Origin of the sequence: Pararhizobium sp. PWRC1-1, from assembly GCF_049897905.1 — a bacterium.
Classification (GTDB): domain Bacteria; phylum Pseudomonadota; class Alphaproteobacteria; order Rhizobiales; family Rhizobiaceae; genus Pararhizobium.
Genome location: NZ_JAFCXE010000003.1, coordinates 114,210 through 170,220 on the forward strand (window position 1 = coordinate 114,210; position 56,011 = coordinate 170,220).

Below are 56,011 nucleotides of genomic sequence, written 5' to 3' on the forward strand. Positions count from 1 at the left end.
CGCCTGTTCGGTTGCAGACAGCATGGGGCTAACAAGCCTGAAAACATAAGACTGTGACACTTCCGGAATGTCTCCTTTGGGCCTTGCGGAGCGGGAGGACCGCATGACCCGAACATTTTCAATCCGTATTGGTTTGCGCCGGGAAAACCCGCGGCACAGACCGCATACAACGGCAGCACAACATTCATGTTGACCGGCAACCGGGACGAGGATGGCTGCGGTTGGAGACTATCCGGCCAAACTTGTGCGAAAATGTAGGTCGGAGGCATATCGTCTCTCGCTGATAAGCTTTCGCCCGGCGAGCCGATATGAGGTGTTGGACCGCGCTTGGGCAATGAGCGCGGTCCAACCGTTTCCACCAAACCGATGACCGGCGGGATGATGGAAGAAGACTTCGCAGCCCCGAAACGAGGCGGCGAAAGATGCTGCCAGGACCGGTTTCATGCCCTCCGGTCCGGCGTATCGATTACTGCTGGAACAGGCGCAGGATGTTTTCGGAGTTGGTATTGGCGATCGAGAGCGCCTGGATACCAAGCTGCTGTTGCGTCTGCAGTGCCTTGAGGCGTGTCGATTCTTCGTTCATATCGGCGTCCACCAAGCGGCCAACCCCCTTGTCGATCACATCCATGAGGTTGGCGACGAAGTTTTCCTGCATGTCGATACGGCTGGTGATGGCGCCGAGCGTCGAGGCTGCATCCGTCAGTCCACTAAAGATAGCATCGACGGCGCTGATCATGCCTTCGATATCGTCATAGCTTGTGGTCGACGTCAGCCCGACAAGTTTCGAGCCTGTTGGCGCGGTGCCGTCAGCGACCGCCAGCAGGTGGTAGCTGGCTGTTGTGGTCGTTGCGCCACTCGGCTGGGTAACGGCAACCGCCTTGGTCAACTGGCCGAGCGAAGCGCTTTTGGTATCGATCAGAATCGATGCGGCTGTGTTGTAGTCGAGTGTCGAGACCGACACAGTGCCGTTTGTCGATCGGTTGAAGGATGAGACAATCGACTTGGTGCCTGCCGGCGTCGTGCTGTCGTTGTAGAGCCAGTTCTCGCCCGAGAACGAAGCGGATTCAGCGGCCGAGGCCAGCTGGTTCTTCAGTTCGGCCAGTTCCTTGTTGATCTTCGTCTTGTCGACGCCCGGTTCGCGCGCAGCAACGAGCTTTGCCTTGATCTCGGATACGACGTCGATTGCGGAACTCAGACCGGCATAGGATGTATCGACCTTCGCCGCACCCAGTCCGAGCGCGTCCTGAACGGTCGACAAAGCTGCGTTATCCGAACGCATGGTGGTCGCGATCGACCAGTACGCAGCGTTGTCGGCTGCGGTTTCGACACGGTATCCGGACGAAATGCGGTTCTGCACTTCTTCCATGTTCGAATTGATCGAACGCAATGTCTGGAGAGCCGCCATAGCGGCGGAATTGGTCAAAATGCTGGTCATGGTCATTGCCCCAGTTCGAAATTAAACGGAACATTCCGGATTGATAACCGGCAGCGACGGGACCAGCGTCATGCAAACTGCTCCATGTTTAGCCCAGGAACAGCCTATCGCTCTTAACGAACACTTAACTATCAGATAGTTAACAAATCGTTAAGGGCATTAGCAAGTCAGTAATCAAAATGAAGGAAAATAAACTTCAATTGCCAAATCCTTAACATCGCAAGGCAGCGCAGAAACGGAAAACCGCGCCCCTTGCGGGACGCGGTTCTATTGAAAGTCTGGCGGGGCAGCGTTGAAGGCTGCCCGCCAGCGCTATCCTTTTCCCTGGTCCTATTAACGGAAGAGCGAGAGGATGTTTTCCGAGTTGGAGTTGGCGATCGAAAGAGCCTGGATGCCGAGCTGTTGCTGCGTCTGCAGAGCCTTGAGGCGGGTCGACTCTTCGTTCATGTCGGCGTCAACGAGGCGGCCGACACCCTTGTCGATCACATCCATCAGGTCGGCCATGAAGTCGTCCTGCATCGAGATGCGCTTGTTGGTGGCACCCAGCGTTGCCGCTGCATCCGTCAGGTTCAACAGCATCTTGTCGACGGCGCTGATCATGCCTTCGATGTTGTCATCGGTGGTCGTTGTGGTCAGCTCGATTGTGGTCGAGGTGGTCGAAGCCGTCGTGCCGGCAGCAACGAGCAGGTTGTAGGTTGCAGTCGTCGTCGTCGTGCCGCTTGGCTGCGTGACGCTGATGCCCTTGGTCAGCTGGCCATTGGCAGCCGTCTTAGTATCGATCAGAACCGACGTCGAAGCGTCGAAGGAGAGAACGCCGACCGAAACGGTGCCGGAAGCGGAACGGGTGAACGAGCCAACCATTTCCTTGGTGCCGATTGCAGTTGTCGTATCGTTGTAGAGCCAGTTTTCACCGGAGAAGGAAGCCGACTGTGCGGTCGAAGCCAGCTGGTTCTTGAGTTCGGTGATTTCCTTGTTGATCTTCGACTTATCAACGCCCGGTTCGCGAGCAGCGACCAGTTTGGCCTTGATTTCCGAGATAACGTCGATGGCGTTGGTCAGACCGGTATAGGCGGTGTCCGTCTTGGCAGCGCCGAGACCGAGGGCGTCCTGAACAGTCGAAAGAGCCTTGTTGTCCGACTTCATGGTCGTTGCGATCGACCAGTAGGCGGCGTTATCGGCAGCGGTTTCGACGCGCAGGCCGGAGGAGACGCGGCCCTGGGTCGTTTCCATGCCAGCGTTGATCGAACGCAGGGTGGAGAGTGCTGCCATTGCAGCCGAATTGGTGAGAATGCTCGTCATAGTAAACTGCCCCTTTTGAACAGGTGAAATGGAAGGGACATTCCGGTCGTTACCGGGGAAACAGCGGCCAGCTTCATGCCTGCTAACGCGTTAAATTTCTTGGTTAACCCGCTGTTTCGATGGCCATAGAAAACACCAACATGGTTAAGGAAAACCTAAAGGTTTGGATATTTTTTGGAGAAAGAGAAAATCTTCCCAAAAGAAAAAACCGCACCTCTTTCGAGATGCGGTTTTCTGTAGGTCGCGGGACCGGCCGTTTGGGGGGGATGGCCGGGCCGCGCCGTTTTCGATTAACGGAACAGCGACAGGATGTTCTGCGAGTCCGAGTTGGCGATCGAGAGAGCCTGGATGCCGAGCTGCTGCTGTGTCTGCAGAGCCTTGAGGCGGGTCGACTCTTCGTTCATGTCAGCGTCAACGAGGCGGCCGACACCCTTGTCGATCACATCCATAAGGTCGGCCATGAAGTCGTCCTGCATCGAGATGCGCTTGTTGGTGGCGCCGAGCGTTGCAGCCGAGTCCGTAAGGTTCGTCAGCATCTTGTCGACGGCGCTGATCATGCCTTCGATGTTGTCATCGGTGGTCGTCGATGTCAGCTCGATTGTGGTCGAGGTGGTCGAAGCCGTCGTGCCGGCAGCGACGATCAGGTTGTAGGTTGCAGTCGTCGTCGTCGTGCCGCTTGGCTGCGTGACAGCGATACCCTTGGTCAGCTGGCCGTTGGCAGCTGTCTTGGTGTCGATCAGAACCGAAGTCGAAGCGTCGAAGGAGAGAACGCCGACCGAAACCGTGCCGGAAGCGGAACGGGTGAACGAGCCAACCATTTCCTTGGTGCCGACTGCAGTTGTCGTGTCGTTGTAGAGCCAGTTTTCACCGGAGAAGGAAGCCGAAGTTGCCGTCGAAACCAGCTGGTTCTTGAGCTCGGTGATTTCCTTGTTGATCTTGGTCTTGTCAACGCCCGGTTCGCGAGCAGCGACCAGCTTGGCCTTGATTTCGGAGACAACGTCGATGGCGGCGTTCAGACCGGTGTAGGCGGTATCCGTCTTGGCAGCGCCGAGACCGAGAGCGTCCTGAACAGTCGAAAGAGCCTTGTTGTCCGAACGCATGGTCGTTGCGATCGACCAATAGGCAGAATTGTCAGAAGCGTTGCCAACCTTCAGGCCCGAAGAGATACGACCCTGGGTCGTTTCCATGTCCGAGCTGATGGAGCGCAGCGTCGAGAGTGCTGCCATTGCAGAAGAGTTTGTCAGGATGCTTGTCATTGGGGTTGTCCCTCTAGTTACAAAATACAAGATTGGGGACATACCGGACTAAAATACTTACCGGTGATAACGGCTCGGCATCATGCCACTCGGCTCCTGTTAGTCAGGAAATCCAAATCCGTTATGTGAGGGTAATGTCGCAGAGAAATGTTGCCATATGTTTAAGTGCGGCGCGAATATGCGTACGGCACCAGGCGCCTCAGCGCGTGGCCGAGGTTACAGAGATTTTATAATTATATATATAATTCAATTATTTGGCTGTTTCTGCGCAAGGAACGTCCGGTCTAAAAAGAGACGATCCGTTAACCAAGCGGGCGAGATCAGTTGAAAGATCGCACAAGGCTGCCAACAAGCAGGTTCCAGCCGTCGATGAGAACGAAAAACAGGATCTTGAACGGCAGCGATATGGAGGTAGGCGGCAGCATCATCATGCCCATCGCCATGGTAATGGTGGCGACGATCAGATCGATCACCAGAAACGGCAGCATGATCAGGAAGCCGATCTCGAATCCGCGCCTGATCTCCGAAATCATGAAGGCCGGCACGACAGCACGCAGATCGACCCTGTCGCCGACGACGACAGTCTGTCCCTTCTCCTTGGCGATGTCGATGAACAGCTGCAGGTCCTTATCGCGGGTATTGGCGAGCATGAACTCCCGGAACGGTTCGGCGATGCGCGTCATCGCCTCCGTTTCATTGATCTGGTTCTCCAGGAGTGGATTGACGCCGTTCTGCCAGGCGCGGTCAAAAGTCGGGGCCATGACGTAGAAGGTCATGAACAGTGCCAGACTGACCATGATCATGTTCGACGGCGTCGTGGCAAGACCCATGCCCGTGCGCAGGATCGCGAACGCGATGACGAAGCGGGGAAAGCTCGTCACCATGATGAGAATGCCAGGGGCTACCGACAGAACGGTCAGCAGACCGAATGTGCGGATGATCCAGGAAGCGACCGAGCCGTCGATAGGCGTGTTGAGGATATCAGCGGGAAAGCCTTGCGCTCCCGCGATACCCGACATCGCCAACATGGCGGCTATGAATGCGATAGTCCGGATCATGAGCGAATCATTGAATAACAAATGTCCTGAAGATGACATTGGTTACGCGCCCTTCGGAGCGCAGGTCAACCCGTTCCTCGATGTCATCCTTCAGATACTGGAATCCGCGCGGTCCTTGTATCTGTTGCAGCGACACCGTTTTGAGATAGGCAGCAATGTCCTGATGGATCTGTTCGGCCATCACCACATCGGGCGCGCCCTTGAAAAGCAGGGCAACTTCAAGCCGGATCCAGTTTTCAGTGGGATAGGAAAGGTTGGTGGTGATCGCATCCAGCTGAACGACGCCATTGGCTTCGGTGGCGATTTTCGGCAACCCTTCGTCCTTTTTCGAAGCCTCGCCCTCGGGTTTCTGGCCGGCTTTTTTCAAGGCGATTGCGGCCTTGGCTTCCTCGACGATCTTGGCCTCCTCGGTGCTGAGCGGTTTGGGCGCCAGCATGCCGCCAATCAACCAGCCGCCGCCGCCCGCGATCAAGGTCAGGACCGCGAGCGCTGCGATCATGATAACCGGCGATGATTTCTTCGGGCCGGCATTGGCGAGATCGGCTTCTTCCATCTTCAAAATCCATCAAGAGTTGGCCGCTTGTGCGACGCGGTCGAGCCGTCAGATCGGCGAAACGATATCCATCACCTGCTGACCCCATGGCGGCTGCTGCACCTCGGTCAGGCGGCCGCGCCCACCATAGGAGATGCGCGCTTCGGCGATTTTCTCGTAAGAGATCATGTTCTTCGCATCGACGTCGTAGGGCCGGACGATACCCGCGACATTGAGAATGCGGATTTCATGGTTGACCCGGACCTCCTGGGAACCGCTGATCAACAGGTTGCCGTTTTCAAGCACCCCGGTGACGACGGCGGCGACGAGAAGGACCAACTTTTCGGAGCGCTCGGTCGTACCCTCGCCCTTGGACTTGGTGTTCGAGCCGTAGTCCAGCCCGCCCTTCCAGCCGAAATCGCTCGATTCCGATTGGCCGTTCGCGCCAATCTTGAACCCGCTGTCGTTGGTCCGGCTGCGGTCCGTCTTGTTGTCGAACGATGCCTTGTCGTCGATACGGATATCGACGGTCAGGATATCGCCGACTTTCAGCGCGCGGGCATCCTTGAATAGGGCTGACTGGTTGTCGCTCCAGAGCGAATAGCCGTTCATGACCTGGCGCGGTTCCTTCGGATACATCGCCATCTGCGGCGTCTGCGCATATTGCAGGCCGCTGCCGATCGGGCTCATGGCCGGTGCCCGGCCAATTTCGTTGAATGTCTGGTTCTGGCAGCCCGAAAGCAGGCTGGCGGCGAGAAGAACCGAAATCGGATATCTCATGACGGTTCCTTCGATGTGTCCGGGTCTGTGGCGCTGGAGATGACGTTGGTGACAACCGCTGCCTTCTCATTGCTCATTTCGCTGAGAATCAAGCTCGACTGGCGCGGCGGAAGCTGCATGAGGATCGCCGCTGCGACGCCGGGATTGACGAGCTCCAGCTTGGCCGCCGCCGCATCCGCCTTCATTGTCTTGTAGATTCCCACCAGACCGATCTGGGCTTGCTTGAGAAAATCGTTGCGGCGCTTCAGCCAGTCCTCGTATTCGGAGCGGCGCTTCTCGAGCGTCACGATGCGTTCGTCGATATCGAACTGCAGCCTCTCGAGGTCTTTCTTTTGCAGGAGGTAACGCTGGTCCCTGGCCGCGTCGGCGATATTGGTGCAGAACTGCTGGATTTCGCCGCCATTGGCCGGGATACCAACTGCAGGTGCTGCAACTTCCTGCGCGAAGGCGCCGGGCATCGCCAGCATGGTGCAGCCGGCAGCGATCAGCATCAGGCGGCGGCTCAGGCTTTTTGATGTGCCGGGAAGATTGTGTGCAATCATTGCAGGACGAGCTCCGCCTGGAGGGCACCAGCTGTCTTGATGCCCTGGAGAATGGAAATGATGCCGTCGGGTTTGACGCCGATGCTGTTGAGACCGGCAACAAGCGAGCGCAGGTTCGAACCGTTGAGGATCGCCACCGTACCGCCCTCTTCGAACGCCTGGATCGTCGTATTCGGCTCGATCTCGGTGCGGCCGCGCGAGAATGGCTCCGGCTGCACGACGGTCGGGGTCTCGGTGACCTGCACCGTCAATGTGCCGTAGCTGACCGCCACCTGCGCTATGCGCACATCCTGCCCGATGACGATCGTGCCCGTTCGCTCGTTGATAACAACACGCGCTGGAACATCGGTCTCGACGACAAGGTTTTCGATATCGGCCATTAGACGGGAAAGATCAGCCATTTTCGGCTTGTCGATAACGACCGACTGCGAATCCCGTGCTTCCGCCAGGCTGCCGCCGAACTGGTTCTTGCCATAGTTATTGATCGCTGCAGCCATGCCGACAGCTGTCGAGAAGTCCGGGTTGCGCAATTGCAGCACCAGATTGAAACCATCCTTGAACTTGGCCGGCAACTCGCGCTCGATAATGGCGCCGTTAGGGACGCGGCCAGATGTCGTCACACCCTGTGTTACGGATGCAGCATCACCCTGCGCGCTGAAACCGGTCACGACGACAGACCCTTGAGCCACTGCATAGATCTGCCCGTCAGCACCCGAAAGCGATGTCATGACCAGCGTGCCACCCCGAAGCGAGGTGGAATCGCCAAGCGATCCGACAGTCACATCAATACGGCTGCCGGGGCTCGCAAAAGGAGGAAGATTGGCCGTGACCAGAACTGCGGCGATATTCTTCGACCGGGATTCGTTGTCCTGCGTCGAAATGCCGAGATTCTGCAGCATGGCGCGCAGTGATTGAGCCGTGAACGGTGCGGAGCGCAGGCTGTCGCCAGTTCCCTGGAGGCCTACTACCAGGCCATAGCCGATCAGCTGGTTTTCCCGGCCGGCCTGCAATGATGCGATGTCCTTGATGCGCGACGCGGCCCCGGCAGGCACGATCACCATGGAAAGGACGGCGACGAGTGCCAGGCACAATTTGCCGATACGAAAGATCATTTTGCCACCACGTGAATTGTACCATCGTCCATCACCGTTCCGGAAACGATGATGCCGGAATCGGTGTTGCGCACGCGGATCAGGTCACCGACCGCGGCGTTTTCCAGCGGCGCACCGCCGGCTGTGATCGTCAGGGGGCCATTGCTGAAGACGATCCGGACCGCCTTGCCACGCTCAACCGCATAGGGTTCCCGCAAAGCGGAAACGAGAATGACGCGCCCTTGAAGCAGAGTGCGGCTGGTCACCTTGCCGGTAACCTGCTCCGCCGAGGTCGCGTAGTCGCCCGTAAGAGCAGGATTGGTCACCTCGACCTCTTCCAAACGGCTGGCATCGATAACTTCGCCCGGATAGATCGTCTGGGTCGGAATGATGGCCATGCGTTTTTCCGCGCGCGCGGCGTCTGCCGACATCAGGCCGGCACAAATGGCCCCGGTGACGGCCAGCGCCCGCAGAAGGAAACTTCCGCGAGTAGCAGCCGTCATCACGAACGATGCATTGGCAATCCGGCGAAACGTCATGTTTGCCATTCCCCTCTTTTATCTCAGGTTCTTACTGACCGTCGCAGCCATTTCATCGGCGGCCTGGATGATCTTGGAGTTCATTTCGTAAGCGCGCTGGGCGGAGATCAGGTCGGTGATTTCCTTGACCGGATCGACGTTCGACGCCTCAAGATATTTCTGCTTGATCTGCGCGTAGCCAGGATCTGCCGGGGTACCGATCACCGCTTCACCGGAGGCCGGCGTCTGCTTGAAGAGGTTGTCACCCTGCGGCTCGAGGCCTGCCTCGTTGACGAAGTTGGCAATGGTGAGCTGGCCGAGAACGGTCGGGGTCGTATCGTTGCCGACGCGAACCGAGACCTCGCCGGACGCGCTGACCGTGATCTGGCTGGCATTCTGCGGCACGGTGATTGCAGGAACGACCGTGTAACCGTCGATCGTGACGAGCTGGCCGTCGGCATTGGTGTTGAAGGCGCCGGCGCGCGTGTAAGCCGTTTCGCCATCCGGTGTCTCGATCTGGAACCAGCCACGTCCGATCAGTGCCATGTCGAGGTCGTTGCCGGTGCTGACCAGACTTCCCTGAATATGCAGGTTGCGAACAGCGGAGGTCTGCACGCCAAGACCGATCATGGCGCCTTCCGGCACGATCGCCTGGTTGGCGCGGTTCGGCACGCCCTGGGCGCGTTCGGTCTGGTAGAGAAGGTCGGAGAACTCCGCCCGCGCACGCTTGTAGCCGGTTGTATTGATGTTCGCGATGTTGTTCGCGATCACTTCCAGGTTCAGCTGCTGGGCGTTCATGCCTGTCGCGGCGATCGAAAGAGCCTTCATTACATTTTTCCTTTAGATCGGCATACGTGCGATTTCGAGATAGGCGCTGACCACCTTGTCGCGGATGGCGATGGCGGTTTGCAGTGACTGCTCGGCATTCATGACGGAATCGATAACTTCGCGGGTATTGGCTTCACCGCGGATACCCTGGATCGAGTTGACTTCCGACTGCTTGAGGCTGTTGGTCATTTCGGTCGCCATGCTGCCCATGACTTCGGCAAAGCTCTGCGACTTTCCGGCTGCGGCCGCGCCGCCGAGGATGCTCTGGGCGGACGAGGCGCTCGACGTCGAAGTCACGTCTTTGACCGTCGAGATGGCCGCGCTGATGGTTTTGATTGCGTCGATCATTATTGCGAAGCCCTCAGGAGGTCGATGGTTGCAGAAATCAGGTCGCGTGCCTGCTTCGTGGTCTGGAGATTGGCTTCGTAGGAGCGATTGGCTTCCCGCATGTCGGCCATTTCGATCAGCACGTTGACGTTGGGCAGCTTGACCATGCCCTTGCCATCGGCGGCCGGGTTGCCCGGATCGAACTCGACGGAGAAGTCGGAATCGTCAGTTCCAAGGCGCTGAACCTCGACGGTGGAGGCCCCGCTGGCCCGGTCGACTTCCGCGGCGAAACTGACTGTTTTGCGGCGGTAGGGATCGGTGCCGGGCGCGTCGCCGGTCGAGCGGGCATTGGCGATGTTTTCCGAAACGATGCGCAGACGCGTCGATTCCGCTTCGAGACCGGAGGCCGAAACCTTGAGAGCTGAAACCAGAGGATCCATGGCTGTTATTTCCGTACCGTCATGAGCATCATCCGGTGATACGCTTTGACGAGCCCGGTGTTCAGCTCGTAATCGCGTTTGACTTCACCCGTTTTCATCAGTTCCTTTTCCAGCCTGACGCTGTTGCCGGACTGCTGAACCTCAGCATCCGTGAGCATGCTGGTTTCCGTCACCTGGGCCGCGTTGCTGCCGTCGGTGAAGTGCGCGGGATTGGTGGCAGCCATCTGGAAACCGGTTTGCTGAAGAACGCTCTCGAACGGTTTGACGTCCTTGGCCGCGTAGTGCGGCGTATTGGCGTTGGCGATGTTTCCGGCCACGACGTTCTGGCGGACTGCCAGCCATTGCGCCTGCCGGGACGCGAGATCGAAAAGCTGTATAGGTTGCATCATGCGACTCCATGCTTGTTGCTGGAGAACCTAGGCAAGCAATCTTGCGTGGGACTGAATTGGATAGCGTATTGAAAAAGCCGCGAACGCATGCGTCTTGAAAACGGTATATCCACCGTCAGAAGTGAGCCTGGCGTGCTGGAAAGTCCGGAATTTGGATAGGCGCAGGCCGCGACATGAACCGCCAGCCTGCCCGCCAACCCGGGATAAATGCAATCATTGCATGGAAATGAGGGTCGGCCGCTCAATCAGCCTGATAGACGTCGCCCTTGGAGGTGATCATCACCCAGCGCCCGTCACGCTGTTCCAGCGTTGCAAGGCGGCTGTTGTCCGGCAAGGCCGAGCCGATGCGGACAATATACATGCCGCTGCTATCTTCAATCAGCGCGCGGCCGTTGGCCACATGCATCAGCTTGAAGCCGGTGGCGGAAGGGAATGGCTGCTCCAGCCCCTCCTGAACGCCGGGCTTCTTGGCCTCGCCGGCAGTGGGAACCGTGGCCGTCGTCAGTTGGTCAATGGCCGCTTGCGTCGCCGCGTCGGACTCCATCATGGCCGTGGGTGATGCGGAACCACCGGGGCCTTCGCGGCCCGGCACATCGCGCGTGTTGCCCTGCCACAACGTCGGCATCGAGAATTTGTCCTGATGCAGAAAGGCATACCAGGGAAAGAACGTGGCGATCGCGGCAAGGGCCACACCCGTCGCGCCCAGCGCCTTGTCGATCAGCGGCGTGCGTTCGCCAAGCTTGCGCTGCGGGACGATTTCATCGGCATCATAATCTGTCATGGCTTACCTCCGCATATTTCCGGCCTGACCGACGTTGGCGGCCGCCTTCAGCGCATTTGCAAGGTCAGTGAACGCATCGAAGGCCGGCGGCTCGCCGGGCGTCTGTTTCAGAATGTCGTAGATGACAGGGACCTGCTTGATCGCCATATCCAGATCGGGGTCGCTACCCGGCCGGTAGCCGCCGATCAGGCGCAGATCGCGGGTTTCCTCAAAACGGTGGATCAGCGACTTCAGGCGGCCGACGAGCTTTTCCTGATCCGGCGTCCACGCCTTGCGTGCCAGACGCGAGACGGAGGCCAGCGGATTGACCGGCGGATAGCGGCCTTCCTCGGCAAGGCTGCGGTCCATGACGATGTGACCGTCGAGAATACCGCGCGTCGAGTCAGCAATTGGATCGTTGTGGTTGTCACCATCGACGAGGATAGAGATTATCGCGGTGATCGTCCCTGCTCCTTCAGCACCCGGTCCGGCGCGCTCCAGCAATCGCGGCAATTCGGTGAAAACGGATGCCGGATATCCGCGCGCAATCGGCGGCTCGCCCGATGCGGTGGCAACTTCACGGATGGCATGGGCAAAACGGGTGACGCTGTCGACGATCAACAGGACGTTGTCACCCTGATCACGGTAGTGTTCAGCGATGGTCACGGCGGTCAGCGGCGCCATCTTGCGCAGCATCGGACTTTCATCGCTGGTCGCGACCACGGCAACCGACTTGGACAGGTTGTCGCCGAGCGTATCCTCGATGAATTCGCGCACTTCACGGCCTCGTTCGCCGACCAGCGCGATGACGACCTTGTCAAAAGCATCGGCGCGGGCGAGCATCGAGAGCAGCGTCGATTTGCCGACGCCGGAGCCGGCGAAGACGCCGAGACGCTGGCCAAGGCAGAGCGGAGAAAAGATATCGATTGCCCGCACACCTGTGCGGAAGCCATGTTCAACACGCTTTCGAGTCATTGAAGGCGGCGCGGTATTGGAGATCGGCCGGCGGATATCGCCCTGCAGCAGGGGGCCGCGTCCATCGATGGGCTCACCGAGCGAATTGATCGTGCGGCCGCACCAGCTTTCGGTCGGTGCGATGCGGAAGGCACCCTTGCGGATCACCGTATCATGGATGCCGATTGGGTCGCCCGGCTCGATCGGGCAGACCACCACCGTTTCCTGCTCAACCTTGACGACTTCACCCAGGTGCACACCCGTCGAACTCTTGTGGGCGACGAAATCGCCGAGGCGAACATGGCGGGAAAGCCCGGTCACCGTATAGTAACCTGCCGAGATGGACTGGACATGCCCGCCCGGCGCGATCGAAAACTCCGGATTAGAGTAACGCCCGACCAGGCCTGCGAGTGCCGCAAGCGAGGTCGAGGAATTGCGAATCTGGAGCTTCTCGTTCTGCATTCCGGTTCCTGCCATGTGCCCTGCCCGCTCTCAATTGTTCGGGGGCGAGGCGTCAGTCGTTTGAAACGATCAGGTGCGTTACTTGCTGCCGCCGAGCGTCTTGATCGCTTCACTCATCGACGTTTCGCTGTCGCGCATCAGGGCCGTAATGTTCTCGAAAGCGCGCGATACCATGATCAGCTGCGACATTTCCTGCACCGGATTGACGTTGGATTCCTCGAGATAGCCCTGCATCACACCGACATCGAAGCGATCGACGACCGGCTCAGCCCCGGATTTGGGAATGACGGCGCTGTTATCGTGGCGCATGAAGCCGTTGCTGAAATTAGCTTCGTAAAGACCAAGTGCCGCCACCTGTCTTCCATCCTGCTGGATGGAGCCGTCGGCGCCGACCTTGATTTCGCTGGCCTGCGAATCGAGCTGGATCGGCGCACCACCGGCATCGAGAACTGGATATCCGCGCAGAGTGACCAGATCGCCGGTTTCCGTCAGAGTGAAGCGGCCGTCACGGGTCAGAGCCTGGCCGCCACCTGGCGTTTCGATCTGGAACCAGGCATCGCCCTTGATGGCGAAATCCAGCTGGTTGCCCGTGCGGTTGAGACCACCATTGTTGGTGTTGAGGAATTCCTGGCCTTCGGAAACGAACGACACTTTTGTCGGCTTCGTATCGCCCAGCATCTGGTTAAACTTCACTTCCGTGGCACGAAAGCCGACCGTGCTGGAGTTGGCGACGTTGTCGGCCAGCGTGTTCATGCGTTTTTCAAGCGCCATCTGCGACGAGACGGCCACATACATACCGGTCTGCATTTCAGCGTCCCCCGAGTTTCAGTGTATTGATGGAAAGGAGGAGATCAGAGGAAATGCCGTAACCGCTGGATGATCCGAAGACTGCGAGCGGATCATAGGTATCCGAAGAATTATTGATTTCCCAAAGGGCCGTAAAACGTTCGAGAAGTTTCGACAGCTTGGCCGGATCCTTGAAATCCTTGATGTCGATCGCCTTGTCGATCGCCGCCGCCTGTTTGTCGATATCGGCAGCGGCAAACTCGTCGGGCATTTGCAACAGGGTGCGGGTGACCTGCGCCAAAGCATCATCAGCCAGTAGTCCAAAGGCACTGGTGATCGACGGCGCTGTGCGTTCGAAATAGAGCGCCAGGCGAACGCCGGCATTGTCTTCGCCAGCCGTCTGCTCCAGCGTCTGGCGGGCATACTTGTCGGCGACGCCCTTCTGGGCCTTGTCGAAGGATGTCGCGGCCGTGCCGTTGCGGGCAAAGTTCAGCGATTCCACCAGATCCGAATAACGGCTGTCGGTCAGCTGCTTGGCAAAGGAATCGTCCGTGTCGACACCCTCGGTCAGGACCTTGCGCATGAACGCCTTGGCGTAGCCCATGTCTTCGAGGCCGTGCGCCTTGATGGCGTAATTATAAAGCCGCGTATCGGCGAAGAAGTCGTCGATCGTTTTGACGTTGCCGATGTTGGCCAGATAATATTCGGTTTCGCGCGCCACATCCGGTTGCTCGGACACTCGCTCCAGCGACTTGGTCAGGTTGCCTGCTATCATCTGGTAGCTGGTATAAGTCGTCGTCACGACGTTTCCCCGTTCATCCAATAGACATGACGCACCGCGCGCCGATTGAGCGGGAACCTGACGGCTGTTGCTTGCGCGAACCTGTTTCCCCGCAAGGCTGGCAAATGTGGTCTACAGCCAGCCTCACGCAAGGCTGGCGGCCTAACGATACCGTCGAAAATCCATCATTGCGGCAGGTATCGAAATGAACATCATCATCGGGCTCCTTTTGACAATGGGCTGTATCCTCGGCGGCTTCATTGCCATGGGCGGCCATATGGAGGTCCTGAACCAGCCCTTCGAGCTTGTCATTATCGGTGGCGCCGGTATCGGCGGCTATATCATGGCCAATTCGATGAAGGTGTTGAAGGATACCGGCAAGGCACTCGGCGAGGCCTTCACCCACAAGGTTCCGAAAGAGCGCAATTATCTCGACACGCTGGGCGTTCTCTACAGCCTGATGCGCGACCTGCGCACCAAGTCGCGCAACGAGATCGAAAGCCATATCGACAACCCTGATGAATCCTCGATCTTCCAGTCGGCCCCGACGGTCCTGAAGAACAAGGAACTGACGGCCTTCATCTGTGACTATGTCCGCCTCATCATCATCGGCAATGCCCGCTCGCACGAGATCGAGGCGCTGATGGACGAGGAAATCAACACGATCACCCACGACAAGATGAAGCCCTATCACGCGCTGACGACCATGAGCGACGCCTTCCCGGCCATCGGTATCGTCGCCGCCGTTCTCGGCGTCATCAAGGCGATGGGCGCCATCTCGGAATCGCCGGAAGTTCTGGGCGGCAAGATCGCAGCCGCCCTCGTCGGCACCATGCTCGGCATCTTCCTGTCCTACTGTATCGCCAGCCCCGTGATCGCCAATATCAAGGCCGTCCGCGACAAGCAGAACCGCCTCTACATCATCGTCAAGCAGACGCTGCTTGCCTACATGAACGGCTCGGTTCCCCAGGTTGCGCTCGAATACGGCCGCAAGACCATCTCGGCTTACGAGCGTCCCTCGATCGACGCGGTCGAGCAGGAAATGATGAACCCCGGTGGCGGCGGCGAAAGCAAGGCGGCCTGATCCGATGACCTCAGCGACCACGAACAACGTCCACACCTTCGACCGCAAGCTGCTCGCCCGGATGACCGGCGCACTCGGGGATACAAAGACTATCAGCAAGCTATGCAGCGATCTCGGCCATGTCTTTGCCGAGTTCCTGCCCGACATTTTCCAGAACGAAACCGGTCTCGATATCGAGATCGGCTATGCCGGTTTCGATACGGGCCTGAAGAGCGAACTGATCGCCAACCTCGGCAACGGCGTTGCCCTGTGCGACACGACATTGCGCAACTGGTGCCCCGATTTCGTCATCAGCTGCGATAGCCCGGTGATCATCACGCTGATGGAAATCCTGCTCGGTGCGCCGGCTAATACCATCGAGGAACCCAAGCCCCGGTCGCTGTCGAACATCGAGCTCGATGTTGCCACGATGATCTTCGAAAAGGTCGCCGACGTGCTGAAATCGGCTGTCACGGTTGCCGGTAGTTTCGAACGGGTGGTCGGACGGCCCTACAATGCCAGCCAGCGGCCCGCAGCGGATCCGGACGTCGCAGACGTTTACGCCGCCTGCATCAACGTGACGATAGGCCTCGGCCCCGTTCTTTCGACCTTCTCGATCATCGTGCCGCAGCAGACTCTTCTGAAAACGGCTGTTGTTTTCCCAAAAGGCGTCGGCCAGGGCCGCAAGGCCAAGGGCGCATGGGGCGAGCAGCTCGAACAGCAGGTCCGCCGTTCCACAGTAAGCCTCGAAGCGCGCATCAAGCTTCAGAGCCTGACGCTGGACAGCATCAGCCGCCTTCAGCCCGGCGATGTCATTCCGTTCCAGGACGCCAAGGATGTGCGCGTCGAGATCAACGCCAACGGCCGCGATCTCTATATCTGCGAATTCGGGCGATCCGGCACGAAATACACGGTGCGGATCAAGGATACCCACGGTTCGGAGAGCGACATTCTCCACCACCTGATGAGTTAAAAACCCCCTGCCTTACCCGGCAGCATGGTTGGGGCAAGTTTCAACTGGAATAGTTTGCACATGGCACCGAAGAAAGCACCAATAGAAGACCAGGCGATCCTGAGCGGCGGCGATGCCGAGCTCGATCAGGCCATCGACGATCTGCGTGGCGTCCTGCAAAGCGATGCCACCGGGACCGCGCTGGACAATGATTTCGGCATGGATTTCGCCGCCACCTCGACGGTCGGCGAAACCTCGGATTTCGGCAGCACATTTTCAGCCGAAAATGATCTCAGCAGCTTCGGCGGCGATTTTGGCGCCAGCAACAGTTTCGCCGATCTGGCGGAGACTTCGGCTGCACCAGCCTTCGACGCCGGTTCGTTCGGCGGAAAAGCATTCGGTGGCGACACCTTCGAAGACCAGCCTGCCGGCGAGCCCGGCAGCGGTATGACGGCCAATCTCGACCTGATCATGGATATCCCGATTGATGTCCAGATTGTTCTCGGCACCAGCCGCATGCAGGTCTCCGGCCTGATGAACCTGACGGAAGGTGCGACGATCGCGCTTGACCGCAGGATCGGCGAACCGGTGGACATCGTCGTCAACGGCAGGGTCATCGGCCGCGGCGAAATCACCGTTCTCGACGAAGATGAAACACGTTTCGGTGTAAAACTCATCGAAATCAAGGGTACCAGTAAAGTTTGAACCCGGTTAGGGTCATGAGGATCAATCCATGATGGATTTCGACAATTTCGAGGCTTCGGCGCCCACCCGGCCACTCACCCAAATGGACAAGGCCGCTGCGGTTCTCCTTGCAATGGGCAAGCCCATTGCCGGCAAGTTGTTGAAATTCTTCACGCAGAGCGAATTGCAGGGCATCATCGCTTCGGCACAGTCGCTCAGGTCCATCCCCCCGCACGAGCTTGAAATCCTGGTGAACGAGTTCGAGGACCTGTTCACCGAAGGTGCCGGCCTGATGGACAACGCCAAGGCCATCGAAGGCATCCTCGAAGAAGGCCTGACGCCGGATGAAGTCGACGGCCTGCTCGGCCGCCGCACCGCCTTTGCCGCGTATGAAGCCAATATCTGGGACCGCCTGCAGGATTCCGACCCGGCTTTCGTCGCCCAGAGCCTGGGCAAGGAACATCCGCAGACAATCGCCTATGTCCTGTCGATGATGCCGTCGACCTTCGGTGCGAAGGTCCTGCTGCAGCTGCCGGAAAGCAGCCGTGCCGACATCATCAACCGTGCCGTCAACATGAAGAGCGTCAGCCCCAAGGCCGCCCAGATCATCGAGGCCCGCGTGGTCGAGATGATGCGCGAGATGGACGCTGAAAAGAACTCGATCGGATCGATCAAGATCGCCGAAGTCATGAACGAGCTGGAAAAGACCCAGGTCGATACGCTGCTTGCGTCGCTCGAAACACTCAGCACCGAATCGGTCCGGAAGGTTCGTCCGAAGATCTTCCTTTTCGACGACGTTCTCTACATGCCGCAGCGCAGCCGTGTTCAGCTGTTCAACGACGTGTCCGGCGACATCATCACCATGGCACTGCGCGGCTCCAGCATGGAACTGCGCGAATCGGTCCTCGCATCGATCGGCGCCCGTCAGCGCCGTATGATCGAATCGGATCTCGCTGCCGGCGACGCCGGCATCAATCCGCGCGATATTGCCATTGCCCGCCGCTCTATCACGCAGGAAGCCATCCGTCTCGCCGCCAGCGGCCAGATCGAACTAAAGGAAAAGGAAGCGGCTGCGGCTTAAACGGCCCCGACGGTTTCCATCATCCAGCTGAGACACAAAGGCCCTTAACCGGTTCCGGTTGAGGGTTTTGTCGTCAGGAGCCCCGGTTCCCACCTACTTTCTGTGAAGCGCCGGGTTTCCACGTATATCTTTCTTGCATGCCCTGCTGGCCCGGCTCACAACAGGCCTGCCAGCAAAGACTGCTGCCGCCAGAGACAAGAGGTCTTCATCCGATGTCGGACGATCAGGACAAAGACAGTAAAACCGAATCGCCGTCCGAGAAAAAAATGAGCGACGCCATCGAAAAAGGCAACACGCCTTTCTCGCGCGAAGTCACCATGTTCGCCTCGGTCGTCGCCATCTATATCTTCATCGTTTTCTTCCTGCCGCAAGGGTTCGTCACGGTCGCGGAATCGCTGAAGGACATTTTCGAGCAGCCGGAAGCCTGGCGCATTAACACGGCGACTGACGTCGTTGCGCTCGTCTCGCACCTGTTCTGGAAGGCGGGAGCCTTGCTCATCCCGTTTTTCGTGCTGCTCATCGTGTTCGGGATCGGTTCTTCCATTCTGCAGAACCTGCCCAGCCCCGTCCTTGACCGGATAGCGCCGAAGATGAACCGGATTTCGCCGATCGGCGGCTTCAAGCGTATCTATGGCATTCAGGGTCTTGTCGAATTCGCCAAGGCCTTCGCAAAGGTTGCGGTCGTTTCGCTTATTATCGTGCTGACACTCTGGAACGACTATTACGCCACGCTCGATTCGATGTTCTCGGACCCGTTGACGATCTTTTCGACGATTTCGAACGACTTCAATCAGATCATGGTCGTCATTTTGATCTCGACAGCCGTCATAGCCATCGCCGATTTCTTCTGGACGCGGCATCACTGGTACACCGAACTGCGCATGACGAAGCAGGAGGTCAAGGAAGAGCTGAAACAGTCCCAGGGCGATCCGATCATACGCGCAAGGCTGCGGTCCATCGCCCGCGACCGCGCTCGCAGGCGCATGATCACCTCGGTTCCCCGCGCCACTCTCGTCATCGCCAACCCGACCCACTATGCCGTTGCGCTACGCTATGTACGCGAAGAAGGCGATGCCCCGGTGGTGGTTGCCAAGGGTCAGGACCTCGTCGCGCTGAAGATTCGTGAGATTGCAGAAGAAAACGGCATACCCGTTTTTGAAGACCCGCCTCTCGCACGCTCAATGTTTGCGCAAGTCTCGGTGGATAGTGTGATTCCACCGGTGTTTTACAAGGCGGTCGCCGAACTGATTCACCGGATCTATGCAACGCAGCCGAAACGGATGACGTGATCCCAATGAAAAAATGCGAATATTCGGAACAACGCGAGAAAATAGTAGCCGACGCGATCCGTCCTGTTGCGACGGAATTGCGGTTGATCGATGCCGCCGACTTTATCGCGATGCTGCGTTTTGAATCGCATGGGAGCCTGGCGGACCTGGTGTCGTCGGCCGCGGAACTCTATTTTCTTCCCGGTACCGTGAACTTCGGCATCGGTGGCAACTATTCCCTGGACTGGGGCACGGAGCCGGAAATTACGCTTGATCTCGAATTGAAGCCGGATGGCGTCACCGTCTATGCTCAACTGGCTTTAGGTAAGGACTCGGCCGGCCTGGAAATCAACCACATCGCCTTTCAAAGCCCTTCGAATGATCCCGACGAGAATACAGCGTTCCTGGCCCAGAGCCTGAACGCAGCGAAATTCGTCAAATCCTATCCGACCGCTCTTGCGGGCTGAGCTTCGGATTCCGGCCATGACGGCCGAAACAATCCCTTTAGCTGATATAACCGAGACGGATTGCCTTGGCGATCGCCTGGATTCTGTTGACCGAATCCAGCTTGGTCGTGGCCGCACCGAGATAGGCATTCACGGTATGGACGGAAAGCCCCATCTTCTCGGCGATCTCTTCGCTGATATAGCCATCGCCGGCCATCTGAAGGCAACCGATTTCTCGGTCACTCAGCGATTCCGACGGCAGCATGCGGCGTTCGTCTGCGCCCAGAAGGTCGGTCATGATCTGGCAGCTTCGGCCATGCAGATCGATGATCACCTCGCTCGGTACGTCGATATAGCTTCCCAGGAAGACGACGTAGCCGTTGCCCTGGGCCCCAAGCCGGACTGGCAGCGCGAGGCCGGAATATGGCAGGAGCCGTGCCGTCAGGCGCTGGGTAAAGCGCCCGAAATCCGGGGTCTCCGCCGCCTGATGCTCGCCCATGCCATTCCACAGGATCGGCAGCAGTGACGTATCCAAATGCGCCAGCATCTCGCCGCCATAGGCCGAAACCAGCTCATGCGCCATGGCCTCGGTATCAACGCCCCAGTTGTCGAGGACGCAGCTCAGCTTGCGTGTGGCCGGAAGGCCGTTTCCGTTCAGCCGCAGAACGGCAAAGTTCTTGGCGTTGATCTGCTTCTGCATCGCCTGCAGCCGCGCCACGAGCGTCGCAGCCTTTGAGGCCCTTGCCTGTTGCCTGCCGGCCTTGGCATCATCGCCGGTGCGTGCATGGGGGAGGAAATAGGTCATGACCGGCCTCCTAGACGAGATTGTTGCGAACGGCGTAGGCGATAGCCTCGGAGCGGGTCTTCGTCGCCGTTTTGCGCATCACGCTGGTGATGTAATTGTTGATCGTGTTGCGCGAGATACCGAGGATGACCGCGATCTCGTCGCTGGTCTTGCCCTCGGCGATCCAGAACAGGCATTCGAGTTCGCGTTCCGTCAGTTCAAAATCACGGTCGGTGCGTGCACCCCGTTCGGTGGTGAAGCTGGCGAAATATCCCGTCAGCAGGCCGACATCGCGCAGGCTTTCCTGCGAGAGGATCACATCTTGCGGAAAGAGCAGCATCAGCGACAGACGGGCACGCCCGACATTGAAGGTGATCGAGCAATATTCACGGCTGGTGCCACGGGCAATGTCGATGTCATCGGGCAGGCTCATGAAGACCGGCTGCATCACCGACAGGCATTTCTCCATTTCATTCGTCTTGGAATGAAGTTGCGACATGACCTTGCCGAGACGCTTGACAACGTCGAAGGGCCAGTCGGAACACACCACGAAATCCAGACCTTCATCCTGCGACAGATCGTACCGCGCGAGCAGATAATGAGTGGCGCCGACATATTCCGTCAGGGCAGCCAGCCCCTTGCCCAGATTGCCGCGCTCGGCGAATTCGCCCAGCCTGCGAATGAGCTGTTCCTTGGAAACCGGCCGCCCAACGCCACGCACACCAGCGATTGGCGCAGGCCAGATCGCAACTTCCGTTTGTAGAGCATCCATGACATTACCCCCGTGATGGATCCGCCCGTGCTCATTCCAGCACTTTTCGCCGCCGCCGCTGGCGATCGCATCGAGGCTTTTCCGCCTTTCCCCGACACTTAAGAAATCAGTCTGCGAATCACTACATAAATGTACATCGCTCTCTGTGAAAAACTACTGCCCGCATTTCGGGATTTACTTTTGACAAAAAGCATGAAACGATTCGTTAAAATCTGATTTGCACGACGACACACAAAGCTGAATCGATACTCTCTTTATTTTAACATGCTGTAACAACATTGGTTTTCAGCTTTCCATTGAAGTGTGACGCGCCGTCTTCCTTCTCGAAGGCCGCGCGATGCCTGCCCTAGCGGTTTAAAACCTCCAAACAAATCATCGTTTTGTCCACCGGTCGAATTTGTCAAGTTTTCATTTTTTTATTTGTTCCTTACGATGTTGCGGAATTACATCAGCCATAGGCATCGTCTAAATTGGCTGGCAAAGACAGAACCGGAAGTTAAATCGCAAATATTTCCAATGTAATATTTAGACTATCCTGAATCCGGACGGAATCGCGGAATCAATACATACGCTGCCACTGGCAAAACCGCAGACAAACCGATTTTTCCACTGAGAAAAATTAACAGTTTGTTAAATATAACGAATCCAGAGCCCCATGATGACTCCAGTCGGGCAGACCTCGATTCTTGCGGGCACGTCGCCGTGCCGCGACAATACAGAGAACCGCCGCGAGTCTATTTTCGACAAGGGATCGATGCTGCCGATTTTCGTGCATGGTTTTGCGGATCGGCCGGGCGGCAAAGGAAAGCCATGGAGATGAAGACACACTGCATCAGGCCACTGTCGCGCCGAAAAAGATTTATCCTGTGCAAACTGAAAGACCCGCCAGGGCCTGGCGGGTCTCTTGATCAAGATAAGGAAGGGGCTTTTATCAGGCCGCTTTCTCGGCGACCCACTTGCGAAGAATCTTGGCAGCGCGTTCCTCGCTGATTTCGACCATGCGGGCGAGCCTGCGTTCCGGGCCTTCCTTGACGCGCCGGTTGAAACCGCCGTCGCTGTCGTCGCCAAGACTGAGCAGGTCGTCGGTGCTGTCGAAGCCGAAGTCGGAACCGAAGCCCTCCATCAGCGCGCCCCCAGCACCACCGTTTGCGGCGGGCGAGAAGTCCGGCAGTTCCAGGCCGACCGGCTCGTTATCGTTGAGCGCTGTACCCCGGCCACCCAGGCCCATCGAGCGGGCCAGAGGACGCATGCCCATCCAGACGACCACGAAGGCCACTGCGACGAAGGCGAGTGCGTTGATGATGCCGCCGAGATTGCGGGTCAGCGTTTCCATGATGCCGGGGCCAGCTACCGCTTCATCGAGCAGCTGCGTGTTGACGAAATCCATGGCCGTCAGCGTGATCATGTCACCACGCGCCGGGTCGAGGCCAACGGCAGAGGCGACGATTTTCTGCATGTCCTGGATATAGGCGTCGATCTTCGCCTGGTCGGCACCTTCGCCGATCATGGCGGCTACCCGGCCGCGGTTGACCACGACTGCGACGGAGAGTTTTTCCAGTGTATAGCTGCTCTTGACGGTGGCGACGGTCTTCGAGTTGATCTCGTAGTTGGTCTGCTCTTCCTTCTTCTCCGTCTGGTCGTTCGATTGCGGTCCGGCCGCGCCGCCTGTTGGAGCAGCTTGCGGAACGTTCTGCTGAACGGTCGCTGCATTGTCGGCCTGCTGCTGGCTTGATTTCTGCTCTTCCTTGGTGACCCGGGTTGACCGCTCGACGCGCGATTCCGGATCGAAGACCGTTTCCTGGATCTGCTGGGTATCGGTGTTCAGCTTGGCGGTGACACTGGCGCGAAAGTTGTCCATGCCGAGGAAAGGCGTCAGAGCCTTGTCGATATTGTTTTCGACTTCCCTCTGGACGTTCTGGATGATGCCGAGCGACTGGTTCATGGCGCTATTGGCAGGATCGTCACCGGAAGCCAGGAGCTGTCCAGTCGAATCAAGGATCGTTACGTCATCGATGCCGAGGCCCGGAACGGACGAAGCCACCAGATGGCGGATCGAGGCTGCGGCATTTCGGCCGATATTGGCGCTGGCACGGATCATCACCGAAGCGGTCGGGTTCTGCTCGGCTTTTCTAAAACTGCCGCGATCGGCCATTACTATGTGGACACGGGCGGCGGAAATCCCGGAAATCTGCTGGATGGTGCGGGCGATTTCGCCTTCAAGGGCGCGGACGCGGGTGACTTCCTGCATGAAGGAGGTGAGGCCGAGCGAACCGACATTGTCGAAGAGTTCGTAGCCGGCATTGGCGCTGTTGGGCAGTCCGCGCTCAGCCAGATACAGGCGCGCCTTGCCCGTCATGCCAACCGGAACCTGAATGCTCGCTCCGTCGGCGCCAACTTCAAAATTGATGTTGGCTTCGGCAAGAGCAACGCTGACCTGGTTGAGGTCGTTGCTTTCCAGCCCGACATACAGCGTTTCGTAGGAGGGTTTGTTGACGTAAAGCCCGGCAGCGAGAACGATCGCCACCGCGATGACACCGGCTGAAATCAGCGCAATGAGCTTGCTTTGCCCGAGACTGGCCAGGTTTTTCGTGACCGTCGAAAGTTGATCCAACAGATTCATTCTGTTTCCGCACCCAGTGGCACATGTTCCGTTCAGACAACATCGCCTGGGGAGTGAACATGTGCAGATCCAAACATTCGGGTTGCTGATCGATCTGGCGCATGTGGCTTCGTCAAATCACGCGCAAATCTACCAGTCCCGATTGGCACACTAGAAAACGAAACTTGCGCGAACTTGTCTTGGCCCGCCCAAACGTCGGGAAAGCAGACAGCACCTTCTATTGCGGAACTCCATGCGGAACGGAGCCGTTTTTCGACGGCCCCGGGCAGTTTTCGATCACAACGATGTCAGATTACAAAACACGGTCTGGATAACGGGCGCGGTCCGCATCGATTTCGGCCTGGGTGTAAGGCTTTGAAGTATCGTCAAAACCGTTCCAACCCTGGCCTTCGTATGCCGTCCGGCGGGCGGGTAGATCAACCCAGTTCGAGCGCTTGAGGATTGCTTCAGCCTCGGCGGCGCGCGCATCATCAACCTTCGCCGTTACCAGCGTTCCGCCACGGCGGACACCTTCAGCATAGACATGCGCATCGCGCTCATCGACGCCGGAATCCGTCAGCGCACCGATAATACCACCGGTAGCTCCGCCGACTACGGCACCAGCAACAGCGCCAGCAGCCGTTGCAGCCAACCAGCCCGCAGCCACGACCGGACCGACGCCGGGAATTGCCATAATGCCGAGACCTGTCAGCAGCCCCCCAACGCCGCCGACGGCTGCGCCGATGCCGGCGCCAGTGCCAGCGTCTTCGGCAACATCGTTGTCACCCTTGTGGCGGCCATCGGCGTTGTTGGAAACGATGCTGATGTCATTGTCTGAAATACCGGCGGCCTTCAGCTGGTCAACAGCGGCGCTCGCGTCAGCATATTGGTCGAAAAGTCCTGTAACGGTCTTTGTCATGGTGTTTCTCCTTGATGTTGTTTTTGGCTTACTTGGCGACGATGTTGCCCTGATAATCCAGGGACACCATCACGGGCTTGCCGTCCTTGGTGGCCTTACCCTGCCAGACACCCTTGTCATCAAGCTTCAGCTCGGTAACGTCGGCATAGCCGCCTTCGACGATGCGGTCCTTGGCCTGACCTTCGGTGAAGCTGTTTGCGCCTTCAACCGGTGCGGTGGTGTTCTGATCAGACGGGGTTGCGACTGCCGGCGTGTCGCCGTTGGGATTGGCGGAAGGCGTTGCTGCCTGTGCGAATACGGACGATGCAGACAGGGCGACGATCGACGATGCGATGATAAATTTGTTCACTGGGATCTCCTTGGGATCGTTAAATGACCCTCGTCGACAAAACCCTCCAATCGCCATAAAGTTCCGCGTTGTTTTGTTGTCCACGGCAAAAAAACCGTAACGATTCCGACATATTAGTTCCTTCTGCAGCAGATCCCCCAGCAGATTGACGGATTTTACGGCGCCCCGGAATGCCACGTGCCAAGGGCTGATAAGCAGGTCGCGCACCTCTGTTTGCATCGCTAGAACACAACAATTATGGCGCTTAGGAACGTCATCCGGCACCAGCGGTACGGGCTCAAAACATCCGCATTCCGCGACCGGCCCAAAAACAAAACCGCCGCTCAAGACGATTGTCGAGGCGGCGGTAAAATTAAGCAGGGAGAAGTCGGTGAGGGCTAAAAAGCCTCGAAATCGCCGGCAGCCTCGGTCAGCGGCTGGGAATGGCCGTGACGCAGCATGCCATTGCCGAGCGATTTCTGCATGTCGGCAAGCTTGACCAGATTCAGCGCCGTCGTCACGTCCACCAGCCAGGACTGCGGGATGGCCGCAGTGACGGTGTCGATGAACTCGGCCAGACCGCGCGTCTTCTGGACGGCCAGATCGATACCCTGCAGGACCTTTATCCTGTCAGGCGATTCCAAGACCGCCTCGCCATGAATATCGCTGAGCATCGGTTCGATCCGCTCGATGAGATAAGCCACATCATAGAGTTCCGAAACGATGCGCATCATCACATCCGGGAGCGCCTCATCGACGTGAGGCATATGGCTCTTCATTTCAGTCAGCATTACACGCCCTCACGCTGGCAACAAATGCCGTCCGGGAACACCCCACCGAACGGCTACGCTAAACACCTTGCCAAAGCACATCCCGGGCCTGATCCCGGGATGCCACCCAAGCGCTAGAAAAATTCGATCGCATTGTCGACCGGCTTCGGCACCGGCCTTGGGCGCTGTTCCTGAGCCACAGCCTTCTGTGCTTCCACGCCCGTCAGCGCATATTGCCGGGCACGGCCGCTGAGCGGCCAGTATTCGAGCTTGCGGCCATGATCGCCACCGGTGCTCTCACCGACCACCTGGATCCCTTCGTCCATCAGGAACTGGCGCGCAAACAGCGCATTCTGCTCGCCGACATTGGAGAAGCGCGCGATCGTCTTGGCACCACCAAAGATCTTCGCCTCGAGGCGCTCGCGGCGGGCCCCCTTCTTCAGGAGACCGTTGATCAGCAATTCCATGAGATGCACGCCGTAACGCGTTGCATCGCCGCCTGACGAAATTGCATCCGCCGAACCCGGCAGAAGGAAATGGTTCATGCCACCGACGCCCGCGACCGGATCGCGCATGCATGCTGCCACGCAGGAACCGAGGATGGTCGAAAGCACGACATCTGGATCGTTGACCACCTTCCATTCGCCCTGGATGACATGCACACGCCTGGTCGCAGCCTCAGTGATCATTTCAATGCCCCAAATACGGCTTCGATTGCAGCTTTCATCTTTTCGATGGTGAAAGGCTTGGCCAGCACGTTGTTGGCTCCGAGCGCCGCCGCCTTGGTGACCAGTGCGCGGTCGCCCTGGGCTGTCAGCATGATGAAGGCGGCCTTCTTCGTGGCCGGATTGTTGCGCACGGCAGCAAGCAGGCCAAGACCATCCATCTTCGGCATGTTGAAATCGGAAATCACCAGGTGATGCGGCTGAGCTGCCATGATCTTGGCCCCCTGCTCGCCATCACCGGCGACGGTGATCTGCTTGAAACCGAGTTGTTGCAGAGCATCGCCCAGCAACAGACGGCTGGTGACCTGATCATCGACGATCAGAACTTTGATTTTTTCCGCTAGGGACATTTATTCGCTTCCTTCTCTTCGGGCGGCAGTGCTTTTCAGGACTTCTTCCCCGATTGAGCCGAGGGGGAGTTGTGTTTCGACGGCACCCAGTTCGTAGGCAACCCTCGGCATTCCATAGACGACGCAGGTTTTTTCATTCTGACCGAATGTGCGGGCACCTGCGTGGCGCATTTTCAAGAGACCGGATGCGCCGTCGCGGCCCATTCCGGTGAGAATGACACCAACCGCATTGCGTCCGGCGAGTTCCGCGACGGAATCAAACAGCACATCGACGGAAGGACGATGACCGTTCACCGGTTCGCGGTCCAGCAGACGGCAGCTGGGCGATGTGGGATTGACGACCTGCAGGTGGCGTTCGCCGCCCGGGGCCAGATAGACCTTGCCTATCTCCAGCCGGGCACCGTCGGTGGCTTCCGCGACGGTTGGCGCGCAGATGCGGTTGAGGCGCTCGGCAAAGCTCTTGGTGAAGGTGTGCGGCATATGCTGCGTGATCACCGTTGGCGGGCAATTGGCCGGGAATTTCTGCAGAACCGTGATCAGGGCCTCGACACCGCCCGTGGACGATCCGATCGCAACGATCTTTCTGCCTGCCCGGTAATCGGAAGCCGCATTGGCGTTGGCAGCGCTTGGCGCCGCAACCTTGTTGCCCGAAATGATGAACTTGCGCTGCGAGCGGGCAGCGGCCTTTACCTTTTCGGCGAGATCGCGGAACGGATGCGGATCGCCCGGCAGCGGCTTGCCGACGCAATCGAAGGCACCAATTTCCAAGGCCGCCAGCGACGCTTCCGCACCCTTATGCGTCAGGGTCGAGACCATGATCACCGGCATCGGACGCAGGCGCATGATCTTTTCGAGGAATTCCAGCCCGTTCATGTTGGGCATCTCGATGTCGAGCGTGATGACGTCGGGATCGAGGTCCTTGATCGCCTGGCGCGCCTGCATGGCATCAGCCGCCTGGCCGATAACCTGAATTTCCGGATCGCTGCTCAAGATAGCAGTGATCAGCCCACGCATGGTGGCGGAATCGTCAACAACAAGAACGCGCGCAGCACTCATGAGCGGCCTCCCTGTGGTTTGCCGGTGTAGCGATAGGTGGTGATGCCGATATTATCGAAGACCGACTTCGCATCGCCAGAGACGCGTTCGGAATGGCCGATATAGAGATGACCCTTGGGATTGAGCATGCCGCCAAACCGCGACCAGATCTTCATCTGGGTCGGCTCATCGAAGTAGATGACGACGTTACGGCAGAAGATCACATCGAACTGGCCCTTGAACGGCCACTGCGCCATCAGGTTGAGTTCGTTGAAGGTGATCAGTTTCTTCACACGGTCGTCGACCTGCCACTTCTGGCGGCCGTTGACTGAGGTTTCGGTGAACCATTGCTTGCGCATTGCGGGGCTGACCGTTTCAAGCGCAGTCGCGTCATAGGCGCCGGCCCGGGCCAGCGCCAGGATCTTGGGATCAATGTCGGTCGCAAGAATACGGAAATCATAGTCTGCTGCATTCGGCAGCATCGACAAAACCGTCAGCGCGATCGAATAGGGCTCCTGCCCGTCCGAGCAGGCCGCCGACCAGATGCGCACCCGGCCGCCATTTTTGGCGCGGGCCAGAAGTTCCGGCAGAACGTCGGACTTCAGATGCTCGAAATGATGGTTCTCGCGAAAGAAGCGGGTGAAATTCGTCGTCAGGTGCGAAAGCATGTCGCGGCGCTCGGCGGCACCGGCAGGCGATGAAACCAGCTGGCAATATTCGCGAAAACCCTTCAGGCCGACATTGCGGATATGCTTGGAAAGCCGCGAGTAAACGAGCGAAGCCTTCGATTCATTGAGATAGATGCCGGCATCGGCATAAATCATGGCAGCAATCTCCACGAGGTCGCGGCGGGTCAGCGGATATTCTCCGCTCGCCAGGCACTCGTCTGGGGATAGCTTGCTGTCAAAGGCGGCTGGCATGCTCATGCAGCTTCACTTTCGGTATGAGGAAACACGGCTTCCAGTTCGATCAGGCAGATCATCCGCCCTTCGATCGCCAGGATGCCGCGGGCAAATGTCCGCTCGAACTCGGACGTCATATCCGGCGTCGGCTGGATATCCTCGTCCTTGATCGTCAATATGTCGGAGACCGCCTCTACGAGAAGGCCGACGACTTTGTTCTTGACCTGCGTCACGATGATGACGTGGCGCACTGTCGGCTCGGCCGGCTTCATCCCGAGGCGGGCCGACAGATCGATGATCGGCAGGACCGCACCACGCAGATTGATGACGCCAAGCACATATTGTGGCGCATGGGGCATCGGCGTTGCGGGAGCCCAGCCACGGATTTCCCGCACGGACATGACGTTGACGCAGAATTCCTGATTGCCGATCCGAAATGCGATGAGTTCGCGCTCTCCATTCGTCAGATTTTTTGCGAGAAGCGTCATAGTCCTTACCCTGCAGCGGCGAGCGATGTTTCGGTGTGGAGCGACTGGCCGCGCGATGCCGAAACGACGGCATCGACGTCCAGGATGAGCGCAACGCGGCCATCACCGAGAATGGTGGCGGCAGCAATGCCAGGCACGTGCGTATAGTTGGCCTCAAGGCTCTTGATGACGACCTGGCGCTGGCCCTGGATGGCATCGACCATCAGTGCGCGCTGGCCGCCGCCTTCGGATTCCACCAGAAGGGCGACACCTTCGACCGGATTGGCCTGGGTTGCGCGGAAGTTCAGGATGCGTCCCACATCGACCAGCGGGCAGAACGAGTTGCGGATCGAGATCAACCGCTGCGTCGCGCCGAAGGAGTGAATTGCTGCCGCATCCGGCTGTAGGGTTTCGACGATTGCTGTCAGCGGCACGACCAGTGTCTGGCCGGCAACCGTGACGACCATGCCGTCGAGAACGGCGAGCGTCAGCGGCAGGCTCATGGTGAAGGTGGAGCCATGACCGGGCTTCGACGAGATATTGATGCGTCCGCCGAGTGCCTGGATGGAGCGCTTGACCACGTCCATGCCGACACCACGTCCCGAAAGGTCGGAGACCTTGTCGGCGGTGGAGAAGCCTGCGTGGAAGATCAGGTTGTCGATTTCTTCGTCCGACAGGTTTGCATCGGCCGCGATCAGGTCGTTGTCGATCGCCTTCTGGCGAACCTTCTCGCGGTTGATGCCGGCACCGTCGTCAGACAGTTCGATGACGATACGGCCCGAGCGATGCTTGGCGGTCAGCTTGACCGTACCTTCGGCACTCTTGCCGGCGGCAAGACGCTTTTCCGGCATTTCGAGGCCGTGATCGACCGCGTTGCGGATCATGTGGGTCAAAGGCTCGGCGAGCTTGTCGATGACCGTCTTGTCGACTTCGGTGTTTTCGCCCTCGGTAACGAGGCGAACCGACTTGCCGGTGATATCGGCAATTTCGCGGACGGTGCGGGCCATGCGCTGGAAGACCGGCTTCACCGGCTGTGCGCGGATCGCCATGACCGAGTCCTGGATCTCCCGGGTCAACTGCTGAAGTTCTTCCAGGCCCATATTGATCGAGGAGACACCATTCGAGTCATTCTCGATGACGCTCTGCGACAGCATCGCCTGGTTGATGACCAGTTCGCCGACGAGGTTGATGAGCCGGTCGACACGATCGAGATCGACGCGGATGGTCGGTGCGGCAGCAGATGCCTGCTGGGCATTGTTCTGAGCGGCAGCTGCGGCCGCGCCCTTGTCGCCGGCGGCTGCACGCGATGCATTACCAGCCATCTGGACGACATTGGATGCCGTTCCGGCAGCAGCGACGGCTTCCTGTGCGGCGGCGATCTGTTCTTCCTCTTCGACAACGCCGAGAGGCACATCGAGTTCGCCGTCAAGTGCTGAGAGATCGAACGGGACCGGCTGCATCGGCAGGTCATCGCCGTTGGCTTTCGGAGTTTCGCCCGTTTCAAGCGCCGTCACCTCGAGGTCGCAGTCCCACTCGGCGAATTCGAACACCGAACGCACGGCATCCTCGCCCTTGTCGGTCTTGATCGATACTTTCCAGGAGAAGTAGGCGGCTTCCGGGTCCATCTGGTCGAGGGATGGCAGGCTGTCCATGTTGCAATGGATGCTCATTTCACCCAGACGCGAGAGGTCGCGCAGGAGCAGCGTTGCTTCATTGCCCTTGGTATAGAGTTCCGACTTCGGCTTGAAGACGACGTCATAGGCCGGAAGATCGGCCGACACATCATCGTCGCCGAAATCGTCGAAGGAGAAGGCGACCGGAACAAAGCCGTCGTCGCTGACAACAGGTGCCGGTGCGGCAGCAACCGGTGCGGCCTTGGGTGCAGCAGCGACCGGGGCTGCGGCAGGTGGTGCCTCGCCCTTGGCCAACGCCTCAAGTTCGCGGATCAGCTGCGCCGAGCGGGCCTGATCGACACTGCCGCCGTCGCGCGCGACATTGGTCAGGTCGGCCAAGACGTCGGCCGATTTCAGCATGACCTTCAGGACATCCTGGTTGGGTTCCAGCTTGTTGGAACGAACGCAATCAAGCGTGGTCTCAAACACGTGTGCGAAAGAGACAAGATCATCCAGCCCGAACGCTCCGGCACCACCCTTGATGGAGTGGACCGCCCGGAAAACCGCATTCACCGTTTCCGGATCACGGTCGCCGTCATTGAGCCGCAGGAGACCGGATTCCAATTCAGCGAGTTGCTCCTCGCATTCCTGGAAGAAAATCTCTTTGATTTCGTTCATATCCATGGGGAGGAATCCTGGCTTAGGCGGTTACGCGCTCGATTGCATCGATCAGCTTGGTCGGATCGAACGGCTTGACGATCCAGCCGGTAGCACCTGCCTGGCGGGCGCGGTTTTTCTTTTCCGCGTCGCTTTCGGTGGTCAGCACCAGGATCGGAATTGCCCGGAATTTCTCGTTCTTGCGCACGCCCTCGATGAAGCCGAAGCCATCCAGACGCGGCATGTTGATGTCGGTGACGATAACGTCCGGATTGGCATCCTCGAGGATTTCGAGCCCCTCGATGCCGTCTTCTGCCTGGATCGTTTCGAAACCGGCATTGTTCAGCGTGACGAGAAGCATGTTCCGGATGGTTCGGGAATCATCGACTGTAAGAACTTTCTTTTTCATGTCTCAAATCTCCTTTGCCATCAGGTGGTCGATATTGACCCCGATGAGCTGTGTCGTTTTCGTAAATGCGTCCGACACCTTGGCGAAGGTGAAAGACTGATTATCCTCTTCCCAGCTTTTTGCTCCGGCCATCAGGACCTGAACGCACAGCGCACCGATACGCTCGACTGCAGATGCGTCGATCGCGAGCGGATTGCCGCGCAGAGCCATCAGCTTGCCGTGCAGCGCGTTGGCCTCGTTGAGGTCGAGAACCGGTGCGAGGCTCAAACTTTTCCGAGCGGCTTTCTTGGCTGCCATCTCTACTTTCCTTGTCTGGCTGGGAGTAATTTACAGGGATGGTTCAACTGGTTTTCGGCGCGCCCATGCGAGCGCACGTTCTGGCCCTCGAAAATCGCCGATCTTGGCAGGATGTGTTTGTGACGGCTCTGCATCAGCGCGCCCACCCGGCAAGACGGCCCTGCAGACCGAAGCCCTCATCGAACCCATCATTGCTCTCGTCGGTGATTTCGCCCGGCCGTGCGGCTGGCGCCACAATGGCAGGGGTCGAGTAGGATGGCGCGAAGGCCGTCTTTGGCGCCTGCCGCTGGATATGGAACTGGCGGATCGTCTGGCCGAGTTCGAGAATGACGGTATGCAGGTCGTCGCAGCTCTCTTTGGCGCCGGCAGCCTGATGTGCGCTCGCGCCGATTTCGGTGCCGATACGGCTAAGATCGGATGTCGCGGCCTGAAGGCCGGTGACCTGTTCGGCGGTTTCTTCGGCAATGCCGGCGATGGCATCGTTGATGCCGCGCACCTGCTCGACAATGTTGCTGATGGCGTCCTGCGTACGGCCCACGCGTTCGACGCCCGCCTCGACCTGGCACTTCGTGCTCGATACCAGCTGCTTGATTTCGCGGGCCGCGTCACCCGAGCGCTGCGCCAAGGCGCGGACCTCCTGGGCGACGACGGCAAAGCCACGGCCGCTTTCGCCAGCACGCGCAGCCTCAATGCCGGCATTCAACGCCAGGAGATTGGTCTGAAAGGCAATCTCGTCGATGACGCCGATGATCTGGCCGATCTTTTCGGCCGACGCTTCGATATCGGCCATGGCGGAAATCGCCTGCCCGGCAATCTCGCCGCTGTGTTCAGCCGACTGGCGGGTGACCGCGACGCTCTTTTCGGCAGCCCGTGTCTGGCCGGCATTGTGCTTGACCCGGTCGACGATGGCGCCAAGCGACCGGACGGTCTCACCCAGCGCTTCGGACTGTTCCCGTCCGCGATCTGCAATTTGTCCAGTCTGGCCGGCAAGATCGCGCGACGAGATTTCCATCGTGACGGCGCGGTCGGCAAGGCCGATGAACTCGTTCTGCATGGCATTAAGCGCGCCATTCAGTTCGTGGGCTACCGGTTGATACGCGACCGGCACATCACTGGGCGTCCGAACGGAAAGATCGCCGCGGCCAAGCGCCTGGGTAACGCCGCCAAATAAAGCCAGTGCTTCGGCTTCACCGGCCTTGCGCTGCTCGGCGAGCTGGCGCTGGTGGCTGTGACGCTGCTCGTTGAAGCGCAGAGAAACGGAAATTTCGGTATCGACGAAAACGGTGCGGACCAGAGCGGCGACGAGGTCGGCCAGCTCCTTCCTGTTCGCCTTGCCAAGCGACAGCATCGATTTCGGCCAGAACTGCTCGATCATCGAACAGATCAAGCGTTCGAGCACGACGGCGTGGCCGGCGATCTGCCAGCGCGGATCAAGTCCCATCTTGCTCTCGGTATCCGACAGCACCTTGACCCGCTCCGCATAGAGACTGTCAAAGCGGGCGTCAGTGAGCACGCTCCAATGCGATGACTGAAGGTCGTGCAGCCGGTCGATCTGGCGGTCGCTGGTGAAATGGCGGGCGGCATCCGGAAAGGTCTGGAGGCGCTGGAACAGGTCGCGCAATGCGAGTTCGACCTCTGCGCCCAACGACTGGCGATGCTTGCGCAAGACGTCGGTCTGGTCTTCATCGAGCCCGGCAAAACGCAAGCGCTCGAGCAGGCTGCCTGCCTGAGCTTTCCTGGTCTGATCTGGCGACGTTTCCTGCCTCACGCTTTTCCCCGGTCCGGTATCTCGTCTCTGGAAACCCTATGGCTTTCAGAAGAATCCTGTAGAAAATCAAACTCTTGCTGCATGTCCGCAGGCCTTGACCGGCGCACGGTGCGTCCATTCATCAACGGATGTTCCAAAGGGGCGTTGCCAAGCGGGCCGTCTTGCAAGACGCCAAATGGCGACGGCTGCAATGCCGGCTGGCCACGGCGATCAGCCGCTTCGTTCCCAAGAGATATCCGGTGAAAGTGCATACCGGATCAAAACCGGTTCGTTGGTACGGCGTCATGCCTTGCGGGGAAGTAGATTTTCCCACTCCAACGTGTACGACCATGTTTATGGTTAATTCCTTGCTTGAAGGTTAACGGTTGATCGTCCGTATCTTCTTTCACTAAAATTAGCCGCATATTGCTCTCACCCGGCGCAACCGCTTATGAAACGGGGGTTTGCGCCCGTTGGAGAAACAACAGGTTTTCAATGGTAAAACTTGGGAGTTGATCTTGAGAGGCCCCGCCATTAACTACTGCCTATTCTGACCGGTTCAAGCCATGCGCAAGCATAGCCGGCCAAAGTGAAGCGGCATCATGATGATGACGTAGAAGGAACGGGCAATGATTGTTCTGGGACTAAGCGCTACGCTTATCGCCACCCTTACACTGGCAGCGGTCTCCATCCTCCTCAATATCGAGGATGATCGCAAGTCGTTGAACGCCCGGATTTTCTAGGAAATAGTTGAACCGCACTTCGGCCCGTAAGCATATGTGCCTCACAAGGGCGATGCATTACGGCGTGTCCTTGGATGCGAGAAGCGCCGCTCACCCTTGAAGGCTGCGGCGGCCAATTTTCTTCGTTTTGTTTTCTCACCGCTCTTTGATCGCACACTGGAATAGCCGGTGAGACCCGCCCCGGAAGACGGGCCACAGGCTCATTCGGCTGGAGCGTAGTTCACACCAGCCGGCACTTCCACCCGGCGCGGCAGAGTGAGAGCGACGATCAGCCTCAAAACAGTCCCCACAGCGGCCAGATAGACAGCGAACCGTGTGCCTTCGATAAGACCGATGGTCGCCGTCTGACCTATCGATTCCCCGACACCATTGGCAACGGCAACCAGGATGGCGAGGCCGACGGCCAGCCCGACCTGCAGGCTGGTGGATGCCATGCCCGACGCCACGCCCTGCTCTTCCTGGGCAACCCCGGTCGCCGACACGATCCACATCGCCGTCCACACCATGCCCTGGCCGACGCCGAGCACTGCCATGCCCGGAACCAGGCCGATATAGCCCCAGTCCGGCGAAATCCCGTATGCGAACGCCACCATGCCGGCGACGCTGAGAACCTGGCCGATCACCAGGCTGGCACGAACGCCGGAGCCGGTGGCCATACGCTCGCCCAGCTGCGTACCGATGAAGATGGCGACAGCCGGAACAAGGAATGCCAAGCCGGTCCACAGCGCATCGAAGCCGAGCATGCCCTGGAACAACACGGTTTCGAAATAGGGCAATGCACCCAAGGTGGCGCCGAAAAATAGCGTCAGCAGCATGCCCGCCAGCGCATAACGGTTAGAAAAAAGGCGCAACGGCATCAAAGGATCATCACTGCGGGCTTCGATGACGAAGAAGGCTGCGAGCAGGATCAGACCAGCAACCAACGCAAGCAAGATGGACGGTGACGCCCAGCCCGATTCCGGCCCTTGAACGAGGACGTAGACCAGCAATGTAATGCCGATCGTCGCCGTCAGCGCGCCCGGTAAGTCAAAGCTGCGATGCGAGCCTTGGTTGACATCACGCGGCATGATGATCAACGCGCGGGCGATGATGATGACGACCAGCGGCACATTGACGAAGAAGACGGCGGGCCAGCCATAGGCGCTGGTAAGAATACCGCCGAGCAGAGCGCCGACGGTCAGGCCGGATGCACCGGCACCGCCCCAGACGGCCAAGGCGCGGTTGCGCTCGCGACCTTCGGCAACAACGTGGTCACCAGCGATAGCGTTGCCGGAAACAGCAAGGCGCCGCCGACACCCTGGATGGCCCGGGCGATGATGATGGCGCTCGGGCTGGTGGCCAGTCCGCCGACCAGCGACGATACGCCGTAAAGCGCCAGAGCGAAGATAAAGATCCGGCGCCGGCCGAGAAGATCGGCGGCGCGGCCGCCTAAGAGCAGGAAGCCACCAAAGGCGACACCATAGGCGCTGACCACCCATTGCAGGGTCTGGCGCGAGAAGCCGAGTTGCGCGCCGATATCAGGCAGTGCGACGAAGACGATATTGTAATCAACGGCGGTGACCAGTTGAGCGAAGGCGAGCAGGAACAATGTCCAGCCCAGCCGCTGGCGACCGCCGGATGCGGGAGAAAATGACATGATGGATATCTCTTGTTGCGGGGACAAGGCTGCGCAGCGTTGATGATTTGATAGTACGGATAGAATCGTACAATTGTCAACGCGAGACGTCCAAAAAGTTTGACTGTACGCGAACGGTTTATTATCTTGTCTTGATGAACGACCATCATCCCATGCGTGACGACCTTCGCCTACCCGATGTTCTTCTGGCTCTGGGCAACCCGATCCGGCTGGCGGCGGTGAAGCAGATCGCGACCGGCGAATGTATCTGCAGCGACTTCGTGACCGATGTTTCGAAATCGACGATGACACATCACTGGCGCGTGCTGCGCGAGGCCGGCGTGATCCGGCAGCGGCCGGAAGGCCGGGTCATCTATATGTCGCTGCGGCAGGACGATCTGGAGGCACGGTTTCCCGGGTTGTTGACAGCGATCTTCAACGCCGATCAGGTGGCGCCGGCATAAGCTGGCCGATGCCGCCTATAAGGCCTGAACGAGCCTGGTCCAGCTTGCCGCGTAAGCTGCATACGTTTCCGGAACGGCGCCCTGAAATTCCACCGTGTGCGCCTGCGCCCGGCTGCCATCGACAAGGCATGCGGCCCCAAGGCTGGTGCCGGTGGCGCTCTGGCTGCCGATCAGTACGGGGCGGCCGGTTGCGGCTTTCAGCATCCGCAGATAGCTGGGATTGGCCGCGAACGGTCCCTCGACGACGACTTCGCCCTCAGCGCCGATCAAGTTGAGCGAGCTGGCGGTCATCATCGCCAGATGAAAGGAGACGACGGCAAGCCTCTGCGGGCCGGTCAAGGACGCCTCGTCGCATGTCCAAGAGGCCTTGGCGTGCGGGAAAGGCCCGGAACCTTCCGGCACCGATGGCAGAAGCATCCACTGAGCGGCAGCCACCTGCGCTTCGACGTCTTCGGAAACGGTGACCGCCGGATCGGTGATCAGCGTCGAAAAGGCCCGTCCACCCATGAACCGTGCCGAGGGGACGGGATCGCCCAAGGCGTTGACATTGATCAGCGTGTCGCGCGCCTCGTCCAGCGCCACCTTTCTTGCGCCCATCGCCATCATCACCACCCAGGTTCCGGTGGAAACCACGGAGAACGGTGCTTTCCGCGTCAGCACATGCGGCAGCAGCGAGGAATTTGAATCGTGAATGCCGCAATAGACCGGCAGACCTACGGGCAACCCGGTGTCCTTCGCTGCCTGCTGGGTCAACCCGCCCAGAACATCGCTTGCACGGTGCACGGGCGGGAACAGCGACCGCCAGCCGCGGGCGTCAACCATGGTGGAGAAGTCCGCAGAATAGGGATTCCAGAGGTCGGTATGACAGCCGAGCGATGTCAGTTCAGTGGAGAGAACGCCGCTCAGGCGGTAAGACCAGTATTGCGCATAGGTGAGGATGCTGGCGACCTTGGCGAACCGGTCCGGGAAGGTCTGTTCCTGCCAATAGATCTGCGCACCGATGTTCAGGCCCATCGGTAGCCTTGCCGCACCGGTTTCGGCAAAGGGCGGGCGAACCTTGTCATAGTCCCCGGCCAGCGTATCGGGTCCGGTGAATTCGTAGTCGAGCAGCGGCAAAGCGAGATCGCCGTTCCTGTCCAGCAGAACCGCGGTCGCGCCGTGGGTGGTCACGGAAATCGCGTCGATCGGTGTCTCGGCATTCAGCGCGGAAAGGCTTTCGGCAATGAATCGCCACAGGCGCTCGACGTCGAAATGCGGGTACAGGCCTTCGGTCACGACACCGTTTGCAGTTTTGCGCACCGCCCTTTCCTCGAACCGGTCGAGATCGACCAAAGCGACCTTGGCATTCGTCTTGCCGATATCGATGACAGCGATGGTTTTCATGGGATCACTTCATATGGAAGACGGTGGTAAGCGGCACGGCGACCGGCTCGTTATCCGCCTTCGTCTCCATGATATCAGCCATATGGGCCCACCATTTCTGCATCACCGGATGTTTGGGCAGATCGGCCATGGTGTGATCATCCCGCCGCCAGAGAACACCGAACAGGAGATGGGTCTCCTCATCGAGATGGATCGAGTAATCCGACACGCCTGCGTCCGTCAGAAGCGCCGACAGTTCCGGCCAGATCGCGTCATGGCGCGCCTTGTATTCCTCAGTCATGCCGGGATTGAGCCGCATGCGGAAAGCGTATTTTTCCATGGTGTCCTCAATGCGCCCGGCGGCGGGCGCGTGACCACAGGATCGGCAATGCGATGACGGAAATCAACAGCACGCCGATGAAGATCGACATGACGATGCCGGGAACATTGAGAAGGCCGAACCCGAAGGTGACCATGCCCATGATGAAGGCGGCGAGCACAACACCCGGAATGGTCCCGGAGCCGCCGAGAATGCTGACGCCGCCGAGCACCACCATCGTCACCACTTCCAGCTCGACACCCAAGGCAATCGACGGGCGGGTGGAGCCGAGGCGCGAGGTCAGGCAGATCGAGGCAATGCCAGCCATCAGACCCGTCAGCAGGAACAGGATGAACTTGACGCGGCCGACGCGGACACCAGAGAACAATGCTGCCGTCTGGTTGTTGCCGATGGCATAGACGGCGCGGCCGAAATTGGTCTTGTGCAGCAGCACGCTGTAAACAATCGCAAAGAACACGAAGAGCGCGAATTCGAACGAGTAAACCCACCAGACATAGCCCTGGCCGAAATAGGCGAAGCTGGCGGGATAGCCTGTGTAGGCCTGGTCTCCCAATATAATGAACGACAGGCCGCGAAACAGGCTCATCGTGCCGATGGTGACGACGATCGATGGCAGGCCGAGGCCGGTGATCAGCAGACCGTTGACCGCGCCGCAAAGCAGACCGGTGCCGAGGCCGACGACGACCAGCATGGGCGTATCCGCACCCATGGTCACCGCCAGCCCCATGGCCGTCGAGGACAGGGCAATGATCGACGCGACAGAGAGGTCGATCTCGCCGGAAATGATCACCAGCGCCATGGCAAAGGCGACCAGCGCCTTTTCGGTGAAATTGAACGTCGCGTCGGACAGGTTCCACGGATCGAGGAAATAGGGCGAGGCAAACGAGTTGATCGTGAAGATCAGGATCGCCACGACGAGAAGCAGGCTCTCCCAGCTCTTCAGGGCCCGGCTACCCCGGCTCTGCAACCGGTCCGGAATGATCCGGGGTGAAAGATGCGTTTCCGCCATCAGACCGCCTCCGCTTTCTTCAGAATGACACGGCCCTTGCGCTTCTCAGTCCGAGCGTTGACGGCGACGGCGATGATGATCACCGTTCCGGAAATCGCCAGCTGGGCAAAGGGCGAGATATTGATGACCGGCAGCGCATTCTTGATGACGCCGAGGAACAGGCCGCCGAGCACGGCACCGCCGACCGAGCCAATGCCACCGGCAATCGAAATGCCGCCGATGACGCAGGCTGCGATGATATCGAGCTCGAAACCGGCGGCGATATCGACATAGGCGACCGCATAACGCGACACCCAGAGATAACCGGCCAGACCAGCGAGACCACCGGACAGGCAATAGGCGAAGAAGCGCGTGCGGCCGACATCGATGCCGGTATAGACGGCCGCATGCGGATTGCCGCCGACGGCAAAGAAGGCGCGGCCGACCGGCGTGCGCGTCATCAGGATATAGACGGCGGCAATCGCCACAACCGAGAGCCATGACAGGACCGGGAAACCGATCAAAGGCGCGCGTGGCAGCGCCTTGAAGGCATCGCTCATCTGATGCGCATTGATCCACGCGCCCTTGCTCAGAAGAAAAATGCTCCCGCGAAAGATGGTCAGCGTGCCGAGCGTCACGACGATCGGCGGAATATCCAGTTTCCAGACGAGCAGGCCGTTGATCGAGCCGAGGGCCGCGCCAAGGGCGACGACGGTGAGGATGACCAGCGGGATCGGTATGCCCGGAAAGGCGGCATTTATCATCGCCGCGACCATGCCGGATAGTGCCAGATTAGCCGCCATCGACAGGTCGATGCAGCGCGTCAGGATCACGGCCATCTGGCCGAGCGCCAGGATGATCAGGATCGAGGTGTCATTATAGACGCGCGCCAGATTGGCTGGCGCGACGAAACCGGGGAAGCGCAGCGCGATCAGGAAGACCAGCGCGACGATGGCGATGACCAAAAGGATTTCGCGGTTCTTGAGCAGCTTTGCCATTATACGGCCTCCCCGATGCCGGCGGCAGCCCGGACCAGCTTTTCGGCCGTCAGCTCGGAGCGCTCAAAACGCCCGGCGATGCGGCCTTCGCGCATGACGATGACGCGATCGGCCATGCCCATGATTTCGGGGATTTCCGAGGAGACCATGATGACGCTCAATCCCTGTCCTGCCAGTTCGCTCATGAAGGCGTGCACCGCAGCCTTGGAGCCGATATCGATGCCCTTGGTCGGCTCATCGAGAATGATCACCTTCGGCTGCGTCGCCAGCCATTTGGCGATCACCACCTTTTGCTGATTGCCGCCCGACAGCGTGCCGACATCCTGATCGAGCGAGGCGGCGCGCAGATCGAGGCGCTGCGTATATTCGCGCGCCAGGGCAAACTCGTTGGCAAGCTTCAGGAAGCCGGAACGCGAGGTTTTCTGCAGCGAGGGCAGCGTGACGTTCTGGAAGATCGGCAGGCCGATGATCGCACCCTGGCGGCCGCGCTCTTCCGGCACATAAACAATGCCGGCCTCGATCGCCTCGGCGGGAGAGCGGATGACGAGGACATCGCCATTCAGCTTGACCGCACCGGCAGACGGCCTTGTGATGCCGATCAGCGACTGCATGAATTCGGAACGGCCCGCGCCGATCAGGCCGTAGAAGCCGAGGATTTCGCCGCGGCGCAGTTCGAAATTGATGTCTTCGAATTCGGTCGGATGGCGGTAGCCCGAAACCGTGAGGACCGGCTCGCCGATCGCGACATCGACCTTCGGAAAAACCTGGCCGACATCGCGGCCGACCATCATCTTGACCAGCTGATCCTGGGTTACATCGGCAATCAGCCCCTCGCCGACCATGCCGCCATCGCGAAACACAGTATAGCGGTCGGCAATGCGGAAAATTTCATCGAACTTGTGGCTGATGAACAGGATCGCCTTGCCGTCCGCTTTCAGCCGGTCGATCAGTTCATAAAGCTCGTGGATCTCCTTGTGCGACAAAGCCGCCGTCGGCTCGTCCATGATGACGACGCTGGCGTCGATCGAAAGAGCGCGGGCAATCGCCACCATATGCTTGTTGGCAATGCCGAGGTCGCGCAGCCGGATGGTCGGATCGATTTCAGCGCCGACGCGGGCAAGCAGATCGCGGACATTTTCGTTGAGTTTCTTCCAATCGATCAGGCCGAAGCGGCCGCGCGGCGCATGGCCGAGAAAGATGTTTTCGGCGACCGACAGTTCATCGAACAGCACGGTTTCCTGGTGGATCGCGGTGACGCCGGCATGGGCGGCTGCGAGTGCGGTTGGAAAATGAGTCTCGGCTCCATCGACCCGGATCGTGCCGCCATCCGGCTGGTAGATGCCGGTGAGGATTTTGACCAGGGTCGATTTGCCCGCACCGTTTTCGCCGATCAGCGCCGTGACGGAACCGGGGTACAAAGCGAGCGAGACGTCGGACAGCGCTTTTACGCCGGGAAAGGACTTGGATATGCCCTCGAGCGCGACGGCGGGTTTCATCCGCAATGTGGTCGTTTCCTGCAGCAAGAGGCAATCCACCGGTATGATTTGAAATTGAAAATTGTCGGCAGGCTATCGCTTGCGCGATTGCCCCTCACCCTAGCCCTCTCCCCGCATGCGGGGAGAGGGGGTCACGGAGTTTGCCGCTTGGTCCTTCTCCCCGTCACAACGGGGAGAAGGTGCCCGATAGGGCGGATGAGGGGCAGAGCGCCACAAACCAATGGATCAGAAGATCTTGGCGAACTCTTCGACGTTCTTGGCGTCGTAGACGAACGGGTCGGCCATGGCGCCTTCGTTGTTGTCGTCGAGCTTGACGGTGCCCATGCGGCCCATCTTCAGTTCGGCGCCGGGCTTGGCTTCCGCGCCGCCGATCAGGTCATAGGCGATCATGGTGGCGGAATAGCCGAGGTCGATCGGGTTCCAGATGGCGAAGGACTTGGACGAGCCGGCCTTGACATGGCCGGCCATTTCCGAGGGAAGACCGAGGCCGGTAACGTTGATCTGGCCGACCTTGCCGGCGTCTTCGACGGCCTGGGCCGCAGCAACGATGCCGACCGAGGTCGGAGCGATGATCGCCTTCAGGTTCGGGTAAGACTGGATGAGGCCCTGCGTTTCGCGGTAGGACTTGTCGGCAAGGTCGTCGCCGTAGACGGTGGCCACGACATTGATGCCCTTGTAATTGCCCTGAACCTTCTTCATCTCCTCGATCCAGACATTCTGGTTGGTCGAGGTGGCTGTTGCTGAAAGAACGGCGACGTCGCCACCGTCAGGCAGTTGGTCGGCGGCAAGCTTGATGATCATGTTGCCGATCAGCGGGCTGGACGACGGATTCAGATGCATGGAACGGCCGTCCTTGGCGACGCCTGAATCCCAGGAAATGACCTTGATGCCGCGGTCCATCGCCTTTTTCAGCGCCGGAACCAGAGCATCGGTGTCGTTGGCGGATACGGCGATCGCATCGACCTTCTGCGCGATCAGCGAGTTGATGACTTCGATCTGGCCTTCGGCGGTTGTCGTCGTCGGGCCGGTGTAGATCACCTCGACATCGCCGAGTTCCTTGGCGGCTTCCTGCGCACCCTTGTTGGCCGCTTCAAAGAAGCCGATGCCGAGCGCCTTGACGACGAGGGCGATCTTCTTGGTTTCCGCATGCGCGGTACCGGCCATCAGTGCCAGCGAAACCGCCGTCGTGACCATCAGTGCCTTGAAAATTTTCATGACGTTCTCCTCCCTGAAGCCGCGCGGTCACAATGATCGCGTTCATTCGGCTTTATGCTCTCAAAACTTTGCCTGATGGCGTGAAGCCATCGGCGGTTCCCACTCCCCTCTTCCCGCCGGCTTTACGCCGACGAAGAAGCATTCTCCTCAACAATGCCCGAGCGCGTATTGGCGATAACCAAACCGACGCCTGCATCTTCGAGCATCTGGACATGCCTATCCTCGATGCCCGAATCCGTGATCACCGTGGTGATGCGCTTCAGCCCGCACAGAATGAGACTGGAGCGTTTGTGAAATTTCGACGAGTCGATCAGAACGACGAGTTCATCTGCCTGGTCGATCAGCTTCTGCTCCGCCTGGATGAGCAGCGGGTCGCCTTCCATCAGACCGAGGGGCCCGAGCCCTTGCGCGCCCATGAACATCCGGCGCGCATAGAAATTGCGCGTCACGTCATTATCGAACGGGCTCAAAATAATGTTCTGCTCGCGGTAGATCGTTCCACCCGACAGCATCACGGTGTTCTTCGAGTGCTTGAGCAGATGCTCGGCGATCGGGAACGAATTGGTGAACACCTGCATCCGGCGGTTGGCCAGAAAATGCACCATCTGGAACGTCGTGGTGCCGCCATTGATGATGATCGGCTCGCCATCCTGACACAGCGCCACAGCTTCCTTGGCAATCGCCTGCTTCTGGCGGGCATGCAGGCCTTCGTTGACGCTGAACGGGCGGCCGGCAAGGCCGACGAACTGCGGTGGATTGATGGCTTCGGCACCGCCGCGCACCCGGCGCAACCGCTTCTGGACATGCAGCGCCGCGATATCCCTACGGATCGTCGCTTCAGAACTATCGGTCAGATCAACCAGTTCAGGCACGGTGATGACCGGCTTGTCCTGGACCGCTGACAGAATGATCCTGTGTCGCTCTTTCTCGTGCATTAGGCTCCTCCAATATTTCTATGCTTCCATCACGACCGCGCATTGTCAATCACAAACAATCATATTTTTTCATTGTGCAGTGCAATATGACTGTTTTTGATCGTTTATGATTGACACGCGGTCGATCTTTGTGTGATCTGATCGCAACGAATGCGCTCTTTGCCCCGCAAAATCTACCGGGCCGGCGCAGAATTGACCGGGAGGAAATGCAGATGCTCGACAAGCAACAAGGCTCGCGCCTTGCCAATCTCTGGGACGACGCCAAAGCGGCGGCGATGAACGAAGCCGAACGGCTTCTGTACCGCTCCAACCTGCTCGGCTCGGATAAGCGCATCACCAATTATGGCGGCGGCAACACCTCGGCCAAAGTGATGGAAAAGGACCCGCTCGGTGGCGGCACGGTCGAGGTTCTCTGGGTCAAGGGCTCCGGCGGTGATGTCGGCACGATCAAGATGGACGGCTTTTCGACACTCTATATGGAGAAGCTAGAAGCGCTGAAGGGCCTCTATCGCGGTCTCGAACATGAAGACGAGATGGTCGGCTACCTGCCGCATTGCACCTTCAACCTCAATCCGCGCGCCGCTTCGATCGACACGCCGCTGCATGCCTATGTGCCCAGGAAGCATGTCGACCACATGCATCCGGACGCGATCATCGCCATCGCCGCTTCAAAAAATAGCCGTGAACTGACCCAACAGATTTTCGGCGCCGATATCGGCTGGTTGCCCTGGAAGCGTCCCGGCTTCGAACTCGGCCTCTGGCTTTCGAAATTCTGCGCTGAAAACCCGAACGCACGCGGCCTGATCCTGGAAAGCCACGGCCTCTTCACCTGGGGCGACACGGCGAAGGAAACCTACGAGACCACCGTCGAGATCATCAACAAGGCGATTGCCTGGTTCGAGACGACCAACACGGCACCAGCCTTCGGCGGCGCAGTCAAGCCGGTTCTCCCGGCCACTGAGCGCCGCGCCGTTGCGCAAAAGCTAATGCCGGTCATTCGCGGCATGATCAGCGCCGACGAGCGCAAGCTCGGCCATTTCGACGACAGCCAGGCCGTGCTCGACTTCGTTACCTCCAAGAACCTCGCGCCGCTGGCGGCACTCGGCACCTCCTGCCCCGACCATTTCCTGCGCACCAAGATTTGCCCACTGGTGATCGATTTCGATCCGGCCGACCCGGATATCGACAAGACGCTCGAAGGCCTTGAAGCCGCGATCGCCGAGTACCGCGCCGGCTATGCCGCCTATTACGAGCGCTGCAAGCGTGACAATAGCCCGGCCATGCGCGACTTGAATGCGGTGGTCTATCTCATCCCCGGCGTCGGCATGATCACCTTTGCCAAGGACAAGGCCACCGCCCGCATTTCCGGCGAATTCTACGTCAACGCCATCAATGTCATGCGCGGCGCCTCCGGCGTCTCGACCTATGTCGGCCTGCCGGAACAGGAAGCCTTCGACATCGAATACTGGTTGCTTGAGGAAGCCAAGCTGCAGCGCATGCCGAAGCCGAAGATGCTGGCCGGCAGAATAGCGCTCGTCACCGGCGGCGCCGGCGGCATCGGCAAGGCGACAGCCCACCGCCTGATGCAGGAAGGTGCCTGCGTCGTGCTCGCCGATATCGATGAGACGGCCCTTGCCTCGGCCTTGAGCGAACTCGGCGGCCGTTACGGCAAGGATTTCGTCCGCGCCGTCAATATGAACGTCACCGAGGAAGCTGCCGTCGAGAAGAGCTTTGCCGATACGCTGCTCGAATTTGGCGGCCTCGACATCCTCGTTTCCAATGCTGGTCTCGCCTCCTCCGCGACGATCGAAGATACGACGCTGGCGCTGTGGAACAAGAACATGGATATCCTCGCGACCGGGTATTTCCTCGTTTCGCGCGAAGCTTTCCGCATCTTCCGCAACCAGAAGGCCGGCGGCAACGTCGTCTTCGTCGCTTCCAAGAACGGCCTTGCCGCCTCGCCGGGCGCATCGGCCTACTGCACGGCCAAGGCCGCTGAAATCCATCTCGCCCGTTGCCTGGCACTCGAAGGCGCATCCGCCCAGATCCGCGTCAACGTCGTCAATCCGGACGCCGTCTTGCGCGGCTCAAAAATCTGGAGCGGCGAGTGGAAGGAACAGCGCGCCGCCGTCTACAAGACGGATATGGAAGGGCTGGAGGCGATGTACCGCGAGCGCTCGATGCTGAAGCTCAGCGTTTTCCCGGAAGACATTGCCGAAGCGATCTACTTCCTCGCCTCCGACATGTCGGCCAAATCGACCGGCAACATTATCAATGTCGATGCGGGTAATTCCCAGTCGTTCACGCGCTGATCCGGAGAGCGATATGACACGGATGATCACACAAGACGTCATCGACGCCGACAATGCCGCGCGCATTGCCGATCTGAAGGCGGATTACGACCACCTCGGCACACAACTGGCGCGCCGGGGCATCGATATCGGTGCCGTCAAAGCGAAAGTATCGGCTTACGGAGTTGCCGTCCCATCCTGGGGCGTCGGCACCGGCGGCACCCGCTTTGCCCGCTTCCCCGGCATCGGCGAGCCGCGCAACATCTTCGACAAGATCGAGGATTGCTCGGTGATCCAGCAACTGACCAAGGCAACACCGACGGTCTCGCTGCATATCCCCTGGGACAAGGTCGACGACCTGACGGAACTGAAGGAAAAAGGCAACGCGCTGGGGCTTGGCTTCGATGCGATGAATTCCAACACCTTTTCCGACGCTACCGATCAGGCCCATTCCTACAAATTCGGCTCGCTCAGCCATGCCGATGCGGCGACCCGCCAGCAGGCTGTCGACCATAATCTCGAATGTGTCGAGATCGGTAAGGCGCTGGGTTCCAAGGCGCTCACCGTCTGGATCGGCGACGGTTCCAACTTTCCCGGACAGGTGAACTTCACCAGGAGCTTCGAGCGTTATCTCGAGGCGATGAAGGCGATCTACAAAGGCCTACCGGACGACTGGAAGATCTTTTCCGAACACAAGATGTTCGAACCGGCCTTCTATTCGACCGTGGTGCAGGACTGGGGCACCAACTATCTGATCGCCCAGGAGCTCGGCCCCAAGGCGCATTGCCTCGTCGACCTCGGTCATCATGCGCCAAACGTCAATATCGAGATGATCGTCGCCCGGCTGATCCAGTTCAAGAAACTTGGCGGCTTCCATTTCAACGATTCGAAATATGGCGACGATGATCTGGATACGGGCTCGATCGATCCCTACCGACTGTTCCTCGTCTTCAACGAACTGGTCGATGCCGAGACGCGCCAGGCGGAAGGCTTCGCGCCGATGCACATGCTCGACCAGAGCCACAATGTCACCGATCCGATCGAAAGCCTGATGAACTCGGCGACCGAAGTCAGCCGCGCCTATGCGCAAGCTTTGCTGGTCGATCGTAAGGCGCTTGAGGGCTATCAGGACGGCAATGATGCACTGATGGCGACCGAAACGCTGAAGGCGGCGTTCCGCACCCATGTCGAGCCGATACTTGCCATGTCCCGCTTCGAGGCCGGCGGCGCCATCGCGCCGGTAGCCGCCTATCGCGCCAGTGGCTATCGCGCCAAGGTTTCTGGCGAGCGCCCGGCGTCGAAGAGCGGCGGTGGCGGTATCGTCTGAGCCTCATTATCAACGACGAGAACGCCCCTCATCCGGCCTATCGGCCACCTTCTCCCCGTAAACGGGCCGAAGGACCGTGCGGCCGCCTCTGTTGTCCCCTCTCCCCGCATGCGGGGAGAGGGCTAGGGTGAGGGGCGTTGCCGCGTGCTCAATCATTCGCCTTGCGAAATCCCTGATATTTTTGAAAGCTTCCCCTTATCGCGAACCGGTTCCTGCACTAGTTTCTTTCGAAGATACAACGGAAAGGAACCATCCATGGGTATCGAGAGCATTGTTGTCTTTCTTATTGTCGGCGCCATTGCCGGCTGGCTTGCCGGCTTGATCGTTTCCGGTTTCGGCTTCGGCCTGATCGGTAATATGGTCATCGGCATTATAGGCGCCTTCATCGCCGGCGTGCTGTTCCCCTATCTCGGTGTCAGCATCGGCAGCGGCATTCTTGCAGCCATTATCCATTCGACGATCGGCGCCGTTATCCTCCTGGTGCTGATCCGTATCGTCAAGCAAGCTTGACGCGTCATGGCATCGTGCCGGTTTGCCAACGGGCAACCGGCACATCCACGGCCTTTCTTCTGGAGACATCATGTCTGACATCTACGACCCCAGGATCGAACAAGCGATTCAATCCTTCATTTCCGATCATCCCGGCATGCACACGCGCGACCAGGCGATCGCCGCCATCCTGATCAACTGGTTCACCAGCCACGGCTATCTGCCGCACGATCAGGAAGGCACGCGCCCGGAAAATCTTGACGCCTCGAACGACGACTGAAAAGATTGCCAGCAATCTATCGCCCGGACCTCCCGGCGGCACCCATCAGAAAAGTCACGCCATCCGATGAGTATTTCTTCCGTCAAGACCTTTTTTGCCGAACACGCCCCTGATATCGCCGTCATTGAACTCCCGCAAAGCACCGCCACCGTGGCGCTGGCGGCAGAGGGACATGGGGTCGAGCCGGCGCAGATTGCCAAGACGCTGGCCTTGCGGGTAGCAGACGAGGTGATCCTGATCGTCACGCGTGGCGATGCCCGGCTGGACAACAAGAAATACAAGGCCCGGTTTTCGACCAAGGCCCGCATGCTCGGGTTCGACGAGGTCGAGGAGGAAACCGGGCACCCCGTCGGCGGCGTCTGTCCGTTCGGCCTTGCCAAGCCACACAAGGTCTATTGCGATGTTTCGCTCAAGGCTTACGACGAGGTGGTGCCCGCCGCTGGCGCGCCGCACGCGGCGGTGCGGATCAATCCCGAACGGATGGCTCTGCTTTCCTCGGCGGAATGGATCGACGTCTCAGAGGTTTGGAGCGCTTCTGCCTTTGAATGAACACAAAGGTTTCCTTGAAGTTAACATTGGATGTGGTGGCGCTTCGGCCGAGGCGCCTTTTTCCATTTGCATTTTCTGAAATGACGAGGAGTTGACGACGCAATGAACAGGCTTGTTTGCCCGCTCTTGCTGACAGTTGCCATTGCGGCACCAGCGGCAGCCATGGATCAATCACTGGTCAAGCAATTCGAAAAACTCGACCCGCAGACCCGCCTGGAACAGCGATGCGACACGGAAGCGATGTGGAAGATCAATTCCGACAAGACGTCGTTCAAACCTGACAAGGTGATTGCCTATACGTTTGCCGATCCGATTGTCGAAGACAACGATATGCGGGCACCGGGCGCGGTTTTTCGCAGCAATGGGGAATGGTACAAGCTGAAATTCAAGTGCAGCACGGGACCGGACCATATCGAGGTCCTGTCGTTCAACTACAAGATCGGCGACCTCATCCCGCATGACGAGTGGGACGCACATTATCTCTATCCATAAGCAGCGACTGCTTGCTGCTGTTACAGGACGACGAACAGGACCATGAGGGCGCCGAACGACAGCGCAGCCATGATGTTCAAGAGCGTCTTCATGATATGGTCGGTCATGTCGAGCATCCTCTGATCCGCAGGAATGCGAGAGACCGTCTGGCTCCCCGGCCTGCGGTGATCTTCGCCCGCCCCGGCAGGACTATTCCGCCGATTGCGTCAAATCTCCCATCGAGTAGCGCACCAGCAAACGATTTAGGTACACTCGAAGAACGATTCTGCTCAAATTTGCGCCTTAAAGGTTAAAATAACGTCATATCGATCGTCAGTGCTGATGAAATTTGTTAACCATGATCGGCAAGCTAAACGCGCTTGATCGACGGGAACTCAACGTCTCGGCGGCTATCCAATGGAAGATGCGCATGCGGCGGCATCCATTATGAATGCGGAGCAAACACGATCGCTGGAAAAATAGTCTGGCGGTGACGACCAGCCATCCACTCTATAGGCGCGGAACAACAGTCAACGCGCGATGTCAGCGCCGCATAGGCGCACGATGTCCGCAAGGCGCGGCAATCGGAATTCTCAGCCTGCCGGCCTGTTCAGGATTTCGGCTTCTGTTCCTCACGCACGGCTTCGTCGTGGTACCAGCTGCTATAGTCGACAGTGAGAACCTGCTTCGGCCGAATATCTGCGATCGTGGCAGACTGCTCGAAACGGCGGCCACCCAACTTCCGCCCACCGGCGGGGAACTCATAAATCTTGGCCGTATCGGCCGGAGACATCATTGCCATAGTGCCTTTTCCTTTTTCACAGCCCTCGGCAGGGCTGCTTGCAAAGACCATAGCAGACTTGCGTGCGATTTGCGCGGATTGATTAAAAAAAAATCAATCCGCCTAAAAAATGGGCTATTTTTTAGGCATGCCATTTTCCAAGGAATTTTTCATTTAAATTTTGGGCGTGTGCACTGAAGTCAAATTGTCGCAAGTTCTGCGCATTTTTTGGACAAAACACTGCATCTCCTTCCAAAACCGGCGGCAAGACGCTGTGAAAAGATCGAAACAGGCACCAAAAAGATCAATCTCGCCAGTGACTTCAACTTTTCTCGCCGGGCACAGCTCGGTGCCGCACGACTGTCCTGTTTTGCGCCTTTCCGCAGAAAATCGGGCGGCGGCTTTACGTCGGCCTCAAACTGGCATGCCCCGTGCATATAAGACGTCAGCCGTTGGCGGCGCAGCGTAAATGGACTTTTCCAGATGTTGTGCATCATCAACCCATGAGAGGTTAGAAATGACGAAATTTAAGCTCGAGTATATCTGGCTCGACGGATATACCCCGGTCCCGAACCTTCGCGGTAAGACACAGGTCAAGGAATTTGACGCATTTCCGGCGCTCGAGCAGCTGCCGCTCTGGGGTTTCGACGGTTCTTCGACGATGCAGGCCGAAGGCCGCAGCTCGGATTGCGTTTTGAAGCCAGTTGCAATCTACCCGGATCCGGCCCGCACCAACGGCGCGCTCGTCATGTGCGAAGTGATGATGCCCGATGGCGTCACCCCGCATGCCTCCAACAGCCGCGCCACCATCCTTGACGACGAAGGCACATGGTTCGGCTTCGAGCAGGAATATTTCTTCTACAAGAACGGCCGCCCGCTCGGCTTCCCGGAAACAGGTTATCCGGCTCCGCAGGGTCCGTATTACACCGGCGTCGGCTATTCGAGCGTTGGCGATATCGCCCGCACGATCGTCGAAGAACACCTCGATCTGTGCCTCGCGGCCGGCATCAACCATGAAGGTATCAATGCCGAAGTGGCCAAGGGCCAGTGGGAATTCCAGATTTTCGGCAAGGGCTCCAAGCGCGCCGCCGACGAAATCTGGATGGCCCGCTACCTGTTGCAGCGCCTGACGGAAAAATACGGCATCGACATCGAGTTCCATTGCAAGCCGCTCGGCGACACCGACTGGAACGGTTCGGGCATGCACGCCAACTTCTCGACCAAGTACATGCGCGAAGTCGGCGGCAAGGAATATTTCGAGGCCCTGATGGCGGCTTTCGAAAAGAACCTTCTGGACCACATCGCCGTATACGGCCCGGACAACGACAAGCGCCTGACCGGCAAGCACGAGACGGCACCGTGGAACAAGTTCAGCTACGGTATTGCTGACCGCGGCGCATCGATCCGCGTTCCGCATTCCTTCGCCAACAACGGCTATAAGGGTTATCTGGAAGATCGCCGCCCGAACTCGCAGGGCTGCCCCTACCAGATCGCTTCGCAGATCCTGAAGACGATTGCCGAAGTCCCGACAGCCGGCAGCGTTTCGGCCGCCGCTTAAGCTCTGGTCGCTCCTTCGATCCGAGAATTCATGGCGCCACCCACTCGGGCTGGCGCCATGATTGTATCTGCTGACCGATTTTTCGCAGACGGCCCGACCTGCCGGCCAACGCCAACGGTGGCCTTTGTCTCAGATACAATAGGCCAATTCCCGCACTGGTATTCCCCCCACACTGTTACTAAGTTTGAGGCTCTGAGCGCCGAAGATCCTGACGGGGTGTATTCATGCAAGTTCCATCCAGCGCCACTTCCAGCCTTAACCGCGAAAGCGCTGACGCGCCACAGAGCGACAGCAGCAGCATCATCGAATGGCTGATGACCGAGACGCGCGACGAGCGCTTCATCGACAATATCTTCATCGATATGTGTGACAGGCTCAATCAGGTAGGGATACCGGTCTCCCGTGGCACGCTTCACTTCCGTATCCTTCACCCGCAATGGCTGGGCGCCCGTATCCTATGGCAGAGGGGGATGAAGGAGGCTGATATCCAGACGTTCGGTTTCGGCATCGAAGATAGCGACCGCTATCGCAACAGCCCGGTCAACGAACTCCACAGCGGCGCAAAGATGGTCCGTCAACGCCTCGAGCCAGCAGCCTCTGCCAACGCCCCGCCCTATCCGCTCTATGACGAGCTGCGCACCGAGGGACATACCGATTACATCGCCTGGCCGCTAGAGCACACATTGGGCAAGCACCACATCATCACCTTTGGCAGCGACAGACCGGGCGGCTTCAGCGATGAAGATGTTGCGGCTCTGGCGAATCTGCTGCCGGCCTTTGCGCTGGTCAGTGAAATCCGCCTGAAGAACCGCCTCGCCCGTACGCTGCTCGAAACCTATGTCGGCCCGCATGCCAGCGAACAGATCCTTGCCGGCGCCACGACGCGCGGCAGCGGGGTTACGGTCGGCGCGGCGATCCTGATCTGCGACCTGCGCGACTTTACCGGCATTTCGGACATGTGGCCGCGCGACGACGTCATCGAACTGCTGAACGGCTATTTCGACGCGATGGCGGAGCCGATCGAGCGGCATGGCGGCGAAATCCTGAAATTCATGGGAGACGGCCTGCTGGCGATTTTTCCTCTCAGCAGCACCCATGCCTGCGGCGATCTTCTCGCGGCGATCCGCGAGGCGCAGACCGCAATGGCGGCGCTGAACGAGGAGAACGTCCAAAAGGGCCACCAACCTCTGGGCTACGGCATCGGCGTCCATGTGGGTGATGTGATGTACGGCAATATCGGTTCGCGCAGCCGCCTCGATTTCACCGTCATAGGCCCGACCGTCAACATCGCCTCGCGGCTGGAAAGCTTGACCAAGGAAATCAAGCGTCCCGTCCTTCTGTCGCAGGCATTTGTGGAAATGGCCGGATGCCAGACCAAGCTGGAAAATCTCGGCTCCCATATGCTACGGGGCCTCAGCGAACCGATTGGGGTCTTCGCTTTTTAAACGTCGTGCGCCTTTCCTACCTATTTGGATAGACCGAACCAAACGGATGGATCACAGGCTGTCTCGTTTCGCCAGCAAATTTCGGCGACTGCAGCGGCACGCTTTGCGGCGCCGGCATGGTCAGCTTTCCGGCGGCGATGTAGAGGAGAAACGAGCCGATCTGATACGGGAAGATAACGTCGATTTCCGCAAAAGAGCGCACGAACAGCAACGCGGAAATGCCAAATAGCACCAATGGTTCGAAACCCTGCCTCTCGGAAAGTACTCGTTTGAGGTGGCCGAACAGGCCGGCGAGAAACAGCGCAGTCAAAAGAACAAGCCCGATCGCGCCGGTTTCCACCATCGTTTCGATATAGGTGTTGTGGAAATGAAAGCCGCTGCGCGAACCGATGAAGAACTCCTCCCACAGCCGTTCCGGTTCGGAAAAGCCCCGTACCCAATAAGCCTGATAACCGATGCCGATCACCGGGGATGCGCCCGCTGCCTCGATCCCTTGCTGCCATAAATAGGTTCGGCCAGTCAGGGTCGAATCCTTGCCGAAGGCACCGAGAACGCTATCGATGGCGCCACCGTAGATGGCCCCAATCACGGTGATGACACCAAACACCGTGGCTGCAATGAACAGCAACTTCCGGCTTTTGGGTGGAAGCAGCGAAAATAGCTGCATGCCAACAATGATCCCAAGAACTGCCACGGTGGTGAGAACCGATGTCGCGGACTGGGATGCATAGAGACAATAGGCGGCGAGAAGGCCGATTACGCCACAAACCGGGAGCCAGAACCCGCGCAGCTTGAGCAGCACAATAGCGGAAAAGCAGAAGAAGACAGCAAGCGACGCATAGAACCCGAGCTGGTTCTTGGAATCGAACGCGCCGACGAAGCTGACAGTCCCGTCCAGCGGATCGAAATGATAAACGCCGAACAGCAACGAATAGAGCAGCACGACGCCAGCGCCCGTGACCGAACCGAGCGTCAGTGTTTTCACATCCAGTGCCCGCATGGCAATCAGTGCGCAGATGGCGTGGGTAAGATACTGGATACCCGCTCGCATGGTCGTGCCCGGAGCCGCCGACCAGAAGACGGAGAGGAGAGCAAAGACCGCAAAGGCGAAGATCCAGATATATTTGACGTAGTTTCCCAGCGCCCGCCGGTAGTCGATGAGCACCAGGGGTAGCCAGACCGCATAATAGAGCAGGATCGAGACCTGGCCGAAGCGGCCGGAATAGGCAAAGACGAAATAGGAAACGGTGAGCGCGAAAACCCCGTATACGACGTTTTCGCCCGGCCTTACCACGCTGGCCTTTGCAATCTTCATTCCGGTCGCCTTACTGGGTATTGAGGGCCGGTTCGACCTTCACGACATCGCCCGGCTGCACGGGCGTCCCCTCGTCTGCTGCTATCGTCTTCGGCTTTCCATCTGTCTGGCGCACAATGGAATAGCTGATTTCTGCGTGCGCACCGGGCCGCGGTGTCTGCGACGCATCGGCGGACTGAAGCAGTGCTTCGGTGATCAAGTCGCGGCTGGTTACCTGTTTCAGAGAGAGCTTGTCGAGCTCAGCCTCGGTGTTTTGCAGCTCCTGGGCAAGCTGGGCATCCCAGTCGTTGCGCAGGGTGATCTCGTCCTGGTTTGCCTTGCTGACGTCCTGCTTGGCCTTGAGGGAGGCCGTATCGATATCGAGTAACGCTGCCTGTAGATCGGCGACCCGCTGTTCGATGGCCAGCTTGCGGGCACTAAGGGCAAGCCCTTTTTCCGCAAGGGCATCGACACGGCCCTTGTCTTCCACAACCAGCGTCAACTGCCGGTTCTGGGTCACAGACTTTTTGCCGAGCGATTCGATCTCGCTTTGCAGCAGCGCTTTCAGCTCTGCAAGTGCTGTCAGTTGCAGCTTGAGCCGCTTGTCGCGGGAAACCATCAATGACTTTTCGCTCTCGACGAGTTCTGCAGCGTCCGCCACATCCTTCAATTCACCGGGAACGGCGATGTCGTTCTTCTCGGCAATTTCCGCCTGCACCCGTGCGCGCCGGACAAGCAACCGGTTTCGCTCCGCGATCTGCACCGAGGCATCGCCCTGCGCGTTGATGAAATCGCGCGAAAAACGCTGACCATTTTCGGCCCGGCGGAGACCGCCCCCAAGGCTCACTGCCTTCAAGACGGTCATGTCGGGTGCGAAGGGATATTCCCCAGGCGTCTGTACGTCGCCGGCCAGATAGATCGGCCTGTATTGGGCAAGCTCGACGGAGGCGGACGGACGGTCCGGCAAGCCGAACAGTTTTTGAAGCTGCAAGCCGACTTCGTCGGCAATCTCTGATGTCGTCTTTCCAGATGCAGGCAGAGTGCCAAGGAAAGGCAGAGAGATGGCGCCGGATGCGCCCACGGTGTAATCGCCACTGATGGCAGACCAGTCTCTGAGCGAGCCTTCTGCGGTCTGCCATTCCACGACGCGTATTTTCAGCCTGTCCATGGCACCGAGCGTGTAATCGCCGGCGAAAGCCGTATGGATGCCGGAGACGCCGATGGCGACGGCGAGTGCGGAAAGACGAGCGGCATCCCAGGCTTT

General features: G+C 59.0%; 59 protein-coding genes (1 of these 59 running past the window's edge). 15 read left to right on the top strand and 44 right to left on the bottom strand.

Annotation, left to right across the window (positions count from 1 at the left end; translation table 11 throughout):
- Positions 1–466 precede the first annotated feature (466 nt).
- From ACP7E0_RS06475 to ACP7E0_RS06555, 17 genes are all read right to left on the bottom strand, one after another.
- Complete coding sequence (locus tag ACP7E0_RS06475) at positions 467–1,435, bottom strand: flagellin (RefSeq protein WP_426123749.1); 969 nt, start codon at positions 1,433–1,435, stop codon at positions 467–469.
- Between the two features lie 333 nt (positions 1,436–1,768).
- On the bottom strand, positions 1,769–2,734 hold the full coding sequence (locus ACP7E0_RS06480; RefSeq protein ID WP_426123750.1) for a flagellin: 966 nt from the start codon (positions 2,732–2,734) through the stop codon (positions 1,769–1,771).
- A 290-nt stretch (positions 2,735–3,024) separates the two neighbouring features.
- A complete protein-coding gene (locus ACP7E0_RS06485) occupies positions 3,025–3,990 on the bottom strand; it encodes a flagellin (protein WP_426123752.1) in 966 nt (321 codons plus the stop codon).
- 320 nt (positions 3,991–4,310) lie between these two features.
- Positions 4,311–5,048, bottom strand: a complete 738-nt coding sequence (gene fliP / locus ACP7E0_RS06490; RefSeq protein ID WP_113312432.1) for a flagellar type III secretion system pore protein FliP — start codon at positions 5,046–5,048, stop codon at positions 4,311–4,313.
- Between the two features lie 7 nt (positions 5,049–5,055).
- Positions 5,056–5,601: a flagellar basal body-associated FliL family protein gene (locus ACP7E0_RS06495; RefSeq protein ID WP_426123753.1), complete on the bottom strand. Its 546-nt coding sequence runs from the start codon at positions 5,599–5,601 to the stop codon at positions 5,056–5,058.
- Between the two features lie 48 nt (positions 5,602–5,649).
- Positions 5,650–6,360 carry a flagellar basal body L-ring protein FlgH gene (flgH, locus tag ACP7E0_RS06500; protein ID WP_426123754.1) on the bottom strand — a complete coding sequence of 237 codons (711 nt, stop codon included), beginning with the start codon at positions 6,358–6,360 and terminating at the stop codon, positions 5,650–5,652.
- Entirely contained in the window at positions 6,357–6,902 is a 546-nt protein-coding gene (locus tag ACP7E0_RS06505) for a MotE family protein (protein WP_426123756.1), read from the bottom strand. Before ACP7E0_RS06505 ends, flgH begins: the two co-directional genes overlap by 4 nt.
- Positions 6,899–7,963, bottom strand: a complete 1,065-nt coding sequence (locus tag ACP7E0_RS06510; protein WP_426124115.1) for a flagellar basal body P-ring protein FlgI — start codon at positions 7,961–7,963, stop codon at positions 6,899–6,901. Before ACP7E0_RS06510 ends, ACP7E0_RS06505 begins: the two co-directional genes overlap by 4 nt.
- Before the next feature lie 47 nt (positions 7,964–8,010).
- On the bottom strand, positions 8,011–8,532 hold the full coding sequence (gene flgA / locus ACP7E0_RS06515; RefSeq protein ID WP_426123757.1) for a flagellar basal body P-ring formation chaperone FlgA: 522 nt from the start codon (positions 8,530–8,532) through the stop codon (positions 8,011–8,013).
- Between the two features lie 18 nt (positions 8,533–8,550).
- Positions 8,551–9,339 carry a flagellar basal-body rod protein FlgG gene (flgG, locus tag ACP7E0_RS06520; protein ID WP_426123758.1) on the bottom strand — a complete coding sequence of 263 codons (789 nt, stop codon included), beginning with the start codon at positions 9,337–9,339 and terminating at the stop codon, positions 8,551–8,553.
- 12 nt (positions 9,340–9,351) lie between these two features.
- The gene (locus tag ACP7E0_RS06525) at positions 9,352–9,687 is read right to left on the bottom strand and encodes a flagellar hook-basal body complex protein FliE (protein ID WP_113312425.1); all 336 of its coding nucleotides are present in this window, start codon (positions 9,685–9,687) and stop codon (positions 9,352–9,354) included.
- Complete coding sequence (gene flgC, locus ACP7E0_RS06530; RefSeq protein WP_426123760.1) at positions 9,687–10,106, bottom strand: flagellar basal body rod protein FlgC; 420 nt, start codon at positions 10,104–10,106, stop codon at positions 9,687–9,689. Before flgC ends, ACP7E0_RS06525 begins: the two co-directional genes overlap by 1 nt.
- Positions 10,107–10,111: 5 nt before the next feature.
- Entirely contained in the window at positions 10,112–10,492 is a 381-nt protein-coding gene (gene flgB, locus ACP7E0_RS06535) for a flagellar basal body rod protein FlgB (RefSeq protein WP_426124116.1), read from the bottom strand.
- 244 nt (positions 10,493–10,736) lie between these two features.
- On the bottom strand, positions 10,737–11,276 hold the full coding sequence (locus ACP7E0_RS06540) for a flagellar protein (protein WP_426123761.1): 540 nt from the start codon (positions 11,274–11,276) through the stop codon (positions 10,737–10,739).
- 3 nt (positions 11,277–11,279) lie between these two features.
- Positions 11,280–12,671 carry a flagellar protein export ATPase FliI gene (gene fliI / locus ACP7E0_RS06545; protein WP_426123762.1) on the bottom strand — a complete coding sequence of 464 codons (1,392 nt, stop codon included), beginning with the start codon at positions 12,669–12,671 and terminating at the stop codon, positions 11,280–11,282.
- 78 nt (positions 12,672–12,749) lie between these two features.
- Complete coding sequence (flgF, locus tag ACP7E0_RS06550; protein WP_426123764.1) at positions 12,750–13,478, bottom strand: flagellar basal-body rod protein FlgF; 729 nt, start codon at positions 13,476–13,478, stop codon at positions 12,750–12,752.
- Position 13,479: 1 nt separating this feature from the next.
- Positions 13,480–14,259 (bottom strand): DUF1217 domain-containing protein, encoded by a 780-nt coding sequence (locus ACP7E0_RS06555; protein ID WP_426123765.1) that lies wholly within the window; start codon positions 14,257–14,259, stop codon positions 13,480–13,482.
- Positions 14,260–14,443: 184 nt separating this feature from the next.
- Here ACP7E0_RS06555 and motA point away from each other — a divergent pair, with 184 nt between their 5' ends.
- The 6 genes from motA to ACP7E0_RS06585 all read left to right on the top strand — a co-directional run bounded on the left by motA (position 14,444) and on the right by ACP7E0_RS06585 (position 19,753).
- The gene (gene motA / locus ACP7E0_RS06560) at positions 14,444–15,322 is read left to right on the top strand and encodes a flagellar motor stator protein MotA (protein WP_113312420.1); all 879 of its coding nucleotides are present in this window, start codon (positions 14,444–14,446) and stop codon (positions 15,320–15,322) included.
- A gap of 4 nt (positions 15,323–15,326) precedes the next feature.
- The gene (locus ACP7E0_RS06565) at positions 15,327–16,274 is read left to right on the top strand and encodes a FliM/FliN family flagellar motor switch protein (protein ID WP_426123767.1); all 948 of its coding nucleotides are present in this window, start codon (positions 15,327–15,329) and stop codon (positions 16,272–16,274) included.
- A gap of 60 nt (positions 16,275–16,334) precedes the next feature.
- Complete coding sequence (gene fliN, locus ACP7E0_RS06570) at positions 16,335–16,958, top strand: flagellar motor switch protein FliN (protein ID WP_426123768.1); 624 nt, start codon at positions 16,335–16,337, stop codon at positions 16,956–16,958.
- A 28-nt stretch (positions 16,959–16,986) separates the two neighbouring features.
- Positions 16,987–18,018 carry a flagellar motor switch protein FliG gene (fliG, locus tag ACP7E0_RS06575; protein ID WP_426123769.1) on the top strand — a complete coding sequence of 344 codons (1,032 nt, stop codon included), beginning with the start codon at positions 16,987–16,989 and terminating at the stop codon, positions 18,016–18,018.
- 212 nt (positions 18,019–18,230) lie between these two features.
- A complete protein-coding gene (gene flhB, locus ACP7E0_RS06580) occupies positions 18,231–19,307 on the top strand; it encodes a flagellar biosynthesis protein FlhB (protein ID WP_426123770.1) in 1,077 nt (358 codons plus the stop codon).
- 5 nt (positions 19,308–19,312) lie between these two features.
- Positions 19,313–19,753 carry a hypothetical protein gene (locus ACP7E0_RS06585; RefSeq protein ID WP_426124117.1) on the top strand — a complete coding sequence of 147 codons (441 nt, stop codon included), beginning with the start codon at positions 19,313–19,315 and terminating at the stop codon, positions 19,751–19,753.
- A 37-nt stretch (positions 19,754–19,790) separates the two neighbouring features.
- Here the strand turns inward: ACP7E0_RS06585 and visR are convergent, their stop codons facing one another.
- From visR to ACP7E0_RS06670, 17 genes are all read right to left on the bottom strand, one after another.
- Positions 19,791–20,537 carry a transcriptional regulator VisR gene (gene visR / locus ACP7E0_RS06590; protein WP_426123771.1) on the bottom strand — a complete coding sequence of 249 codons (747 nt, stop codon included), beginning with the start codon at positions 20,535–20,537 and terminating at the stop codon, positions 19,791–19,793.
- Between the two features lie 10 nt (positions 20,538–20,547).
- Positions 20,548–21,288, bottom strand: coding sequence for a transcriptional regulator VisN (gene visN, locus ACP7E0_RS06595; protein WP_426123772.1), 741 nt, complete (start codon positions 21,286–21,288; stop codon positions 20,548–20,550).
- A 931-nt stretch (positions 21,289–22,219) separates the two neighbouring features.
- Entirely contained in the window at positions 22,220–23,908 is a 1,689-nt protein-coding gene (gene fliF / locus ACP7E0_RS06600; RefSeq protein WP_426123773.1) for a flagellar basal-body MS-ring/collar protein FliF, read from the bottom strand.
- Positions 23,909–24,200: 292 nt separating this feature from the next.
- A complete protein-coding gene (locus ACP7E0_RS06605; RefSeq protein ID WP_426123775.1) occupies positions 24,201–24,806 on the bottom strand; it encodes a general stress protein in 606 nt (201 codons plus the stop codon).
- 28 nt (positions 24,807–24,834) lie between these two features.
- Positions 24,835–25,155, bottom strand: a complete 321-nt coding sequence (locus ACP7E0_RS06610) for a PepSY domain-containing protein (RefSeq protein WP_426123776.1) — start codon at positions 25,153–25,155, stop codon at positions 24,835–24,837.
- A gap of 377 nt (positions 25,156–25,532) precedes the next feature.
- Positions 25,533–25,925, bottom strand: coding sequence for a chemotaxis protein CheT (gene cheT / locus ACP7E0_RS06615; RefSeq protein ID WP_060500261.1), 393 nt, complete (start codon positions 25,923–25,925; stop codon positions 25,533–25,535).
- A gap of 113 nt (positions 25,926–26,038) precedes the next feature.
- Positions 26,039–26,593 (bottom strand): chemoreceptor glutamine deamidase CheD, encoded by a 555-nt coding sequence (gene cheD / locus ACP7E0_RS06620; protein ID WP_037105537.1) that lies wholly within the window; start codon positions 26,591–26,593, stop codon positions 26,039–26,041.
- On the bottom strand, positions 26,590–26,979 hold the full coding sequence (locus tag ACP7E0_RS06625; RefSeq protein ID WP_037105534.1) for a response regulator: 390 nt from the start codon (positions 26,977–26,979) through the stop codon (positions 26,590–26,592). The genes cheD and ACP7E0_RS06625 overlap by 4 nt, the downstream gene beginning before the upstream one ends.
- Positions 26,980–28,035: a protein-glutamate methylesterase/protein-glutamine glutaminase gene (locus tag ACP7E0_RS06630; protein ID WP_426123777.1), complete on the bottom strand. Its 1,056-nt coding sequence runs from the start codon at positions 28,033–28,035 to the stop codon at positions 26,980–26,982.
- Complete coding sequence (gene cheR / locus ACP7E0_RS06635) at positions 28,032–28,940, bottom strand: protein-glutamate O-methyltransferase CheR (RefSeq protein WP_426123779.1); 909 nt, start codon at positions 28,938–28,940, stop codon at positions 28,032–28,034. The genes ACP7E0_RS06630 and cheR overlap by 4 nt, the downstream gene beginning before the upstream one ends.
- Positions 28,937–29,404, bottom strand: coding sequence for a chemotaxis protein CheW (locus tag ACP7E0_RS06640; RefSeq protein WP_426123780.1), 468 nt, complete (start codon positions 29,402–29,404; stop codon positions 28,937–28,939). The genes cheR and ACP7E0_RS06640 overlap by 4 nt, the downstream gene beginning before the upstream one ends.
- Before the next feature lie 5 nt (positions 29,405–29,409).
- Positions 29,410–31,680: a chemotaxis protein CheA gene (locus tag ACP7E0_RS06645; RefSeq protein WP_426123782.1), complete on the bottom strand. Its 2,271-nt coding sequence runs from the start codon at positions 31,678–31,680 to the stop codon at positions 29,410–29,412.
- A 16-nt stretch (positions 31,681–31,696) separates the two neighbouring features.
- Entirely contained in the window at positions 31,697–32,062 is a 366-nt protein-coding gene (gene cheY1 / locus ACP7E0_RS06650; RefSeq protein ID WP_068951143.1) for a chemotaxis response regulator CheY1, read from the bottom strand.
- A 3-nt stretch (positions 32,063–32,065) separates the two neighbouring features.
- Positions 32,066–32,359: an STAS domain-containing protein gene (locus tag ACP7E0_RS06655; RefSeq protein WP_426123783.1), complete on the bottom strand. Its 294-nt coding sequence runs from the start codon at positions 32,357–32,359 to the stop codon at positions 32,066–32,068.
- A 133-nt stretch (positions 32,360–32,492) separates the two neighbouring features.
- Entirely contained in the window at positions 32,493–34,127 is a 1,635-nt protein-coding gene (locus tag ACP7E0_RS06660; RefSeq protein ID WP_426123785.1) for a globin-coupled sensor protein, read from the bottom strand.
- Positions 34,128–35,049: 922 nt separating this feature from the next.
- Positions 35,050–36,063 carry an MFS transporter gene (locus tag ACP7E0_RS06665; RefSeq protein WP_426123786.1) on the bottom strand — a complete coding sequence of 338 codons (1,014 nt, stop codon included), beginning with the start codon at positions 36,061–36,063 and terminating at the stop codon, positions 35,050–35,052.
- Positions 36,027–36,485: an MFS transporter gene (locus tag ACP7E0_RS06670; protein ID WP_426123788.1), complete on the bottom strand. Its 459-nt coding sequence runs from the start codon at positions 36,483–36,485 to the stop codon at positions 36,027–36,029. Before ACP7E0_RS06670 ends, ACP7E0_RS06665 begins: the two co-directional genes overlap by 37 nt.
- A gap of 152 nt (positions 36,486–36,637) precedes the next feature.
- Between ACP7E0_RS06670 and ACP7E0_RS06675 the strand changes: the two genes are divergently transcribed.
- Positions 36,638–36,928, top strand: a complete 291-nt coding sequence (locus ACP7E0_RS06675) for an ArsR/SmtB family transcription factor (RefSeq protein ID WP_426123790.1) — start codon at positions 36,638–36,640, stop codon at positions 36,926–36,928.
- A 15-nt stretch (positions 36,929–36,943) separates the two neighbouring features.
- Here the strand turns inward: ACP7E0_RS06675 and ACP7E0_RS06680 are convergent, their stop codons facing one another.
- From ACP7E0_RS06680 to ACP7E0_RS06710, 7 genes are all read right to left on the bottom strand, one after another.
- Positions 36,944–38,311, bottom strand: coding sequence for an FGGY-family carbohydrate kinase (locus ACP7E0_RS06680; RefSeq protein WP_426123791.1), 1,368 nt, complete (start codon positions 38,309–38,311; stop codon positions 36,944–36,946).
- Between the two features lie 4 nt (positions 38,312–38,315).
- The gene (gene rhaM / locus ACP7E0_RS06685; protein ID WP_426123793.1) at positions 38,316–38,630 is read right to left on the bottom strand and encodes an L-rhamnose mutarotase; all 315 of its coding nucleotides are present in this window, start codon (positions 38,628–38,630) and stop codon (positions 38,316–38,318) included.
- Positions 38,631–38,637: 7 nt separating this feature from the next.
- Complete coding sequence (locus tag ACP7E0_RS06690) at positions 38,638–39,639, bottom strand: ABC transporter permease (protein ID WP_426123794.1); 1,002 nt, start codon at positions 39,637–39,639, stop codon at positions 38,638–38,640.
- Complete coding sequence (locus tag ACP7E0_RS06695; RefSeq protein ID WP_426124119.1) at positions 39,639–40,619, bottom strand: ABC transporter permease; 981 nt, start codon at positions 40,617–40,619, stop codon at positions 39,639–39,641. Before ACP7E0_RS06695 ends, ACP7E0_RS06690 begins: the two co-directional genes overlap by 1 nt.
- Entirely contained in the window at positions 40,616–42,112 is a 1,497-nt protein-coding gene (locus ACP7E0_RS06700) for a sugar ABC transporter ATP-binding protein (protein WP_426124120.1), read from the bottom strand. The genes ACP7E0_RS06695 and ACP7E0_RS06700 overlap by 4 nt, the downstream gene beginning before the upstream one ends.
- Before the next feature lie 225 nt (positions 42,113–42,337).
- Positions 42,338–43,327, bottom strand: coding sequence for a rhamnose ABC transporter substrate-binding protein (rhaS, locus tag ACP7E0_RS06705; protein ID WP_426123795.1), 990 nt, complete (start codon positions 43,325–43,327; stop codon positions 42,338–42,340).
- A gap of 122 nt (positions 43,328–43,449) precedes the next feature.
- Entirely contained in the window at positions 43,450–44,262 is an 813-nt protein-coding gene (locus ACP7E0_RS06710) for a DeoR/GlpR family DNA-binding transcription regulator (protein ID WP_037105479.1), read from the bottom strand.
- A 212-nt stretch (positions 44,263–44,474) separates the two neighbouring features.
- On the opposite strand from ACP7E0_RS06710, the gene ACP7E0_RS06715 reads away from it, so the two are divergent.
- The 6 genes from ACP7E0_RS06715 (at position 44,475) to ACP7E0_RS06740 (ending at position 49,690) form a co-directional block, all read left to right on the top strand.
- Positions 44,475–46,574, top strand: a complete 2,100-nt coding sequence (locus ACP7E0_RS06715) for a bifunctional rhamnulose-1-phosphate aldolase/short-chain dehydrogenase (RefSeq protein WP_426123796.1) — start codon at positions 44,475–44,477, stop codon at positions 46,572–46,574.
- Positions 46,575–46,587: 13 nt separating this feature from the next.
- Positions 46,588–47,880 (top strand): L-rhamnose catabolism isomerase, encoded by a 1,293-nt coding sequence (rhaI, locus tag ACP7E0_RS06720; RefSeq protein ID WP_426123797.1) that lies wholly within the window; start codon positions 46,588–46,590, stop codon positions 47,878–47,880.
- 255 nt (positions 47,881–48,135) lie between these two features.
- Positions 48,136–48,390, top strand: coding sequence for a GlsB/YeaQ/YmgE family stress response membrane protein (locus tag ACP7E0_RS06725; protein WP_113315410.1), 255 nt, complete (start codon positions 48,136–48,138; stop codon positions 48,388–48,390).
- Positions 48,391–48,460: 70 nt separating this feature from the next.
- Positions 48,461–48,649: a hypothetical protein gene (locus tag ACP7E0_RS06730; RefSeq protein WP_426123799.1), complete on the top strand. Its 189-nt coding sequence runs from the start codon at positions 48,461–48,463 to the stop codon at positions 48,647–48,649.
- Between the two features lie 66 nt (positions 48,650–48,715).
- A complete protein-coding gene (locus ACP7E0_RS06735; RefSeq protein WP_426123801.1) occupies positions 48,716–49,198 on the top strand; it encodes a YbaK/EbsC family protein in 483 nt (160 codons plus the stop codon).
- Between the two features lie 102 nt (positions 49,199–49,300).
- The gene (locus ACP7E0_RS06740) at positions 49,301–49,690 is read left to right on the top strand and encodes a DUF930 domain-containing protein (RefSeq protein WP_426123803.1); all 390 of its coding nucleotides are present in this window, start codon (positions 49,301–49,303) and stop codon (positions 49,688–49,690) included.
- A gap of 589 nt (positions 49,691–50,279) precedes the next feature.
- Here the strand turns inward: ACP7E0_RS06740 and ACP7E0_RS06745 are convergent.
- On the bottom strand, positions 50,280–50,471 hold the full coding sequence (locus ACP7E0_RS06745; protein WP_426123804.1) for a DUF2735 domain-containing protein: 192 nt from the start codon (positions 50,469–50,471) through the stop codon (positions 50,280–50,282).
- 496 nt (positions 50,472–50,967) lie between these two features.
- Between ACP7E0_RS06745 and ACP7E0_RS06750 the strand changes: the two genes are divergently transcribed.
- Positions 50,968–52,008, top strand: a complete 1,041-nt coding sequence (locus ACP7E0_RS06750) for a glutamine synthetase beta-grasp domain-containing protein (protein WP_426123806.1) — start codon at positions 50,968–50,970, stop codon at positions 52,006–52,008.
- Between the two features lie 224 nt (positions 52,009–52,232).
- Positions 52,233–53,453: an adenylate/guanylate cyclase domain-containing protein gene (locus ACP7E0_RS06755; RefSeq protein ID WP_426123808.1), complete on the top strand. Its 1,221-nt coding sequence runs from the start codon at positions 52,233–52,235 to the stop codon at positions 53,451–53,453.
- A gap of 16 nt (positions 53,454–53,469) precedes the next feature.
- Here ACP7E0_RS06755 and ACP7E0_RS06760 read toward each other — a convergent pair whose 3' ends face one another.
- Together ACP7E0_RS06760 and ACP7E0_RS06765 are read right to left on the bottom strand one after the other, a co-directional pair.
- Entirely contained in the window at positions 53,470–54,768 is a 1,299-nt protein-coding gene (locus tag ACP7E0_RS06760) for an O-antigen ligase family protein (protein WP_426123809.1), read from the bottom strand.
- A 10-nt stretch (positions 54,769–54,778) separates the two neighbouring features.
- Positions 54,779–56,011 carry the 3' portion of a polysaccharide biosynthesis/export family protein gene (locus ACP7E0_RS06765; RefSeq protein ID WP_426123811.1) on the bottom strand. It continues 42 nt past the right edge of the window, so only the last 1,233 of its 1,275 coding nucleotides appear in the window; its start codon lies off the right edge, out of view — the gene reads right to left on this strand; its stop codon occupies positions 54,779–54,781.

Coding starts and splice junctions, on each gene's coding strand:
- ACP7E0_RS06680 (WP_426123791.1), bottom strand. CDS start 38,311: ATGAAAACCATCGCTGTCATCGATATCGGCAAGACGAATGCCAAGGTC.
- ACP7E0_RS06505 (WP_426123756.1), bottom strand. CDS start 6,902: ATGATTGCACACAATCTTCCCGGCACATCAAAAAGCCTGAGCCGCCGC.
- ACP7E0_RS06735 (WP_426123801.1), top strand. CDS start 48,716: ATGAGTATTTCTTCCGTCAAGACCTTTTTTGCCGAACACGCCCCTGAT.
- ACP7E0_RS06715 (WP_426123796.1), top strand. CDS start 44,475: ATGCTCGACAAGCAACAAGGCTCGCGCCTTGCCAATCTCTGGGACGAC.
- cheD (WP_037105537.1), bottom strand. CDS start 26,593: ATGATCACTGAGGCTGCGACCAGGCGTGTGCATGTCATCCAGGGCGAA.
- flgH (WP_426123754.1), bottom strand. CDS start 6,360: ATGAGATATCCGATTTCGGTTCTTCTCGCCGCCAGCCTGCTTTCGGGC.
- ACP7E0_RS06675 (WP_426123790.1), top strand. CDS start 36,638: ATGCGTGACGACCTTCGCCTACCCGATGTTCTTCTGGCTCTGGGCAAC.
- ACP7E0_RS06475 (WP_426123749.1), bottom strand. CDS start 1,435: ATGACCAGCATTTTGACCAATTCCGCCGCTATGGCGGCTCTCCAGACA.
- ACP7E0_RS06525 (WP_113312425.1), bottom strand. CDS start 9,687: ATGATCGACGCAATCAAAACCATCAGCGCGGCCATCTCGACGGTCAAA.
- rhaM (WP_426123793.1), bottom strand. CDS start 38,630: ATGGAAAAATACGCTTTCCGCATGCGGCTCAATCCCGGCATGACTGAG.
- ACP7E0_RS06700 (WP_426124120.1), bottom strand. CDS start 42,112: ATGAAACCCGCCGTCGCGCTCGAGGGCATATCCAAGTCCTTTCCCGGC.
- ACP7E0_RS06485 (WP_426123752.1), bottom strand. CDS start 3,990: ATGACAAGCATCCTGACAAACTCTTCTGCAATGGCAGCACTCTCGACG.
- visN (WP_426123772.1), bottom strand. CDS start 21,288: ATGGATGCTCTACAAACGGAAGTTGCGATCTGGCCTGCGCCAATCGCT.
- ACP7E0_RS06725 (WP_113315410.1), top strand. CDS start 48,136: ATGGGTATCGAGAGCATTGTTGTCTTTCTTATTGTCGGCGCCATTGCC.
- ACP7E0_RS06565 (WP_426123767.1), top strand. CDS start 15,327: ATGACCTCAGCGACCACGAACAACGTCCACACCTTCGACCGCAAGCTG.
- flgB (WP_426124116.1), bottom strand. CDS start 10,492: ATGCAACCTATACAGCTTTTCGATCTCGCGTCCCGGCAGGCGCAATGG.
- flhB (WP_426123770.1), top strand. CDS start 18,231: ATGTCGGACGATCAGGACAAAGACAGTAAAACCGAATCGCCGTCCGAG.
- ACP7E0_RS06585 (WP_426124117.1), top strand. CDS start 19,313: ATGAAAAAATGCGAATATTCGGAACAACGCGAGAAAATAGTAGCCGAC.
- ACP7E0_RS06730 (WP_426123799.1), top strand. CDS start 48,461: ATGTCTGACATCTACGACCCCAGGATCGAACAAGCGATTCAATCCTTC.
- cheR (WP_426123779.1), bottom strand. CDS start 28,940: ATGAGCATGCCAGCCGCCTTTGACAGCAAGCTATCCCCAGACGAGTGC.
- ACP7E0_RS06625 (WP_037105534.1), bottom strand. CDS start 26,979: ATGTCCCTAGCGGAAAAAATCAAAGTTCTGATCGTCGATGATCAGGTC.
- ACP7E0_RS06605 (WP_426123775.1), bottom strand. CDS start 24,806: ATGACAAAGACCGTTACAGGACTTTTCGACCAATATGCTGACGCGAGC.
- cheY1 (WP_068951143.1), bottom strand. CDS start 32,062: ATGAAAAAGAAAGTTCTTACAGTCGATGATTCCCGAACCATCCGGAAC.
- motA (WP_113312420.1), top strand. CDS start 14,444: ATGAACATCATCATCGGGCTCCTTTTGACAATGGGCTGTATCCTCGGC.
- flgA (WP_426123757.1), bottom strand. CDS start 8,532: ATGACGTTTCGCCGGATTGCCAATGCATCGTTCGTGATGACGGCTGCT.
- ACP7E0_RS06655 (WP_426123783.1), bottom strand. CDS start 32,359: ATGGCAGCCAAGAAAGCCGCTCGGAAAAGTTTGAGCCTCGCACCGGTT.
- ACP7E0_RS06640 (WP_426123780.1), bottom strand. CDS start 29,404: ATGACGCTTCTCGCAAAAAATCTGACGAATGGAGAGCGCGAACTCATC.
- ACP7E0_RS06760 (WP_426123809.1), bottom strand. CDS start 54,768: ATGAAGATTGCAAAGGCCAGCGTGGTAAGGCCGGGCGAAAACGTCGTA.
- ACP7E0_RS06495 (WP_426123753.1), bottom strand. CDS start 5,601: ATGGAAGAAGCCGATCTCGCCAATGCCGGCCCGAAGAAATCATCGCCG.
- ACP7E0_RS06510 (WP_426124115.1), bottom strand. CDS start 7,963: ATGGTGATCGTGCCTGCCGGGGCCGCGTCGCGCATCAAGGACATCGCA.
- ACP7E0_RS06540 (WP_426123761.1), bottom strand. CDS start 11,276: ATGACAGATTATGATGCCGATGAAATCGTCCCGCAGCGCAAGCTTGGC.
- rhaS (WP_426123795.1), bottom strand. CDS start 43,327: ATGAAAATTTTCAAGGCACTGATGGTCACGACGGCGGTTTCGCTGGCA.
- fliG (WP_426123769.1), top strand. CDS start 16,987: ATGATGGATTTCGACAATTTCGAGGCTTCGGCGCCCACCCGGCCACTC.
- ACP7E0_RS06740 (WP_426123803.1), top strand. CDS start 49,301: ATGAACAGGCTTGTTTGCCCGCTCTTGCTGACAGTTGCCATTGCGGCA.
- fliP (WP_113312432.1), bottom strand. CDS start 5,048: ATGATCCGGACTATCGCATTCATAGCCGCCATGTTGGCGATGTCGGGT.
- ACP7E0_RS06745 (WP_426123804.1), bottom strand. CDS start 50,471: ATGGCAATGATGTCTCCGGCCGATACGGCCAAGATTTATGAGTTCCCC.
- ACP7E0_RS06755 (WP_426123808.1), top strand. CDS start 52,233: ATGCAAGTTCCATCCAGCGCCACTTCCAGCCTTAACCGCGAAAGCGCT.
- fliF (WP_426123773.1), bottom strand. CDS start 23,908: ATGAATCTGTTGGATCAACTTTCGACGGTCACGAAAAACCTGGCCAGT.
- ACP7E0_RS06645 (WP_426123782.1), bottom strand. CDS start 31,680: ATGGATATGAACGAAATCAAAGAGATTTTCTTCCAGGAATGCGAGGAG.
- rhaI (WP_426123797.1), top strand. CDS start 46,588: ATGACACGGATGATCACACAAGACGTCATCGACGCCGACAATGCCGCG.
- cheT (WP_060500261.1), bottom strand. CDS start 25,925: ATGCTGACTGAAATGAAGAGCCATATGCCTCACGTCGATGAGGCGCTC.
- flgG (WP_426123758.1), bottom strand. CDS start 9,339: ATGAAGGCTCTTTCGATCGCCGCGACAGGCATGAACGCCCAGCAGCTG.
- ACP7E0_RS06670 (WP_426123788.1), bottom strand. CDS start 36,485: ATGTCATTTTCTCCCGCATCCGGCGGTCGCCAGCGGCTGGGCTGGACA.
- visR (WP_426123771.1), bottom strand. CDS start 20,537: ATGACCTATTTCCTCCCCCATGCACGCACCGGCGATGATGCCAAGGCC.
- ACP7E0_RS06710 (WP_037105479.1), bottom strand. CDS start 44,262: ATGCACGAGAAAGAGCGACACAGGATCATTCTGTCAGCGGTCCAGGAC.
- ACP7E0_RS06480 (WP_426123750.1), bottom strand. CDS start 2,734: ATGACGAGCATTCTCACCAATTCGGCTGCAATGGCAGCACTCTCCACC.
- fliN (WP_426123768.1), top strand. CDS start 16,335: ATGGCACCGAAGAAAGCACCAATAGAAGACCAGGCGATCCTGAGCGGC.
- ACP7E0_RS06750 (WP_426123806.1), top strand. CDS start 50,968: ATGACGAAATTTAAGCTCGAGTATATCTGGCTCGACGGATATACCCCG.
- flgC (WP_426123760.1), bottom strand. CDS start 10,106: ATGGATCCTCTGGTTTCAGCTCTCAAGGTTTCGGCCTCCGGTCTCGAA.
- ACP7E0_RS06690 (WP_426123794.1), bottom strand. CDS start 39,639: ATGGCGGAAACGCATCTTTCACCCCGGATCATTCCGGACCGGTTGCAG.
- ACP7E0_RS06630 (WP_426123777.1), bottom strand. CDS start 28,035: ATGAGTGCTGCGCGCGTTCTTGTTGTTGACGATTCCGCCACCATGCGT.
- fliI (WP_426123762.1), bottom strand. CDS start 12,671: ATGCAGAACGAGAAGCTCCAGATTCGCAATTCCTCGACCTCGCTTGCG.
- flgF (WP_426123764.1), bottom strand. CDS start 13,478: ATGCAGACCGGTATGTATGTGGCCGTCTCGTCGCAGATGGCGCTTGAA.